General features: G+C 56.1%; 42 protein-coding genes, 1 tRNA gene and 1 pseudogene (1 of these 44 running past the window's edge). 15 read left to right on the top strand and 29 right to left on the bottom strand.

All coding sequences use genetic code 11. From position 1 onward, the window contains the following. From tsaB to Q0K02_RS09555, 5 genes are all read left to right on the top strand, one after another. Nucleotides 1–248: the final stretch of a tRNA (adenosine(37)-N6)-threonylcarbamoyltransferase complex dimerization subunit type 1 TsaB gene (gene tsaB, locus Q0K02_RS09575; RefSeq protein ID WP_294488009.1), read on the top strand. The gene continues 520 nt to the left of window position 1, outside the view; only the last 248 of its 768 coding nucleotides appear in the window; its start codon lies beyond the left edge, outside the window; its stop codon occupies nucleotides 246–248. A gap of 1,210 nt (nucleotides 249–1,458) precedes the next feature. After that, nucleotides 1,459–2,679: an efflux RND transporter periplasmic adaptor subunit gene (locus Q0K02_RS09570; RefSeq protein ID WP_294488006.1), complete on the top strand. Its 1,221-nt coding sequence runs from the start codon at nucleotides 1,459–1,461 to the stop codon at nucleotides 2,677–2,679. A gap of 318 nt (nucleotides 2,680–2,997) precedes the next feature. Beyond that, the gene (locus Q0K02_RS09565) at nucleotides 2,998–4,941 is read left to right on the top strand and encodes a MacB family efflux pump subunit (protein WP_294488004.1); all 1,944 of its coding nucleotides are present in this window, start codon (nucleotides 2,998–3,000) and stop codon (nucleotides 4,939–4,941) included. Between the two features lie 4 nt (nucleotides 4,942–4,945). Next, nucleotides 4,946–6,298 carry a TolC family protein gene (locus Q0K02_RS09560; RefSeq protein ID WP_294488001.1) on the top strand — a complete coding sequence of 451 codons (1,353 nt, stop codon included), beginning with the start codon at nucleotides 4,946–4,948 and terminating at the stop codon, nucleotides 6,296–6,298. A gap of 123 nt (nucleotides 6,299–6,421) precedes the next feature. Next, nucleotides 6,422–7,192 carry a hypothetical protein gene (locus Q0K02_RS09555; RefSeq protein ID WP_294487997.1) on the top strand — a complete coding sequence of 257 codons (771 nt, stop codon included), beginning with the start codon at nucleotides 6,422–6,424 and terminating at the stop codon, nucleotides 7,190–7,192. A gap of 1,022 nt (nucleotides 7,193–8,214) precedes the next feature. Here the strand turns inward: Q0K02_RS09555 and Q0K02_RS09550 are convergent. Beyond that, a complete protein-coding gene (locus Q0K02_RS09550; protein WP_294487994.1) occupies nucleotides 8,215–9,120 on the bottom strand; it encodes a LysR family transcriptional regulator in 906 nt (301 codons plus the stop codon). 108 nt (nucleotides 9,121–9,228) lie between these two features. Between Q0K02_RS09550 and Q0K02_RS09545 the strand changes: the two genes are divergently transcribed. The 3 genes from Q0K02_RS09545 to Q0K02_RS09535 are packed head-to-tail and all read left to right on the top strand — an operon-like array spanning nucleotide 9,229 to nucleotide 11,220. Beyond that, nucleotides 9,229–10,026, top strand: coding sequence for an aldo/keto reductase (locus tag Q0K02_RS09545; RefSeq protein WP_294487991.1), 798 nt, complete (start codon nucleotides 9,229–9,231; stop codon nucleotides 10,024–10,026). Between the two features lie 11 nt (nucleotides 10,027–10,037). Next, a complete protein-coding gene (locus Q0K02_RS09540; RefSeq protein WP_294487988.1) occupies nucleotides 10,038–10,547 on the top strand; it encodes a flavodoxin family protein in 510 nt (169 codons plus the stop codon). A 22-nt stretch (nucleotides 10,548–10,569) separates the two neighbouring features. After that, nucleotides 10,570–11,220, top strand: coding sequence for an SDR family NAD(P)-dependent oxidoreductase (locus tag Q0K02_RS09535; protein ID WP_294487985.1), 651 nt, complete (start codon nucleotides 10,570–10,572; stop codon nucleotides 11,218–11,220). A gap of 407 nt (nucleotides 11,221–11,627) precedes the next feature. On the opposite strand, the gene Q0K02_RS09530 is transcribed toward Q0K02_RS09535, so the two are convergent. The 4 genes from Q0K02_RS09530 to Q0K02_RS09515 all read right to left on the bottom strand — a co-directional run bounded on the left by Q0K02_RS09530 (nucleotide 11,628) and on the right by Q0K02_RS09515 (nucleotide 17,768). Further along, on the bottom strand, nucleotides 11,628–12,908 hold the full coding sequence (locus Q0K02_RS09530; protein WP_294487982.1) for a TRAP transporter large permease: 1,281 nt from the start codon (nucleotides 12,906–12,908) through the stop codon (nucleotides 11,628–11,630). A 14-nt stretch (nucleotides 12,909–12,922) separates the two neighbouring features. Continuing rightward, nucleotides 12,923–13,459: a TRAP transporter small permease gene (locus Q0K02_RS09525; protein ID WP_294487979.1), complete on the bottom strand. Its 537-nt coding sequence runs from the start codon at nucleotides 13,457–13,459 to the stop codon at nucleotides 12,923–12,925. Between the two features lie 81 nt (nucleotides 13,460–13,540). Further along, on the bottom strand, nucleotides 13,541–14,551 hold the full coding sequence (locus Q0K02_RS09520; protein WP_294487975.1) for a TRAP transporter substrate-binding protein: 1,011 nt from the start codon (nucleotides 14,549–14,551) through the stop codon (nucleotides 13,541–13,543). Nucleotides 14,552–14,717: 166 nt separating this feature from the next. Further along, nucleotides 14,718–17,768 (bottom strand): hypothetical protein, encoded by a 3,051-nt coding sequence (locus tag Q0K02_RS09515; protein ID WP_294487971.1) that lies wholly within the window; start codon nucleotides 17,766–17,768, stop codon nucleotides 14,718–14,720. 269 nt (nucleotides 17,769–18,037) lie between these two features. On the opposite strand from Q0K02_RS09515, the gene Q0K02_RS09510 reads away from it, so the two are divergent. Together Q0K02_RS09510 and Q0K02_RS09505 are read left to right on the top strand one after the other, a co-directional pair. Further along, on the top strand, nucleotides 18,038–18,799 hold the full coding sequence (locus Q0K02_RS09510) for a DeoR family transcriptional regulator (protein ID WP_294487968.1): 762 nt from the start codon (nucleotides 18,038–18,040) through the stop codon (nucleotides 18,797–18,799). A gap of 10 nt (nucleotides 18,800–18,809) precedes the next feature. Continuing rightward, nucleotides 18,810–20,030: an MFS transporter gene (locus tag Q0K02_RS09505; protein ID WP_294487966.1), complete on the top strand. Its 1,221-nt coding sequence runs from the start codon at nucleotides 18,810–18,812 to the stop codon at nucleotides 20,028–20,030. Between the two features lie 543 nt (nucleotides 20,031–20,573). Here the strand turns inward: Q0K02_RS09505 and Q0K02_RS09500 are convergent. The 3 genes from Q0K02_RS09500 to Q0K02_RS09490 all read right to left on the bottom strand — a co-directional run bounded on the left by Q0K02_RS09500 (nucleotide 20,574) and on the right by Q0K02_RS09490 (nucleotide 23,446). Then, nucleotides 20,574–21,242 (bottom strand): alpha/beta fold hydrolase, encoded by a 669-nt coding sequence (locus Q0K02_RS09500; protein ID WP_294487963.1) that lies wholly within the window; start codon nucleotides 21,240–21,242, stop codon nucleotides 20,574–20,576. Between the two features lie 386 nt (nucleotides 21,243–21,628). Continuing rightward, nucleotides 21,629–22,495, bottom strand: coding sequence for a type I 3-dehydroquinate dehydratase (gene aroD / locus Q0K02_RS09495; protein WP_294487960.1), 867 nt, complete (start codon nucleotides 22,493–22,495; stop codon nucleotides 21,629–21,631). A 651-nt stretch (nucleotides 22,496–23,146) separates the two neighbouring features. Beyond that, the gene (locus tag Q0K02_RS09490; RefSeq protein WP_294487957.1) at nucleotides 23,147–23,446 is read right to left on the bottom strand and encodes a type III secretion system chaperone; all 300 of its coding nucleotides are present in this window, start codon (nucleotides 23,444–23,446) and stop codon (nucleotides 23,147–23,149) included. Nucleotides 23,447–23,639: 193 nt separating this feature from the next. Between Q0K02_RS09490 and Q0K02_RS09485 the strand changes: the two genes are divergently transcribed. After that, nucleotides 23,640–23,843, top strand: a complete 204-nt coding sequence (locus tag Q0K02_RS09485; protein WP_294487954.1) for a hypothetical protein — start codon at nucleotides 23,640–23,642, stop codon at nucleotides 23,841–23,843. Between the two features lie 395 nt (nucleotides 23,844–24,238). Here Q0K02_RS09485 and nrdD read toward each other — a convergent pair whose 3' ends face one another. Both nrdD and Q0K02_RS09475 read right to left on the bottom strand, forming a co-directional pair. Next, nucleotides 24,239–24,412 (bottom strand): anaerobic ribonucleoside-triphosphate reductase, encoded by a 174-nt coding sequence (nrdD, locus tag Q0K02_RS09480; RefSeq protein WP_294487951.1) that lies wholly within the window; start codon nucleotides 24,410–24,412, stop codon nucleotides 24,239–24,241. A 10-nt stretch (nucleotides 24,413–24,422) separates the two neighbouring features. Next, nucleotides 24,423–24,974: a glycosyl hydrolase 108 family protein gene (locus Q0K02_RS09475; protein ID WP_294487948.1), complete on the bottom strand. Its 552-nt coding sequence runs from the start codon at nucleotides 24,972–24,974 to the stop codon at nucleotides 24,423–24,425. Between the two features lie 394 nt (nucleotides 24,975–25,368). Between Q0K02_RS09475 and Q0K02_RS09470 the strand changes: the two genes are divergently transcribed. Beyond that, the gene (locus Q0K02_RS09470) at nucleotides 25,369–28,206 is read left to right on the top strand and encodes an autotransporter outer membrane beta-barrel domain-containing protein (RefSeq protein ID WP_294487946.1); all 2,838 of its coding nucleotides are present in this window, start codon (nucleotides 25,369–25,371) and stop codon (nucleotides 28,204–28,206) included. Nucleotides 28,207–28,527: 321 nt separating this feature from the next. Here Q0K02_RS09470 and Q0K02_RS09465 read toward each other — a convergent pair whose 3' ends face one another. From Q0K02_RS09465 to Q0K02_RS09455, 3 genes are all read right to left on the bottom strand, one after another. Further along, entirely contained in the window at nucleotides 28,528–32,241 is a 3,714-nt protein-coding gene (locus Q0K02_RS09465; protein WP_294487944.1) for a hypothetical protein, read from the bottom strand. Between the two features lie 19 nt (nucleotides 32,242–32,260). After that, entirely contained in the window at nucleotides 32,261–32,758 is a 498-nt protein-coding gene (locus Q0K02_RS09460; RefSeq protein ID WP_294487942.1) for a type III secretion system chaperone, read from the bottom strand. Nucleotides 32,759–32,968: 210 nt separating this feature from the next. Further along, the gene (locus tag Q0K02_RS09455) at nucleotides 32,969–34,303 is read right to left on the bottom strand and encodes a 4Fe-4S dicluster domain-containing protein (protein ID WP_294487940.1); all 1,335 of its coding nucleotides are present in this window, start codon (nucleotides 34,301–34,303) and stop codon (nucleotides 32,969–32,971) included. 760 nt (nucleotides 34,304–35,063) lie between these two features. Between Q0K02_RS09455 and Q0K02_RS09450 the strand changes: the two genes are divergently transcribed. Continuing rightward, entirely contained in the window at nucleotides 35,064–35,522 is a 459-nt protein-coding gene (locus tag Q0K02_RS09450; protein ID WP_294487937.1) for a NapC/NirT family cytochrome c, read from the top strand. Then, on the top strand, nucleotides 35,515–37,050 hold the full coding sequence (locus Q0K02_RS09445; protein ID WP_294487934.1) for an ammonia-forming cytochrome c nitrite reductase subunit c552: 1,536 nt from the start codon (nucleotides 35,515–35,517) through the stop codon (nucleotides 37,048–37,050). The genes Q0K02_RS09450 and Q0K02_RS09445 overlap by 8 nt, the downstream gene beginning before the upstream one ends. A 588-nt stretch (nucleotides 37,051–37,638) precedes the next feature. Here the strand turns inward: Q0K02_RS09445 and Q0K02_RS09440 are convergent. The 16 genes and pseudogenes from Q0K02_RS09440 to Q0K02_RS09365 form a co-directional block, all read right to left on the bottom strand. Beyond that, nucleotides 37,639–38,523, bottom strand: a complete 885-nt coding sequence (locus tag Q0K02_RS09440; protein WP_294487932.1) for a DUF3737 family protein — start codon at nucleotides 38,521–38,523, stop codon at nucleotides 37,639–37,641. 1,455 nt (nucleotides 38,524–39,978) lie between these two features. Next, nucleotides 39,979–41,004, bottom strand: coding sequence for a UDP-glucose 4-epimerase GalE (gene galE, locus Q0K02_RS09435; protein WP_294487930.1), 1,026 nt, complete (start codon nucleotides 41,002–41,004; stop codon nucleotides 39,979–39,981). Nucleotides 41,005–41,023: 19 nt separating this feature from the next. After that, nucleotides 41,024–42,055, bottom strand: a complete 1,032-nt coding sequence (locus tag Q0K02_RS09430; protein WP_294487927.1) for a hypothetical protein — start codon at nucleotides 42,053–42,055, stop codon at nucleotides 41,024–41,026. Beyond that, a complete protein-coding gene (locus tag Q0K02_RS09425) occupies nucleotides 42,048–44,513 on the bottom strand; it encodes a glycosyltransferase family 4 protein (RefSeq protein WP_294487924.1) in 2,466 nt (821 codons plus the stop codon). The genes Q0K02_RS09430 and Q0K02_RS09425 overlap by 8 nt, the downstream gene beginning before the upstream one ends. A gap of 11 nt (nucleotides 44,514–44,524) precedes the next feature. Further along, nucleotides 44,525–44,851 carry a hypothetical protein gene (locus Q0K02_RS09420; protein ID WP_294487921.1) on the bottom strand — a complete coding sequence of 109 codons (327 nt, stop codon included), beginning with the start codon at nucleotides 44,849–44,851 and terminating at the stop codon, nucleotides 44,525–44,527. 10 nt (nucleotides 44,852–44,861) lie between these two features. Then, the gene (locus Q0K02_RS09415) at nucleotides 44,862–45,896 is read right to left on the bottom strand and encodes a WavE lipopolysaccharide synthesis family protein (RefSeq protein WP_294487918.1); all 1,035 of its coding nucleotides are present in this window, start codon (nucleotides 45,894–45,896) and stop codon (nucleotides 44,862–44,864) included. Continuing rightward, nucleotides 45,896–46,630, bottom strand: coding sequence for a sugar phosphate nucleotidyltransferase (locus tag Q0K02_RS09410; protein ID WP_294487915.1), 735 nt, complete (start codon nucleotides 46,628–46,630; stop codon nucleotides 45,896–45,898). The genes Q0K02_RS09415 and Q0K02_RS09410 overlap by 1 nt, the downstream gene beginning before the upstream one ends. After that, nucleotides 46,627–47,259, bottom strand: coding sequence for an HAD-IA family hydrolase (locus Q0K02_RS09405; protein ID WP_294487912.1), 633 nt, complete (start codon nucleotides 47,257–47,259; stop codon nucleotides 46,627–46,629). Before Q0K02_RS09405 ends, Q0K02_RS09410 begins: the two co-directional genes overlap by 4 nt. Next, entirely contained in the window at nucleotides 47,256–47,876 is a 621-nt protein-coding gene (locus Q0K02_RS09400; RefSeq protein ID WP_294487909.1) for a hypothetical protein, read from the bottom strand. Before Q0K02_RS09400 ends, Q0K02_RS09405 begins: the two co-directional genes overlap by 4 nt. Further along, complete coding sequence (locus Q0K02_RS09395) at nucleotides 47,873–48,622, bottom strand: glycosyltransferase family 2 protein (RefSeq protein ID WP_294487907.1); 750 nt, start codon at nucleotides 48,620–48,622, stop codon at nucleotides 47,873–47,875. Before Q0K02_RS09395 ends, Q0K02_RS09400 begins: the two co-directional genes overlap by 4 nt. A 131-nt stretch (nucleotides 48,623–48,753) precedes the next feature. Next, entirely contained in the window at nucleotides 48,754–49,620 is an 867-nt protein-coding gene (locus tag Q0K02_RS09390; protein ID WP_294487904.1) for a site-specific integrase, read from the bottom strand. Between the two features lie 748 nt (nucleotides 49,621–50,368). Then, nucleotides 50,369–50,602, bottom strand: a pseudogene (gene tnpA / locus Q0K02_RS09385) (IS200/IS605 family transposase); the annotation flags it as partial. A 106-nt stretch (nucleotides 50,603–50,708) separates the two neighbouring features. After that, nucleotides 50,709–51,179 (bottom strand): IS200/IS605 family transposase, encoded by a 471-nt coding sequence (gene tnpA, locus Q0K02_RS09380; RefSeq protein WP_294487901.1) that lies wholly within the window; start codon nucleotides 51,177–51,179, stop codon nucleotides 50,709–50,711. Nucleotides 51,180–51,476: 297 nt separating this feature from the next. Beyond that, nucleotides 51,477–53,429 (bottom strand): P-loop NTPase fold protein, encoded by a 1,953-nt coding sequence (locus tag Q0K02_RS09375; protein WP_294487899.1) that lies wholly within the window; start codon nucleotides 53,427–53,429, stop codon nucleotides 51,477–51,479. A gap of 1,067 nt (nucleotides 53,430–54,496) precedes the next feature. After that, nucleotides 54,497–54,572: transfer RNA gene (locus Q0K02_RS09370), tRNA-Asn, on the bottom strand. An 857-nt stretch (nucleotides 54,573–55,429) separates the two neighbouring features. Then, nucleotides 55,430–56,098 carry a 4Fe-4S binding protein gene (locus tag Q0K02_RS09365; RefSeq protein WP_294487897.1) on the bottom strand — a complete coding sequence of 223 codons (669 nt, stop codon included), beginning with the start codon at nucleotides 56,096–56,098 and terminating at the stop codon, nucleotides 55,430–55,432. Nucleotides 56,099–56,576: 478 nt separating this feature from the next. On the opposite strand from Q0K02_RS09365, the gene Q0K02_RS09360 reads away from it, so the two are divergent. Next, entirely contained in the window at nucleotides 56,577–57,077 is a 501-nt protein-coding gene (locus Q0K02_RS09360; protein ID WP_294487895.1) for an HD domain-containing protein, read from the top strand. The last annotated feature ends 594 nt before the right edge of the window (nucleotides 57,078–57,671 follow it).

The following is a 57,671-nucleotide window of genomic DNA, read 5'->3' as shown; positions in this document are numbered from 1 at the left end:
GCCTGCGCAGCGCCCTCCCCGCCGCAAGACTCCTCATCAACCAAACCGCCCCCTCCTTCGACGCCCTCGTCGCCCTGGAACAGCGCATCAACTGGGATAACCAGACCGAAGCCGATATCCCCCCCCTCTACCTCCGCGACTGCGACGCCGTCGAAAACCTCGACGCCATCGCCCGCAGCCAGGGCCGTACCCCCGAAATCGCCCACCAGGAACTCCATCGCCTCACCCACGCCCCCCTCGCTGAGTGAAATGAAAGGCAGAAAAGGCAAGGAAGACAGAAAAGGCAGAAAAGACAGGAAAGGCATCGGGGGAGATAATCTCCCCCGAACCCCCATAATTTGCGGGACGAACCCTGGCGGGTCCGTCCCGCAGATTTTTGGTGGAACGGAGAAAATTTATCCCTCCGCCTATCTGACTTTTTCCGCCTGTGCTTCTCAACTCTCCGTAATTTCCTGCGCTTCAATCTCCGAGACGATCTTCCTTTGCTGCAATTTTCTGAATAACATCGAATAATCTTCAGGAATTACCGCCGCTAACGCGAATCAGCTACGAACATCAAAGGCCGCGCAGGCCACCGCAAACAGCTACCGCGTTGTACTCCGACAAACTCAGCTCCCCCTTTTTCCCCCTGATCTTGCACCCTCCCCCCAAAATCTGGAAATCCCTTCCTTACTCACGACTGTCCGGCGCAGGCCGGACAGGAGTCGGCCACCGCAGGTGGGCGCAGCAGCGCACACCTGCACTGAGTCCGCAGACCGAACAGCGCCCGCCAAGCTCTCCCGAGTCTCGCAGCCTGCCCCCGCCAAACATCGCTTCGGCAACTCTCCCTGCCCCTGAACTCCCGCCCTGCCGAACCGGCGAAGCCGGGAGGCAGAAACAGGGGGGTGCGGGGGGAATTATTTCTGACCTTGCAAGCCTCCGACAAGCACGCAGGCCCGTTTGCACAAGACACGCTGTACGGTCTGCTCGACTTGCACGACGGCGGCTGCGTTTAACGCCGGAAGTGAATTCCGGCTACTTGCCTGCCGTCGGCCGGGCTCCTGACGTCGCCCGGGGCCCCAGAGCGTTGAAAGACAGCCTTCCGACCTGCACTCCCCCCTTCGCCCACATCTCCGGGCATAATCATCCCGCTCACCCTGTCCTGCTGAAGCAGCGTTAGCTGCGAAGCAGAAACAGGGGGGTGCGGGGGGAATTATTTCCCCCGCATGCCTTTTCTGCCTTTCCTGCCTTTTCTGCCTTTCTGAAAAAATGTTTCTGTGTGTTACAGTGTTATGGGTTGAAAACACAGGGGATTTGGCGAAGGGGCGGGGCGGCTGGGCGCGGCTGAGGCAGCCGTGCGGGGCGGGTGCAATGATTTGAAACAAAGTTTCATTTACCAGCGGCGCATTTTTTGTTTATATCCTTTTTTGCGGAGTGGTTCCGTCATTTCATGTTGAACATTGCAAAGTGAGCCTTTCCATGAACAAAAAGCTCCTCATTCCTGTTATTCTGATTGCGCTTGCGGGCGTCGGCGGCTACTGGTGGCACATGCAGCGCAGCAATGCCTCACAGATTCACTATCTTACGGAAACCGTCGTGCGGGGCAGCATTCGCAAGACGGTCAACGCCACGGGCGAGGTGGACGCCGTGCAGCTGGTCACGGTAGGTTCGCAGGCTTCGGGCAAGATCATGGAGCTGAACGCGGTGATCGGTCAGAAGGTGAAGGAAGGCGAGCTTATTGCGCAGATTGATCCCACCACGCGGCAGAACGATCTCGACACTGCCCGCGCTTTGCTCAAGACGTATCAGGCGCAGCTTGAGTCGCGCAAGATTGCGCTCAAGGTGGCGCAGACGCAGTACGACCGCGAAGTGAAGCTGAGAAAGAGCGATTCCACCTCGCGCGCCAATCTGGAAGACGCCGAAAACACGCTGGCCGCCGCCCGCGCGAGCGTCACGGAAATGGAATCGCAGATTCTGCAGCAGGAAATTGCCGTGAACACGGCGGAAACGAATCTCGGCTACACCAAAATCGTGGCTCCGCTCGACGGCGTGATCGTGTCCGTGCCCGTGAAGGCCGGTCAGACCGTCAACGCCAATCAGACCACCCCCACCATTGCCGAAATCGCCGATCTCACCGACATGGAAATCAAAATCGAGGTCTCGGAAGGCGACATTCCTTTTATTCAGAAAGGCATGAAGGTGCGCTACACCCTGCTCGGCGCGCCCGACAAGGTATATACCACCACTATTTCCTCCATTGATCCGGGCGACACCACGCTTTCCGACGCTACGTCGTCCTCGTCGGGAGCGTCGTCATCGAGTTCGTCGAGCTCGTCGAGTTCGTCGTCGAGTTCCGCGGTGTACTACTACGCCAAGGCCCGCGTGCCCAATCCCGACGGCGTGCTCCGCCTCAGCATGACCACCCAGAACGTCATTGAAATCGCCTCCGCCGACAACGTGCTTCTCGTGCCCAGTCTGGTGCTCGAAAACGACGGCCGCGGCAATTATTCCGTGCGCGTGCTCGGCAAGGACAACAAGGTGGAAGTGCGCAAGGTGGAAATCGGCCTCACCAACAACGTGATGACCGAAATCAAATCCGGCCTCAGCGAGGGAGAGTCCGTCATCGCCACGCAGATGTCGAGCTCCGAAATTCAGGACAGTCTTGCCAATCCCCGCAGCAACCGCAGGCCGCCCCGCTGATGCAGGGCCAGGCGGGAGCGCCGACGCCAGGCTGCGACATCCGCAAGGCGCCCGCTCCCGTTGATGCGCCGCCCCGCCTGAACCGAAGCTGACGCGCTGCCGGATTCAAAGATGCGGCGCGACATGCCCGAGGCTCTGGAATCAGCGCCCCGCACGACGCCCGGCACGAAGGCCGGGGGCAAGCGCTCCGAACTTCCGCTCCGGGAGGCCGGGGGCCGACGCCCCCTTCCGGCAGTCTCGAACAGAGTCCCCCGCACGGCGCGCAAAAACGGCACAGAGCGCAAAAAAGCCCCGCTTTCCCCGAACAGAGGAACTTTCATGGTCACTCTCGAAGTACGCAACATCGGCAAGCACTACGGCAGCGGCGAAAGCCGCGTCCAGGTGCTGAAAAACGTCAGCCTGAGCATCGAACGCGGCGATTTCGTCGCCATCATCGGACAGTCCGGATCGGGCAAGTCCACGCTCATGAACATTCTCGGCTGTCTCGACACCCCTTCCGAAGGCGACTACTTCGTGGACGGCGTGTCCACGCGCGGCCTCTCCCCCGACGCTCTGGCCAAGCTGCGCGGCGAAAAATTCGGCTTCATCTTCCAGCGCTACAACCTGCTCGCCAGCCTGAGCGCTCAGGAAAACGTGGCTCTCCCCGCCGTGTACGCAGGCATGGACGGGCAAGAGCGCAACGCCCGCGCCCATGAACTTCTGGTCAAGCTCGGCCTCGACGGCAAAACCAGAAACAAGCCCAACGAACTTTCCGGCGGTCAGCAGCAGCGCGTTTCCATCGCCCGCGCCATGATGAACGGCGGCGACATCATCCTTGCCGACGAACCCACCGGCGCGCTCGATTCCAAAAGCGGCGAAAACGTCATGGCCCTGCTCATGCAGCTCAACGCCGAAGGCCATACCCTCATTCTCGTCACCCACGACAGGCACATCGCCGAATACGCCAACCGCATCATCGAAATCAAGGACGGCGAAGTCATCAGCGATCAGCGCAAAAAGCCCATCGCCAACGCAGAGGGCGCAAAGCCCGCCGCCGCACCCGCCGCTTCCTGGAAATATCTGCGCGATCAGCTCGCCGAAGCCTTCCGCATGTCGGTGCAGGCCATACTCGCCCACAAAATGCGTTCGCTGCTCACCATGCTCGGCATCATCATAGGCATTGCCTCGGTGGTCTCCGTGGTCGCCCTGGGCCGCGGCTCTCAGGAAAAAATTCTGGCCGGCATCAACGCCATGGGCACCAACACCATCGACATCATGCCCGGCCGCAGCTTCGGCGACAGAAACTCCGCCCGCTACACCACCCTCACCGTGGACGACTCCGACGTGCTCGCCGAACAAAGCTACATTGCGAGCGCCACCCCCTCCGCCAGTTCCAGCGGCAGCTTCGTGTACCGCAATCTCTCCGCCAACGGCTCCCTGAGCGGCGTGGGCGAGCAGTACTTCAGCGTGAAGGGCCTCGAACTCGCCCGCGGCAGGCTCATCAACCGCGCCGACATCGACGAGGCCCGCGCCGTCGCCGTGCTCGACGACAACACCGTGCAGGAACTCTTTCCCAACGGCGAAGATCCCATCGGGGCCGTCATTCTGTTCAACAAGCATCCCTTCGAGGTGGTGGGCGTCACCAAAAAGCCCAACGCCACCTTCGGCCCACGCAGCAACCTCACCGTCTGGACTCCCTACACCGCCTACATGGCCCGGGTGTCCGGCAGCCGCACCATTTCTTCCATTACGGTCAAAATCGCCGACGGCGTCTCCGCCCAGATTGCCGAAAAGGAACTCACCCGTCTGCTCACCTCGCGCCATCGCGGCGTCACCGACTTCTTCACCATGAACACCGACAGCATCCGGCAAACCATGGAAAGCACCACAACCACCATGCGCCTGCTCATTTCCTGCATCGCCTTCATCTCCCTGCTCGTGGGCGGCATCGGCGTGATGAACATCATGCTCGTTTCCGTCACCGAACGCACCAGAGAAATCGGCGTGCGCATGGCCATCGGCGCACGACAGTTCAACGTGCTCCAGCAGTTCCTCATCGAAGCCGTGCTCATCTGCGTCATCGGCGGCGTCACGGGCGTGCTGCTCTCCGCCGGCATCGGACTGCTGTTCAACTCCTTCATCTCCGACTTTCCCATGTCGTTCTCGTCGGGGTCCATCGTGCTGGCCATCACCTGTTCCACCTTCATCGGCATTATTTTCGGCTACATGCCCGCCCGCCGCGCCGCCACGCTCAATCCCGTGGACGCGCTCGCCCAGGAGTGATTCCATGAAACACACCGCTCTTTTGTGCGCCGCCCTGCTTCTTCTTTCCGGCTGCGCCACCCGCGACGCTCAGATTCCCGACGAAGGCATCCTGTCCGAAGCCCAGATGCAGCAGCACTACCAGATCGACCGCCAATGGTGGACGCAGTACAACGATCCCTCCCTCAACAAGCTCGTGGACATGGCCCTCGAACGCAACATTGATCTCGCCCGCAGCGCCATCACCGTGAACCGCGCCCTGTATCAGGCCCGCCAGCTCGGCGCCGAGCTCGTGCCCTGGTTCTCCGGCTCCGGCGACGCCGGTTCCCGCACCGCGCTCGACAGCGGTCATGCCACGCGCAGCTTCGACGCCTCGTTCGGCCTCTCCTACGAACTCGATCTGTGGGGCCGCCTGCGCGACGCCGCTTCGGCGCAGTCCTGGGAATTCCACGCCACCGAACAGGACAGGGAAGCCACCAGGCTCGCCCTCGTCAACAGCGTGGTGAACACCTGGTACAGCATGGCCTACACCTCGCGCGCGCTGGAACTCAGCCGCCAGAGCCTCGCCTACTACGAACAGCTCCTCACCATCATGCGGAACAAGTTCCAGGCCGGTCAGACCGACGGCCTTGATCCCGCCCAGACCGAACAAAGCCTGCTCGCCCAGAAAACCACCGTGCTCACGCTGGAAGAACAGCTCCGCGAAGAGCGGCAGACCCTGCGCGATCTGCTCAACCTGCGCCCGCAGGAAGAACTGAACCTGCCCCTGCCCGATCTGCTCGCGGTCAACGTGCCTGCCGTGGATCTCAACGTGCCTATCGAAGCGCTCGGCGCACGGCCCGACGTGAATGCCGCCAGCTTCCGCCTGCTCTCCGCGTTCCGGAATCAGCGCGCCGCCCGCGCCGATCTCTTTCCCACCGTCAGCATAGGCGGAACCCTGGGAGCCACGGCGACTTCGGCTTCCGATCTGTTCAGTTCCTCGTTCCTCAGCGGACTTGTCAACTTCACGCTGCCCTTCCTCGACTGGAATCGTGTAAAATGGAACGTGAAAATCGCCGAGGCCGACTACGAAGACGCAAAACTTGCCTTCACCAAGAGCGTGACCACCGCCCTCAATGAGGTGTCGCTCTACTACAGCGCCCTGGGTAATGCTGAACAACAGTTTGAAAACATTAAGAAAAAATATGACGCCGATCTGCGCGTGGAAGCGTACCGCAAAGCACGATACGATCAGGGAGCCGACGAACTCAAGGACTGGCTCGAAGCGCTGAAGGCCTGCAACGACTCCCGACTCTCCGTTCTGGAGCGCAAATACGGCGTTATTTCCGCCTCAAACGCCATCTGGCAGGCCATGGGAGGACGAATTTTGTCCCGATAAAGAAATTCTTCATGAGATTGACCTTTCTCTTTTTTCAGCAGAGAATCGCCCCATCTGTTTCTATGTCAGGTGAGGCGCTTCTTTCCGTCCATGCTGAGATATTGAGATATAAGGAAATTGCCCATGAGTACCTTCCGTAATCTTTCCTATGCGCTGTTCTTCCTCTCCCTGTTGTCGCTCGCGATGATCTTTCCCTTTTCCCGCGCGACCTACGGCATGACCACGTTCACCTTCCTCGGCGTGTTCGTGGCCGTGTTCTCCGTCAGCCTGGTCGCCCTCATCGCCTCGCTCACCATGTACTTCCATTCCAAGAACACGGCCATCACCGTGCTCAAGCGCCGCGGCGGCCGCGTGTACGCCGAACTGCTGCATCACAAGATTCTGCTCATCAGCGCCATCGACGGCGATAAGCACGTTTCCGACTGGGATCACTACCTCTATAATCCCGACGAGTTCCCCCGCATCAAGAAGTTCCTCGGCGAGGAATACTTCCTCCTGCTCTCCTGCGACTCCTTCTTCTGCAACTCCGAAGCCGCCGCAGCCTACAACGCCTTCAAAACCCTCCACGACGACTTCGCTACCTTCATCCGCTCCGTGTCCTACGACCGCATCGAATGCGCGAAATTCAAAAAGCTCTACCTGCTCAAAACCGGCCACGAAATGACTTCCCATACCCCGGTCGAAGAGTTCCACAGCGAACAGTTCAGCGAAGCCTATGAAGCCCTGCTCGCCGCTAATGAACAGGCCCTCAATACCGTCGAAGGCCTCCTTACCAAAATCGAAAACTTTGAACTCAAACTCGACAAATTCTATACCGCCGGCATCTCCTGGACCACTACTAAAAAAAGCCTGAACGCCCGCTACCAGGTCTGGCTCCACGCCACGGAAGTGTAAGAAAGAGAGAGAGGACGAGAGAAGAGAGTTTGCGGGGGAAGGAGAAAACCCTTTTGTAAAAGGGCTTTTCTCCTTCCCCCGCACCCCCATTCTCTTTCCTAAAACTTTTATTATTTCAGGCTGTTTTCCCTTTTCTCAGGGCACTCGGACGAAGTCTCTTCAACCGTGTGTCCTTTTTTGTGCCTGACAAACGAACACGATATCGCAAAGCGCAAGACCTCCCCCGCCGCTTCAACACTCGGCATCGAAATTTCCGAGGGTGTCGAGATGAGAAAGTGTTTGCGGGAAAAGAGGAAAACCCTTTTGAAAAAGGGCTTTTTTCCTTCCCCCACACCCACATCCTCTTTCTTAAAACTTTTATTATTACAGGCTGACTCTCTTTTCAGAAGCACCCGGCAAAGCATTCTTCACCCGTGCTGCCCTTTTTTGTGCCTGAACGGCACACACGTTACCAAAGAACGCAACATCTTCTTCCAACGCTTCAACACTCCGCATCGAAATTTGCCGCCGTCCGGGTTCACGATGTCGCCCGGGGCCCCAGAGCGTGGAGAAGCAGCCTTCCGGCCTGCTTTTACAGCCCGGCCCTCGGTGATCCCTCCAAAATATCCGAAAATCTCTTCCTTACTCACGACTGTCCGACTTTTGTCGGACAGGAGTCGGCCACCGCAGGTGGGCGCGACAGCGCACACCTGCACTGCGTCCGCAGACCGAACAGCGCTGGCCAAGACTTTCCGCGCCCCGCAGTCTCTCAGCCTCTGCCTTTCCCCTCTCCCGATTGTCTTCGGCAACGCGCCCTGCTCCCGCACTCCCGCCCCGCCGAATGGCGAAGCCTTCGGCGGAATCAGGGGGGCCCGGGGGGCTTGTCCCGACTTTGTCGGGGAATTATTTCCCCCGGCGGGGTCCGGGGCAGCGCCCCGATGGCTCTTGCCTGGTCTCCCTTCCACTCCCCCCGGGGCAGCGCCCCGCTGCTCCGGCCTGTCCCCCTTCCTGTCCCTCTCCGCTACTCCGGTCTGTCCGTCTTCCTATTCTGCCTTTCTTGAGGAGAGGTGTTTTTGAATTTTCTCTATGAATTGCCGCATGGCGTCGGAGGGGTGTTTTGCGTAAACGATGCCGTAGGGCATGGGATAGTTCCAGGCGACGGGCAGGGTTTTCATGGCGGGGTGAACGCCCTTCCAGATATCCAGCGTTTCCATGAGGCATCCGCGCTGTTCGCACTCATTGAATATGCCGACGTCGTAGAAATGCGGCGCATCGATGAGTGCTATATCTGGGTGATTCCTTTCAATATCGTCGCGCATGCTATTCAGCACGAGGGATTCTCCGCGGCGGACGAGGATAAGCGTTTCTCCGCTGAGGTCGTTCCAGGTCAGGGCGCGTTTTTCTGCCAGCCGATGATTTTTCGGCACGGCGATGCAGCAGTTCACCGGCTCCAGCAGGAGCATGTTGTATCGCTGCTTCCAGGTGAGCGAGTCGCAGGGGCCGACGAAGCAGTCGATGTCTCCGCCCAAGGAGTCCAGCATAAGTTCCATGCTGTTCGGGCTGTCGTCGAACGGAACGATCTGCACGGAAAAGGCAATTTCGCCGTCATCAATTTCCGACCACAGATCCACCAGCGTTCTGCATGGGCGCAGTATCGACGTGCCCACGCGAACCGTCTGTCGGGCGTCGCCGGCAATGCGACGGGCGCGGGCCATAGCCTGTTCCGACAACCTGATAATATTTTTGGCGTCCGTGTATATGGAGCGTCCTGCCGGGGTCAGGCGCACGCCCTGGTTGGTGCGCTCAAGCAGCGCGACTCCGACTTCCGACTCCAGTTTGTTGATCTGATTCATGACGGAAGCAGGCGTCGTGTACAACGTTCTGGACGCCTTCAGAAAGCTCCCCTGCTCCGCCGCCGCAATAAACGTGGTCAGTTCCCGACTATACACAGCGACCTCGTTTTCAGATTTTCTAAAAACCATTTTAATATTTTGGTATCTTCTCTGTCAATTTTTTCTCCGCTACAACAGCATCATAACACCAGGCGGAGGAAAAGCATGAAAACAACCATTCTGAACAACGGCGTGTCCATGCCCGTTGTCGGCTACGGCACGTATCAAACGCCGCCGCGCCTGACGGAAGCATGCGTGGCCGCCGCGCTTTCCGCGGGATACCTTTCCATAGACACGGCGCAATGCTACGGCAACGAACGGGAAGTCGGTCTTGCCTGCCGGCGATCCGGAATTGCGCGCGAGCGGCTGTTCATCACCACCAAGCTGTGGGGCTGCCGCGGCTATTCGGACACGCTCCGCTCCATCGACGCCTCTCTGAACGCCCTGGATCTCGGCTATATTGATCTTCTGCTGATTCACGAGCCCTCGGGAGACACGCACGAAATTTATCGCGCCATGGAAACCGCCTATGGAAAAGGTCTGCTTCGAGCCATCGGCGTTTCCAACTTTCTGGAAGAGCGCTATTTGGATCTGACGCGTCACTGCACGGTGATTCCGGCCGTCAATCAGGTGGAAACCCACGTTTTCCGCCAGCAGAAGAAGCTCCGGGAGCTGGAACAGCAACTGGGCACTATCCATGAAAGCTGGTCGCCGCTGGCCTGCGGGCGTCACGGCATACATCAGCAGCCCGAGCTGCTCGACATGGCCGCGCAATATGAGAAAACCGTTGCGCAGATTGCGCTGCGCTTTCTCACGCAGCAGGGAATCGTGGTCATTCCCAAGAGCACCGATCCGCGGCACATGCGGGAAAATCTGGATTCCCTGAACTTTGATCTGAGCACGGAAGACATGCAGACCATCGAAGGACTCGACGAAGGTCGGAGTCTGTTCGGCTGGTGGTAGGAGAAGAAGTCATGCCCAAAAACATTCTGATTTTAAACGGCGCGGCCAGAAAAAACGGACGCACAGCCGGACTGATTCAAGCCTTTGCGGAAGGCGCGCGCCGCGCAGGACACCGGGTTCGCGAGTTTTATCTGACCGACATGAACATACACGGATGCCTGGGATGTCTGCACGCAGGACGGAACGCCCACAGTCCCTGCGTGCAGAAAGACGACATGGAACAGATTTACGCCGCGTTTGCGGAATGCCATGTGGTGACGTTTGCATCTCCCGTGTATTTCTGGACGGTGACCGGACCGCTGAAGACGGCGGCGGATCGCCTGTATGCGGAACTGGAATGTCTGGGATACGCGGGTTTTGCGCGGGAAAGCGTGCTGCTCATGACGGCCGGAGGTTCGGACTATTCGCAGGCGGTCACATGGTACCGCACCTATGAGCGGAATCTGGGCTGGAAGAACCGGGGCGAAATTCTGGGAAGCGGAAAAACGGACGCCGCCCGACGGCTCGGCGCTTCTCTCTAAGCTTCAAAAAAAGGAACATCACATGAAAAAGACGCTGTTTGTGGTAGGTGCAGGCAAGGGGCTGGGCAACGCCGTTGCCCGGATGTTTGCGGAACACGATTTTCGCGTGGTACTGATGTGCCGCAACGCGGAACGTCTGACCGAATACCGGAACGCTTTGCGCGCGCAAGGCATGGACGTGGAAACGCAGGTCGCCGACGCCGCGGATCAAAGCGCTCTTGCCGCGTCTCTGCGGGAAGCCGTGCAGCGGTACGGCGTGCCGGACGTTCTGTTCTACAACGTCGGCACGACGACGGCAGACGCCGACCTTGCCGAGAACATGAACGCGGAAATCATGCGGCAGCGCTATGCCGGCGACGTGCTCGGCGCATACACCTGCATTCAGGAAATGAACTGCGAGGCCTTCCGCCAAAAGCAGGGAGCCGTGCTCATTACCGGCGGCGGCTTGTCGCTGTATCCCAGCGCGGATTATCTCCCCCTTTCCATGGACAAGGCCGCACTGCGCGCCATGGTGCTGGCACTGCATCCGGTCCTGAAGGAACAGGGAATCTACCTCGGTTCCGTTCAGGTCTGCGGCTTGATCGGCGGATCCGAAAAATACATGCCGGACAACATCGCCGAACTGTTCTGGAACCTCTATCAGGGCCGCTCGGAAATCGAAATCGTGTACTGATGAAGAGAGAAAGAGAGTGTGAGAGTGAGAGAGATGGCGGGGAAAGGGGAAAACCCTTTTGAAAAAGGGCTTTTCCCCTTTCCCCGCACCCCTATCCCCTTTCCTAAAACTTTTATTATTTTCAGGCTGATCTCTCTCTTTTCAAGGGCGCACGGCGAAGCTTTCTTCACTGTGCTGCCCTTTTTTGTGCCTGAGCGGCGCACACGTTACCGCTGAGCGCAAACTCTCTCCCAAAGCTTCAACAGCCGTCATCGAAGTTTGCCGTCGGCCGGGGGGCCTGATGTCGTCCTTATCCCGCCTTTCCCGGGGCAGCGCCCCGCTGCTCTGGCCTGTTCTTCTTCCTCTTTAAACGCCAAGGGGCGACCCCGTGAAGGAGTCGCCCCGAGAGTTCATCCAAGGTCAGGCCGTCAGATAAGCCAGCCCATGGGGATAAGGGACAGCTTGGGGAAGACCGTGAGCAGGAGGAGCATGACGACTTCCACAAACAGGAAGGGGAGCAGGTTCTTGACCAGGGCCGGCAGCTTGAGGTTGCCGATGCCGCACACCACATAGAGAACCGTGCCGACGGGGGGCGTGATGACGCCGATGCCGAGGTTCAGGATGAAGATGAGGCCGAAGTGGTAAGGATCGATACCGGCGTCCAGGATCAGCGGATAGAACACAGGCGCGAAGATGAGGACGTTGGGGGTAAGGTCCATGACCATGCCGATCAGGAACAGGAACACGTTGATGAGCAGCAGCAGGATGATCGGGGAATCCTTGAACGGAGCGAACAGGGAGATGATCTGCTGCGGGATGTCGGCGAGGGTGATGAAGTAGCCGATGGCGGTAGCGGTGGCCACGATCATCATAACGGCGGCGGTGGTACGGGCGGAAGAGGCGCTGACCTTGAGCAGGTCCTTGAGGCCGATTTCACGGTACCAGAGCAGGCACACCAGGATGGCGTACACAGCGGCGAAGGCGCCGCCTTCGGTGGGGGTGAACACGCCGAAGCGGATGCCGCCGAGCAGGAGCACGGGCATCATGAAGGCGGGGGTGGCGTCGATAAGAATCTTCTTCTTCTCTTCGCGGGTGAACTTGATGGTTTCATGGTAGCCGTCGAGGCGAACGATGACGAACCACATGATCATCAGGGCGAGGCCGATGAAGAGACCGGGGAAAAGACCGATCATGAACAGCTTGGTGATGGACAGGCCGCTCACGCAGGAGCCGAGGATGATGAAGTTGGTGCTGGGCGGGATGATGGGGCCGAGGATGGCGCCCGAAGAGATGATGGCGCCCGCGCGGCCGGGACGATAGCCGACCTGCTTCATCATGGGCAGGAGCAGGCCGCCGAGGGCGGCGGCTTCGCCGACGGAGCTGCCCATGAGGCCTGCGAAGATGACGGAAGCCACGATGGCGGCATAGCCGAGGCCGCCGCGCACGCCGCCGATGAGAAGCTGGGCGAACTGCACGACGCGTTTCGACAGGCCGCCGGCAGCCATGATTTCACCGGCGAACACGAAGAAGGGAATGGCCATCAGCGGATAGTTGTTGGCGCCGTCGAGCATGCAGGAAGCGATGGTCATGGGGTCCCACATGTCGGCGTGGAACATGAGGACCATGGCGCAGAGCACGAGCACCATGGCGATCGGGATGCCGAAGCACAGGAAAACGAAGAGAGATCCAAGAAAAAGAAAAAGTTCCATACTCTCTCCTCTTATTAGTGCTGAAGCTCGGACAGATCCATACCCTCGCTCTTCTTGAATTCAGAGGCGGGGGTGCGGATGACGGTGATGAGATCGCGCAGCTGCAGAACGATGGCTGCGGCGGCCATGATGGGGAGCGTGGAGTTGATGATGGACATATTGACGTAGGTGGCGATGGCGTAGGTGTCAAGGGTCATCATCACATAGGAGACGCCGCCCTGAAGCAGCACGACGAGGGCCGCAATGGTCAGCAGAATGGCGATGATGTTCACCACCTTGCGGCAGTTGCCCTGCAGAAGATCCACCACCATTTCCACGGCGATGTGCTTTTTGCGGTAGAAGGCTTCGATGGCGCCGAAGAAGGTGATGTAGATGAAGAGGAAGCGCGCCCATTCCTCGCTCGGCGGATAGCCGGAGTTGAAGCAGTAGCGCAGAACGGCGTTAAGGAACACCAGGCCGATCATGCCAAGGAAGATGCAGGCGCAGAAAATCTGGAACGCCACTGCGCCGGCCTGGTTGGCCTTATTCCTGGTAGAAGAAGATTCACTCATAGAGACCTCAGAGAACCAGCCAGAGATTCAGAGACAAAAAGGGAGCCTGCCTCAAGACAGGCTCCCGGTTACAGGCAAAGACTACTTGAAGCTGGCGGCCTTGTCGAAGACGGCCTGAGCGTTGGGCACGTAGGTCTTGTCGTTGGAAGCGTCGGTGAACATGGTCCAGGTGCGCTTGGCGGCGTCGGTCATGAAGTCCTTCATGGCCTGAGTGGGTTCGGAAACGGTGCCGCCGTGGCTTTCGATTTCGGCGATGGACTTCTTATCCATTTCCTGCACGAGCTTCCAGATGTCTTCAGCGGCCATCTTGGCGGCTTCGTTGAACCAGGCCTTGTCCTGATCGGGCAGGGACTGATACAGCTTTTCATTGATGAAGAGGCTGTGGATAACGAGGATGTGACCGGTCAGAGTGATCTGGGGGCACTTTTCGTAAACCTTGGTAGAGGTGATGTCGGAGAGCGGGCTGTCGCCGCCGTCGATGACGCCCTGGTCAACGGAGCTCATAACTTCGGCGAAGGGCATGGCCTGGCCGTTGATGCCGCATTCCTTGGCGAAGGTGGTGTACAGGGTGATGTTCGGCACGCGGAGCTTGAGGCCCTTGATGTCGTCAATGCTGTGGACGGGCTTCTTGGTGTAGAAGTGACGGAAGCCCAGAGGGAACATGTTGAGGGTGCGCAGGCCGGACTTTTCGGTGAAGCCGTCGGTGAGGAGGTCGAAGATGCCGCCGTTGATGGCCTTGTAGGCGTGCTCATAGCTGTCGTAGAGCATGGGGGTTTCCATCATGGCCATGGCGGGATGGAACGAGGCAACCTGAGTGCCGGTGGCGCACATTTCAATGGTGCCGCGACGGGTGTCGGCGATATACTTGTCTTCCTTTCCGAGAGAGCTGTTGGGGTACACCTTGACCTTGTACTTGCCGTTGGAAAGCTTTTCAAGATATTCGCCGAACTTGTGCATGCCGATGGTTTCCGGTTCGCCTTCGGCCTTCATGCCGGCAATCTTGATGACTTTGGCGGCCTGGGCGGTGCCGACCATGGCGGTGGCGCCGATCATCAGACCCATGATCAGGGAAAGAGCAACAAAGCGTTTCATAAGTCCTCCTCAGAACTTGTTCGGATATGCCGCCTTGGCATATTGTGTTGCGCCGCCGGCGTGAACCAACGCCGACGGCTCACCCGCATGCGGCTTGTCCGCATATGCGAGTCTGTCTTTTGTGTACTATACTTCCGTGAGTTATGCAATATGAAGTCCGGTCTTTTTATGCCTGCGCGGAAGAAGGTTCCTTGGCCGAAGCGTTCGACGAGGGCTCTTCAAAGACAATGGAAGGCAGCGGCTGAACGGTTCTGCGGCCGGGTCGGCAGAGCTTCATCATGGCGTTGAGGTAGTCGCGGCGCTTGTCGAGATAGAAGGCCAGGGGCTGGGAGAAGTTACGTCCCACAAGGCCGTCCACGAAAAGCTGACTGATGTCGCGTTCGCGCAGGAGCACGAGCTGCGCGCGTGCGAACACGGTTCTGTCGGCCTGACTCATGTTCTTCACCAGTCGGCGGAAGGCGTCCTGGGCGCGGGGCTGGTAGTACCAGAAGTACATGAGGTCGAGGGCGTTGATGATGAGCGCGAGCTCAAGCTTGCGGGCCTCGCCGGAAAGTTCGTCCACGCGGCCTTCGGAGCGGGCCAGCTTGATGAGTATGTCCTCTTCGGGGAAGAGGAGCTCGAGTCTGGTGTAGCAGGCGAACACGCGGGAGATCTTGCCGTCGTAGTCCCAGCGGCGCATGCGGCGGTTGTTCTGACTGTCGGCGTAGCCCTCGATGACGGCGGCCACGGTGTCGGAGGCGAGCTTGGAAATGATGGCCGCGCTCGGCACGGTGTAGAACAGCGGATCGGCCACGCCGGACAGCAGCAGGATGGCCACGAACGCCTGATTGTACCACGACGACACGGGAATGGCGAGCGCGCTGCGGAACAGGTTGCCGATGGCCGCCTCGCGGGGGAAGCCGCGATAGATGTTGTGGGCGCAGATGTAGATGGCGTTCACGAAGTTGAGCACGGCGAACACGATGCCGGGATGCTCGCGCACGCTGAGTCCGCAGAGGTTTTCGAGGAACCAGACGCGCACGATGACCTCGAGCAGCGCCACGGATATGCCGGTGTACATGAGCGAATCGCAGATGCGGCTGATGCTCACGTGATCCTTCCATCGCAGCAGGGTGTTGCGCGTGGTGCCGTTGCCGGCGACGACCATCTGAATGATGTTGCGTATGCCCGTGATGCCGAACCATATGAACGTGCCGAACCAGGCGAGGAACCACCAGTCCTGGGTATAGAGGAAGGAGGCCACCGAGGGAATGAAGCCCGCCATGACCTTGATCCAGTTGGTCACGGTGGTGCTGAGATAGGCGGAACCGGGCTTGTCTTCCCTGCGGGGCTCCCTGTCTTCGAGCAGGGCGTTGGCCGGAGGCGTGTTGATGCCGCCGAGGCTCACCACGTTGCCCGGACGCTGAATTTCGCTGTTGTCGTCGGGGAGCCAGGCGCGATGTCTGGCCTGCCGGAAGTGGCGAAACCCCGGCACGTGACGGATGGCGCGGGTGAGACCGGAAACGTTTTCCCTGTCGTCCTCGTAGCTTACGCGTTCCTCGATGCGGGTGTGCACGGGAATTTCGCCCATGTACTCGCTGTTTTCGCGCAGGGTTTTCTTGGCGCGGGAAGGCAGGGTTTCGGTATAGACGAAGCCCATGCCGAAGGAACGGCCGTTGTTGTCGCGCACGGAATTGGAACCGATGCGGCTTTTCAGCGGATTCTTGCGGTAATATTCCCAGAGCGTGGGAATGTTGCTCTGAATGCTGCGGAACTTGGCGGCGCGTTCGACTTCGCCGCTTTCTTCCAGATTGTCGAGAATCTCGTGAACCATCTGCTTGATGCGGGGGCCGCGGCCTTCGTTGAGCACGCGCTGGAGCTCGTTGATGGCGGGCAGATCGTTGAGCAGACCTTCGTGCCAGTCCTTAAGATTAAAGAGCTCCAGATGCGTGATACAGCAGTCGCAGTCGTAGAGCAGTTCGAGCACGTCGCGCACGTTGAGTCCGGCGAGGTTCAGAATGAGGCGGTAGCCGGTGTGCAGGGTGGAGAGCTCCTCCACCATCTGCGCGGGCGAGCGCGTGAACATCACGGGCACGTCCTTCGGATCCGCGCCGATTTCGGGCAGATCCGACCCCTCAAGCCAGTCTCTGGCGATGACCGCGCTCGTGAGATTCTCGAGTTCCAGAATCTCGCGTTCGGCGGCGCCGTCGTCGTCCTGACCGGCAGCCACGCGTTTCTTGAGCTCCTGGGCGCGAATCTTCGCAAAGGGCAGCACGTGACCGTGCATGCACTCGGCCAGATGCTCGAACGAAGGCTGACCGAGGCCCACGCAGGCCATGAGGCGTCCGGCCTTGATTTCGGGTATTTCCGTGCCCCACGCCCGGGAAAGTTCCCTGCGCTTGCCTTCGTTCCAGCGATCGAGGGCGTCGAGCGTGCGGGCCTTGCGCCATTCCACGGCCTCGCGGCCCTGCGCGGTGAGGGCCTGCATCTTGTCCGACTCCAGAAATTCGAGGAAGTCTCCGGACGCGCTGAAGCCGCGCGGCACCCACACCATGCTCACGTAGCGCCCGCGGAACGGACAGCGCACCTCAAGACCCACGCGCACGTGAATGCCCATGATGGCCGCGGCGTCGAGAATTTCCCTGGCGGCCGCGTAGTCTATGTAGTTGGAATACACCACCGTGAGATAGCGCAATCCCTTGATCCAGGCGTCCATGATGAGATGCGTGGGCGTCTTGCGGCCGCGCGAATGGGCGTCGTACACATGATCGTCGAAGGAAAGCTGATTCCACTCTTCCGGCATTTCCGGCAGATGATAGCGCGCGAGCATCTTGCGCACCACGCGCGGCGTGCCCTGCGCGGCCTTGCGGAAATCGTGCGCCAGCTTGAGCTGCGTGAGCGGAGAATCCTGCGCGCGCACGAGATCCTTCATGATCTGGAGAAGCACGCGGGCCGTGTTGCGCCGCAGCATGGAGTGCGCGCTGCTCATCACTTCGTCGTACAGGGCCTGGAGCGCCATGATGCGGTCGTCCGCCTGGCCGACTTCCAGATTGGTGAGCAGGTTGATGACGGCATAGGCCACCCGCGAAACGCGGGAAATCACCAGTCCCTTGATGCCGTGCGGATGCAGATTGGCGTCGAAAACGCGGCTCTGCGCCTTGTCCGGGCATTCCAGTATTCTGTTGACCAGAGTCAGGATTTCTCTGTCCTGCCTGTCAAAATAGAAACTTACCGACATGCTCCTCTCCATGTGTCGCTGTCGCGCCTGAGCGCGTATCTTCACCGGCGGCAAGTCCGCCGGGACGAATGCGCGGATTCTCCGGCAAAAGCTCTGCCCTGCCGAGAAACCGGACGCTTCTTCTACAATAAGACAGTGAGTGTAGTCTTTGTTACGTCAATGTGTCAATAGTGTTTTTTTTCACACAATCATTTTCCGCAATATTCTTTTCTGCTTGCGGAAGCGTTCCGATGCTTTTATACTCCGGGCACTTCCCCGCAGGACCGCCTATGAACAAAGCAGACAGCCGAAAGAAGAATCTTCTGGAATTCCTCAACAAGCGCGGCTACGCGACCATTGAGGAACTCGCGCAGAATTTTTCCGTCACGCCGCAGACCATGCGCCGGGACATCAATCAGCTCGCCGACGAAGGACGGGTGCAGCGTTTTCACGGCGGCGTGGGCATGCCCCTCAGCACGGAAAACATCATTTACGATCAGCGCAAGCTGCTCTTCACCGACGAAAAGCGCCGCATTGCCGAGCTTGCCGCCCGGCACATTCCCGACGGGGCGTCGCTGTGCATCAACATCGGCACCACCACCGAGGCGGTGGCCTTCGCCCTGCTCGGTCACAAGAATCTGCGCATTCTCACCAACAATCTCAACGTGGCGCGCATCTGCGCAGGCAACGAATCGTTCGAGGTCATCATTGCGGGCGGCACGGTGCGTTCCCACGATCTCGGCGTCATCGGCCCCGAAACCGAACAGTTCATTCAGGAATTCCGCATGGATTTCGGCATTATCGGCATTTCGGGCATCGACGGGGAAGGGAATCTGCTCGATTACGACTATCGGGAAGTTTCGGTGGCGCGCGCCATCATTGCGCATTCCCGGCGGGTGTTTCTCGTGTGCGACAAATCCAAGTTCGGGCGTCCGGCCATGGTGCGGGTCGGACATGTGAGCCAGCTCGAAGCCGTGTTTTCCGACGGGCCCCTGCCCTCCCGCTGGCAGAGTCTCATTCGGGATTCCGGCGCTCACCTCTACCTCGCCTGAGGAGGCCGTCATGCCGGAAGCTTGCGGAGCGTCCCGCCGGGAAGTGCTGATTTTCGCACTGCTCACCGCAGCCTGCGTGGCCGCCGACGCCATGCTCTACGTAACGCTCCCCGTGTTCTGGCGCGAAGCCGGTCTTGGTTCGCTCTGGGAAGTGGGCGTGGTGCTGGCTCTGAACCGGCTGGCCCGGCTGCCGCTCAATCCGCTCATCGGCTGGGCGTACACGCGCCTGAACACGAAAACCTGCGCCGCGTTTGCCGCGCTGCTTTCCGCGCTCATTCCCGTGGGATACGCCTTCGCGTCCTCGCTGGCGGCGTGGGCTGCGCTGCGCGTGCTCTGGGGGCTGGCCTGGTCGCTGCTCAAGCTGGGCGGCCTGTTCACGGTCATGGCCGCGGCGGGGCAGAAGAACCGGGGCTACTTCATGGGCCTGTTCACCGGAACCTACCGCCTCGGCAATCTGGCGGGCATGCTGGGCGGCGGTCTTCTGGCCGACATGGCTGGGCTGCGCGTCGCGCTGCTCGCCGGCGCGGCTGCGGCCGCCCTTGCCCTGCCCGCGGCTCTTTTTCTGCTGAGGGGCGTGCCACCCTCTCCGCGCAAAAGCAAAAACGCTGCCGTTTCCCCCAAAGTCCTGCTGCACTCGCCGGAAATTTTCTGGGTGCTCGTCACCTGCATGGCGGTCACGCTCATCATCGAGGGCTTTTTCATGTCCACGCTGTCCGCGCTCATGGCCCATCACTGGGGCGAAAGCATCACCGTGCTCGGCGTCACGGCGGGTTGCGCCACGGCCGCGGGCGTGATGCAGTCGCTGCGCTGGGGCTGGGATCCGCTGCTCTCGCCGCTCGTGGGACGCCTCTCCGACGGCCGCCTCGGCCGCGTGACCATGTTTGCCGCCGGTTGCTGGACAGCCGCCGGACTGTTTCTGCTCATCGGCGTTTCGCTGCCCCTCGGCCCGTGGCTTGCCGCGATTGCGGCCGTGGAACTGTGCTGCACCGCCATGACCACCCTTTCGGACGCCCTGGCCGCAGACGCGGCTTCGCGCTCAAACGCGGTGTTCGTCATGACCGCCTACACGCTGGCCATCGACCTCGGCGCGGCGCTCGGCCCTCTCGGCGGATTCGCCGCCATCTCCCTCTGGGGCATGAACGCCGCCTACGCGCTGGCCGCCGCCGTGCTCGCGCTTTTTGCCCTCAAGTGGACCTTCCGCCCGCCGGTCGGAACCTCGACGCCGTCCTGACGCCGACGCCCGCGCCAGCCGCGTCCGCCGGGCGCCTCTCCCCCGCCCCGCAACATCCCGACGCCGCAGTGCCGCCGCGGCTCCGTTTTGTCCGGCATTCCTGCGCGCGCGAGGCGACGCTCATTGTCTGCGATGAAGGGAACGTCTTCAATGCCGGCATTCCCGCGCCGGGCAACGCCCCGGAGCCCACTCCCTGCGCCGTACCAACGCACTCGCCCCGCCTGCCCCCGGCAAACAACTCACCCCGCGCACTGCGCCCGTTGACCGCAGCCCCTTGCCTCCCGCAGTGAGCTTCCGCCGCAGCGCAGACGAAGGATAACCGGGCGAGCTTCCGCGCAGCGCCGACCTGCCCCGCACACCTTTACGAAACACCCCAAAGCTCTCCCCTGCGCCTTTCACAACACACGTTTCCCCATTGCCCGCAAAACACCCGCGCGCGCAACGCCCTGCGCCCAAACAAAAGTTTTAGGAAGGAGGATGGGGGCGCGGGGGAAGGAGGAAAGCCCTTTTTCAAAAGGGTTTCCTCCTTCCCCCGCCTCTCCCCTATCTCTCCCCCCTCTCCAGCAGCACGAGTCTGATGAAGCCTTCGCCGAAGGCGCGGAACATGCCGCGGGCGTCGGCGTGTCGGAGGGGCGGGAAGATGCGGTTGACGCTGGCCTGCCGCACGAATTCCCAGGGTCTGCCGAGTCTGGCGATATTGTTTTCCCGGGACCATGCGGCCTTGTCGTAGGGGACATAGACGTTCAGCCAGCGGCGAACCTGCGGCAGGAAGAGCGGGCCGCGCACGCCCACGGGGTCCAGGGTGACGAGGGCATCCACGCGAACGCTGCGGCAGGCGGGCACGACATCCCGGGCGAGGGAGCTTGCGCCCCAGCTGTGTCCAATGAGCACCAGACGGCGCGGGAGTCCGCCGTAGCGGCGAAGAAGGCGTCGGGCGGCGGCAATTTCATCGTATTCGCGGTAATAGATGTCGAAATCTTCGCCGAGAAGCGCGGGCAGGTCGCCGAGAATGGCGTAGGCCCGGCCGAAAAAGGCGTCGGTAAAGCCGCCCATGACCAGACAGAAATTGCCGAGTTCGTTGTCGGGCGCGTCGTCCAGGCGGTCAAGAAAACGCTTTTCCTCGCGCGACGAGCGCACGCGCCCCCCCATGCCCCACGATCGGAGCAGGCGTTCGGGGTTCCTTCGCCATCGGTATGAAAGCACCACGGCCATGATGTTTCCTCGCTTTGCGTTGACGGTTGCGTTCGGCGCGCGAAAAACGCGCGTTCTTTCAGTGAGCCACGGCAACGGCGCGTTCGTCAAGTATGTTTCGCGGACGCCCTCGGCATGCAGAAACGTTGCAGCCATCCGCGGCCGGAGAAGCGGCCCCTCTGCGGCAGAAAAGAAACCGCGACGAAGCGCACGGCACCGGGCCGGGCGGAAAAAAACATCTTTCCAATAAAAACGCGCTTAAAAAAGAAGGCCCGGCGAACCGCAGCGGTCGTCGGGCCTGTGTACAAGTCTCTGCATCACTCAGGGAGTGAGGCGCTTTTCGAATATTCCGGGGCGGCAGGAGCGAATCGGCCGATCAGGCCGCGGCTACTGCCGCGTCGGCAAACTTACTTTGCCGTGGGATAAATAACGGAAATGGCTTCGCGCACCACGGGCACAGGCATCTGCGTGGGATTGGAGCCCTTCACGCCGGAGGAGAAGGTCAGATCAATGCCGAACAGGCCGCCGATGAGACGGGTGATGCGACCGGTGTCGCCGCTGCCGGAAGCAATGATGGGATACTCGGGATGCGCGCGACGGAAGGCCAGCGTGCCGTTCAGGAAGGTAAGCACGTCTTCTTCCTTGTTGGGCTTCACCACGATCTTGGCCACGTCGCCGCCGGCGTTGATTTCACGTTCCATGATCTTCACGATTTCCTCGGTGGAAGGCGTGGCGCTCATGTCGTGATGGGCAACAACCAGAGAAATGCCGGAACCGGCCAGTTCCTTCTTGAAAGCCTTGATCTTTTCAGGGCCGTAAGCCAGTTCCATGTCGATGAAGTCGGCCAGCTTTTCCTTGATGGCCGCCTTGTAGAAATTGAACTTCGCCGCGTCGGAAACGTCCTTGTAGCCGCGTTCGGCCTTGATGCGCACGGTCAGCAGAATGGGCGTGTCGCCGAACACCTTGTTGATGTCGCGCAGCATGGCCACGGAAGCCTTGGTGTCTTCAATGAAATCCCAGTAGTCGGCACGCACTTCGATCATGTCGGGCTTGAGATCGGCCACGAACCTGGCTTCGTCGAGCAGCTTATCCCTGGTAGTGGCGGTCAGAGGCACGCACACGACAGGCGTGGGGCCGCCGAGCACGGTGGGACCGCTCGTAATGGGCTTGGTGGGCATGGGACGCGTATAGCCTTCGGCAAAGGCCACGGACACTGCGGCCGGAATGACGACGACCGCAGCGAGAAGAGAAACGAGCATTTTTTTGATGTTCATACACCCTCCTTTCGGTTCATATTTAACAAACAACTTCTTTTTTTCATAGTAAAAACCATTTTTACTGTCAATAATGCCCGCATATTACTTTGTTTGTATCAGCTGATACCGTGATTCACAAACTCTATACATTCATAAAAAATATCTTTCTCATCAATGATTTGAAGAAATACGAAAAAACATATTGCACAAACTTGCTCCATATATGCTTACTATGCACATGCAACGCAAAACGGATCGGATCGACGATTCGATTACGTTCGTCTGGACTCACATCGCGCCCATGTTTTCCCCGTCCGGAGCTGTTCGTGCTTCGTTCGTACCCGGCTTGCGCCTCCGCTCCGCCCCCTCTTTTCCCCCGCCCAGGCAGCGAGAGCGCACAGAAAAGACCCCCGAAGACGGCCTTTCTTTTTCGGCACGAACGGTTGCAGACGCTCCTCCTGCTCTTCGCCCGTCCGGACGGATCAGCGTGTTTACACCCGCAGCATGTCCTGCGGGAACACGGCCTGCGGCTCCGGCTGCGCGCCGGGCTGCGTTTCCGGCTCCTTCAGGCAGACGCTCTGCACTCCGAAGCCACGTCCACAAAGTTCTGCGACCACTGCGCCACGTTCGAGCCGTCGAGCAGGCGCATGGACATCTCGCCCTGAAGCGTCACTCCCGTGTCTTCCCGCGCGGCCAGCGTAAAGCCCTGCGTGCCGTGAAAAACGTGTTGGCGTTCAAAAGCTCGGCGTAGAACACTTCCCGCTCCTCCCGGGGCAGCGGCACCGCCACGGTGAACATCATCACCATGTCGGCTTCCTCCAGCCAGCGGAGGCTGACTTCAACATCGTCGATGACCAGAAGGCAGGAAGGATCGTCCTCGCGCACGATGCCCCGGCGCGTCCGTCTGACTGCGGAAGCGCCGGGCGCAATGCCGGGGCCGCGCTGGCACTTTGCGTCTTTTTGTGCCATGCTGCGGCTGCGCAGAAACGCGGCGAGAAACGCCGGAGGACAAAACGCCCGGACGCCGATTCCCCGGGGCACTCCCGCGAAACCACGGCAGCAACGTTTTCCAAAGCTGCGGCCTGCTCCCGCAGCCCCGCGCCTGCGCCGGCAACGCCCGCCCCCGAAGCGGCGGACACAGCATGTTCGACAGGACGAGATCATGGAAGAAAACAAAAAGAAATATCCCTGCCCGCACGGCGAGCGTTCCAACCTTGTGGTGCTGTGCAAAATGCCCTGCGAGGAAACGGGCTGCCGCCCCACGGATCTGACCTACGAAAAGGACGCCTTCATCGTTACCGAATACTGGTGCCGGGAATCGTGCCGCTGGTGGAAGGCCAACGGGCACGAATGGGACAAGAAGTAGCCCACAAAAAAAGCCGGAAGCCCGCTGCGCTGCGGGCCCCGGCAATTCTTCCCCCGTCCTTTTCCTCCTTTTTCTCTCCCTCCCCTTCTGCCTGCCTTCTTTCCGCCTCCCCGGCTTTTCCGAAGCGAAGCGTCGAAAGTCCTCTGAAAAATCTTTTTTTCTCGCCCCGGAAACGCCTCAGCGCCGCCCGCGGCTCATGGCCGACGTAAAGACGCTCTTCCCCACGCGCCGGACTCCCTGAAATCGTGAAGGAGTCGGGGCCCGACCTGTCGGGGAATCCTTCCCACCGACGGCGTTCGGTCAGCGCCCCAAGACTCCGGCCTGTCATCCTGCCTGTTCCTCCCCATCAGGACTTGCCCCGAGGCTCCGGCCTGTTCCCCTTCCTCATCTCCTCTCTATTCCCTTTCCGCGGAGGGGGTCACGGGTTCGAGAGTGCAGTGTTTCACGCGGTCGCGTTCTTCGGCGCGTTTGGCGTTGTTGAATCTGTCCGTGGTGCCCACGAGGTAGCCGGTGATGCGGCGGATGCGCTCAAAAGGCACGCCGCGGCCGATGCATGCAGCGTCATTCATGGCGTCTCCTTCAGCCGTTGTCGGCTTCCACGGTTTTTTCGAGGGAATCCACGCGACGGAGCCACCCGTCGAGGAAGGGTTTCAGGCTGCCGTTGCCGTTGACGAGTTCGTGGTAGCGGGCCCGGCGCAGATGGCAGACGGCCACGGCGGTTTTGCGGTCGCTGCAGGTGCGCAGCGCGGCAAGGGTCACGGGCCCCCATACGCCGTCCGCGCGCAGACCGAGAGCCTTCTGCACAAGGCGACAGGCGCAGTCGGCTCCCATGTTCACGGCAGTGTCATACACAACCACGGCGCAGAGAGGCTTCACGTCGTCGAGGCCCAGCGCATCCCAGAACCTGCGGCGCATGCGCCTGCGCCCGCCCTCCGGCGTGAAGGCGGAATCGTCGGCGTCGAAGTCGCCTTCAAGGTCGCCGTCTTCATCAATATCGCCCTGATCTTCCTGCCCCTTGAGAGCGGTCGGACTGACGCCGTCATGTGCGGAGCCGCCGGAATCGGCAACATGCCCGACGCGTCCGCCTTCCCACCGCGATGTGAACTCATGTGCTTTTTCAAAATTTCCCATAAAAAAGCTCCCTTTTTCCAGAGAGCCTATCCGCCTCCGTCACTGCGGCACAGAGGGGAAAAAGAAAAAACATGACGCCGAGCGACACTGCAACACACTGCACATTGGCGAGAAAGCGTACTTTTTTGCCTATGCGCAACAGCACAAAACTTGATGTAAAAGATAACAATAATCCATATAACTGTCTATAAAAAATATCAGTTGAATATTTTTTTTTGTTTTCGTCAAAAAAGTACACTTTTTTGTCAACAAATTTTTAACTTTTAAAGGAAATATGCTGGAGATTTTCATGACGTCAAGAAACTGTATAAAAAATTTTGTCATCAGATATCGAGCATTTATAAAAAAATACAGATTTTTTACTCTTCTCTCCATAACGCTGTTTTCCGGAACTTTGGTTCTTGTCAATGCCCAACCAGCTTTTTCCGAAGATATCACGCTGGAACAAAAAAACATTCACTTTCTGGACTATTCCAAAGAATACGACGGAAACCTTACCATAAACATTACCGCCACCGGCCGTTTCAGCGACAATACTCAAAACTTTGACGATGAGGATTTCCGCCCGAATGAAGGCACGTTCGGCTCCAACCACAAGCAATACGGAACCGGCGTACTTATCTGGAATAAGAGTTCACTCGACGTTGCCGAGAATCTGTCAATCACCATAGCCCCTGAAAGGATATCCGGAAGCAAGTGGGACATCACCCGTGAAGGCATTGACATGAAGAACGGGGGCGTCATGTCTGTAGGCGGCAATACCACTATTCTGGTAGACAACTATCTGCACACCAGCACCAATCCCCCCGCAGCCGATAATGAGGATTACGGGCTCAACTCCCAGAAAGGCATCTCCATGACCGGCACGGGCACGGATCTTGACATTAAAGGCGACCTCGCCGTCACCATGCTGAACGGCAACCGCTCCATGGGCATTCTGGTCAACGACAATGCCGACCTCACCGTTGACGGCAACACCAGCATAACAGTCAGAAATGCACCATACTATACTTACGGCATAGGCAACTACTACAGCGATCAGAACTACGGACTCGGCGCCCGTACCAATGACGGACGTCTTCACTTCAAAAAAGACCTTGCCATAGTTACCGAGGGCGGAAACAACTCCATCGGCATCAACCTCAAAGACGGAAACAGAAACAGCGCAGGCGAGCAGTCCATCACCGTCGACGGACATCTTTCCATTCATGCTTCCGGGGCTGAAAAATACGAGAACAGAACGTCTCTGCAAACGTTCCCCAACGCCGTATCCAACTACGGCATGTACATGTACTATATAGCGGATTCGCTCTTCAACACGGCCGACATCACCACAATCGCCGAAGGAGACGCAGAGTCCATAGGGTCTTACCTTTACTGGTATTCCAACGCCGCCTTCCGAGGTGACGTCACCTATCATACAGAGGCGGATCCGGGAGCCGTATCCATTTCCGCCCTGGCGCGAGCCGGAAGCAGCATCGACTTTCAGCAGGGCCTGATTGCCGACGGCAGCATCGTACTCAACGCCGTGGGCAACACCTCCGGCAAGGGCTCGACCATTCTGGTGAACTCTTCCGAGAATCCCGATGCCGTCGTGCAGCTCACCGGCAACATCGTGGCCGGCAAAACCTCCACGGCCTATATTTTCGGAAGCAACTACGACACCACTGTAGATGCCGACGAAACGCTCAACACCATTACGGCACATCTGCTGAACGACAAATCCTTCTTCACCGGCATCAACGAGTTCGGCAACAAGGGCAGCAAGATCGACCTCACCTTCAACAACGGCGCGCGCTGGAACATGACCGGCAGTTCTCCGGTCTCCAATCTTGTGGTGAGCAGGGGCGGCATTGTGGACATGACCTACGACAACGCCCAGGCGGCTTCCGGATTCCGCACGCTCACGGCCGAAACGCTCTCCGGCGAAGGCGGCATATTCAACGTCAATACCGACATCGAAAACGATCTGACCGATCAGATCATCATCGGCCGCGGCACGGGAAATCACGGCGTGTATGTGAATCCCACCGGCGCAGATCCCTCACGCGAAGCCATGAACGCCTTCATTGTTCAGCAGCAGAGCGGCGACGGCACCTTCTCGCTCGCCAACGAGTGCGAGGTCAACGGCAGCACGCAGCATCTTGTGGAACAGGGCAATTACTTCTATGCACTGGCACAAAGAGACGGCTCAGCCACGCCCGACACGCAGGAATGGTATCTCAAGCGCACTTCCATAGAACAACCCGATCCCGACAAGCCCGGTACGCCCTCCCGTCCGGAAACCCCCACCGGAGAAACCGAAGCAGCCCTTTCCTCGCTGGCCGGACACTATGCCCTGTGGTACGGACAGCTCACCGATCTGCGCAAGAGACTCGGCGAAGTGCGCTACGGTACGCAAACCGGTCTGTGGGTGCGCGGATTTGCCGATAAATCGCGTCTCGACGGCTTTGCAGGCTACGGCTTCACACAACACCTTACAGGCGGTTCACTGGGCTACGACAGGGCCGTTTCCACAAACGAGGATCATCTCTGGATTCTGGGCATGCAGATACGCAGCGGGCATGCCGATCAGCGAGTGCAGGAACGCTGGGGCGGATTCGGCGATCTGAACAGCGTGGGCGCGGGTTTCTATTCCACCTGGCTGCATGTCGACGGCTGGTATCTGGACGCCGTGACTGCCATGGACTGGTACGAACATGAAATACGCACCGCCATGCTCAACGGCGTCAAGGTGCATGACGACCGCTCCTCATACGGCGTTGGCGCTTCACTGGAAGGCGGTCGCCGCATGGACTTCGCCTTCAGCAACAACGGCCTGAACAGCTGGTTCGTGGAGCCGCAGGTGCAGCTTGCGTGGTTCTGGGTGCGGGGCGGCGAGTTCGGCACCAGCAACGGCATGACCATAGAGCAGAGCGACATGAACACCCTCACCGGTCGCGCAGGCGTGGTGCTGGGCAAAAAGTTCGCATTGAAAGGCAGCAACGGGGAACGCTACATGCAGCCCTATGTGAAGGTCGGCGTGAATCACGAATTCCTCGGCGAACAGAAAGCACGCATCAACGACCTGCATCTCAATTCCGAGATGGAAGGCACCCGCGTCTATTACGGCCTCGGCGCAGACTGGCAGGCCACGGACAACCTGCGGCTCTATGTTCAGGCGGAACGCGAACACGGCGAACACTTCACCCGCGAATACAACGTTTCCGCAGGTCTCAAGTGGCGCTTCTAAGCCCCGACCTTCCTTCTGCGGCGGGCCCGGCGTTCCGCACCGCCGCATCGCAGAAGGAAACGAAGGACGAAGGCGATCCCCCGGGCGGGGCGCATCGTCGCCCGATGCCGCAAGGTTGCGCCGCCCGCCGCATGCCGCGCGCCGCAACCCCGCAGGGCTCTTCCTCCGCGCTCCCCTTTTTGGAAAAACTTAAAGCATTGCTTTAAAAATTCCGGCGGAATGCCTGCTGCGCGCCTTGCCGCCTTCCCCTTTTTCCAAAAAAAGAAGCAGGACGCCCCGAGTCGGGGCGTCCCTTTCAACATGCTCCGGCGTTGCGCCTTGTCACGCCTGCCGGTCGTTCAGCGCCGGACGGCTCATCTCGAACGCCGTGCAGACGTGCGAGCCGTCGGACCGGATGAGGAACTGTTCATGGAACTGCAAAGGAAGCGTCGGGTCGCCGTTGATGTCCATGACTATGGATCCGTCCGCCTGCTCCACCGCACTCATCATGAACGCGCCGTGCTCGTTGTACTGCAGGCCCGGGAACACGCCGCTCATGAACCTCGCCGCAATGAGCGGCGTCTGCGAAAAAGCCTGCGCCACCCGCAAAAACTGCGCTTCGGAATGCGTCATGCCCCGCCAGAAATCCAGAATCGGACGCAGCACCGGATGATCCTCGGAAATCTCATGCTTCGGAATCTTCACCGGATGCACGCTCAGAGACGTGCCGTCCGCCTTCGTGAAGCGCAACGTCGCGCTCTGCCCCTGCCGCACGAAATCCTCGCCGAGCCGGTACACGCTCTCCGGCGTCACGTCGCGCATGGACGTCATTTCCAGACTCATGCGGATATCGTTGAGCGAAAGGGAGCTGCCGGGTTCGATCAGTTCCAGCAGCTTCCGCGGCGGCACACCCAGACCGCTGTTGTGGAACAGCTTCCACTCGTTGCTCCCCGGAAACGCCTCTCCCTCCACAAGCTTCACGCGCTCATGATACGCCGTGTCCACGGCGTCCAGCATGCGGGCCACGGCGTCCATGCCCTTCGCCGAGGCAGGCATGGGCCCCAGACGCCCTCCCGTAAAGATGTCCCACAGACGCGGCAGCGACAGCGGACCTCCGCCGTCATGCATGGCCGCCAGAATCTCTTCCGCGGAGGAGGCCACCCATTCCCGCAGCATGTCCTTGCGCGGCGACGACTTCGCCGACTCCATGAGCGGCAACAGCACCGCGGCCAGCGTGTCCCAGTCTCCCCGCGAAAGCGGCGGGTTGTGTCCGGCAAAGCTCAAATAATAGTCGGGAATGCTGTCTCTGCCGCCCAGCGTCTTGAGCTCCGTCATGATGCCGTTGTGCCCGCCCGGAATCTCGCTCGGATGCGTCGCGCGCACGTCGTACCAGCGGGCAAAGCGCGCCGCGTCGCCCCGTCCGCCGACGGCTTCCATTTCCCCGCGCACGGCGTTCATCAGGTCGAACATCGCGGTCGTCATGCGCTCGTCCTTCGGCTTGAGGCCGCGATCCCGAAGCCAGAGCAGAGCGCCCGCCGTGCTCTCTGCCGCCGCAGAACGCATGGCCTCGGCAAGCGCCCCCGCCTGCGCCGGGGAAAGGTGCGACGCGCCGATGAGAAGCGCCGCGCGCAGCGCGTTTTCCACGCCTTCCGCGTCGCCGGGAAGCGCGTCGCGCATGGCGAGATATTTGCCCACCAGAGCATGCGTTTCCATAAACACCTGTCGCGCCGTGACGCCGGGAGTGCCCAGCGAAACCAGATCGCGCACGAACGATGCGTCGCAGGCCGCCGAGGCGATGGAGGCAAGCACGTTCGCGTCGCGCAGGCCGAAAAGCTGCGCGGCCTCCTTCATGGCCGCCTTTTCCGCCGCGGTAAAGCCCGTCGCCACGCCGTTCGTCACCGTTTGTGCCGCAAGCGCGTCCACGGCGGCCATCGTCCGGTGCAGGCGCTCCATTTCCTGAACGAACGCCCCTTCCGCCGCCGCACGCACCGCCGCAGGATCCACGGCCCGGCCCGCGTCCACGGCGGCCTTCGTCACGTCGGCAGCCGCCCGCCGCACCGCTTCGCGCATGGGTTCGAGATTCACGCGCTCCATGTCGATGCCGGAGAAGTCCCGCGTTGCCGCAGCCTCGGCCATCAGCGCCCGAAATTCCCCCGTGTGCGGAACCGTGCCGCGCGTCCCTTCGGGAATCAGCGTGGAGAGCACCGCCTCCATCATGGAAAGATTGTCCGCGGCCAGACGCCCGGCCTGCTCGTCCGCAAGACCGGCCGCCACGGCGGGATCCATCGCCGGAAGACGCACGCCCGCCACGCCCACGAAGTCGCGCACATCCTCGGAAAGCCGGTTCAGCGGAACATCCCTCTGAAACGTGCTCTCCGTAAACGCCGCGCCCCGCCGCCGCAGCTCCCGCACGTCGGCTCCCGGCGCGGGCGCGTTGAACATGTCGAGCTTCATGCCGCTGCGCTGCTCGTCGCTCATGGCGGAAATGAGCTGCTGACCGAATATCTGAAGCGCTCCCGCCATGGGCAGCATTCTTGCCGAAATCATCATGGCGTCCCGTCCGTAGGCCCCGCTGCGCATCGCGGCCGCCGCGGAATTGAGTTCCGAGGCCAGGCGTCCGAACTTCGTCACCGCGCGCGACACCATTTCCGGCAGCATCTGCTGCGGCACGCCGCGACGCGCCAGAATCAGCGAAAGGGCGTTTTCCAGCACGGTATTCCTGTCGCGGGCGCCGAAATCGCCTTCCATCGCGTGGGTTGCGGCATCCAGCGACAAGGTGAGCCCCACCAGACGGTCGAGAAAAAAGTCGTCGAGCGGCGCGCCGTCGTGCAGCAGCGGCTCCAGCAGCACATCGCCGAACATCATGGCGTTGATGTACCGCGGCATGGTTTCCGGCGTGAGCGGCGGATCCAGCTTCACGGGCGGGTTCTGCGCCATCACGGCCAGTTCCTGAAGCAGCGGCAGATGCTCTTCCAGCAATTTCTCCACCGCCTCGGAAAGCGCGTCGAACACCTCCCTGCCGTCGGGAATGTGCATCGGCGAGACGCTCCCGAGCCTTTCCCGCGCAAGCGCCTCCACCTCGGGATGATGCCCCACGGCCACGGCAAAGCTCGCAGGCAGACCATGACGCTGCATGGCCACGCCCGCCGCGAGCTCGCCCGCCATCTCCACCTGACAGGCCCTGATTTCCGAGGCGCGCTCCTCGCGCGTGGACAGCGGCCCCGAACGCACGATGAGCTTGTTGCAGAGCGCGCTCATGCCGTCCGCCCCGAGCTCGCTCTGCGCTTCGTGAAGCGCCGCCAGAATGTCTGCGGGCTTCTCTTCCGCCGCAACGGCCTCCAGATCCTCGGCGCTCAGAGAGCGCGCCAGATCCATGTCCTGCGCGCAGGCGTCGGCAAAGGCCCGCTCAAAATTCCGAAAGTCAAACACCTGCAGGCCGCGGGCAAGTTCGCGGTCGAGCTCGCGGGCAAAAAAGCCGTTCCGGCCTTCCAGCGGACCGCGCATCCGCAGCATGAGCTCCCGCGCGGCCCGGTTCTTCTCGCCGTCGCCAAGATCCGGCAGACGGCTCAGCAGGCCCTCAAACTTCGGACACACTTCCGAAAGAACGTACGACTTCAGCGCCGCCGCCTGCTGCGCTTCGTCGCCGAGCGGCAGATTGCGCGACGCCGCAAACCACGCAAACGACGAGGCGTGCCCCGCCGGAAGGTTGCCGCGGCGGACAAGCTCCGCGCCCGCGATGGACGCGAGCTGCATGTTCAGCGCAAGCTGCGTCTGCCGCACCGCACCCGCCGTGAGCGGCTTGCCGCTCTGCATGAGCTCGTCGAGCGGCGCGCGTACCGCGCCGAGCTGCGCCGCGTAGGCCGGATGCTGAGAAATGGCCGTCATGAACGCCTGCACCGCCGCCCGGTTCTCCGCGGCGCGGGCCGACTCGAAATGCTTCTTCAACCCGTGCAGCGCGCTGCCCTGCCGCAGATCGTCGGCGGCGGGGGCATGAAACTGCACCTTGTCGTCAAGAACGGAAACGTTCTGAAACAGCGTGTTCAGATCAACAGGCATGGCAGCCTCCTCTTTCGGGTCAGACCCGCATCATGTTCTGCATGGCGGCAAGGGAGTCGTCTTCCGGGGGCGCTCCTCCGGCAAGTCTTTCCTGCTCCGCGCACAGGCGGCGCAGCTCATCTCTCCACTCTTCCGTCAGCGTCAGCACGGCGTCGAGCTTCTTCACAAAGTCTTCCGGCGAAAGACCGTACACGGGAAGCGCATAATTCATGCCAACCATGTTGGCGGCGGCATCGTAGCTGAGCGCCCCGCCCCGGGTCTGCATGAAAAGAAAGTTGGCGGCCAGAAGCCGACGCAGCACTTCGCCGTCGCGCCAGCCCGCAAGGGGGCCCACTTCCGCGTAGATCACGAACATCTGCTGCGCCTCCAGCCACTGGATCAGCAGTCCGCGGCCGTCGAGCATCAGATACGCGGCCCCGGCGTCGGAAAGCCGAATATCCAGTCCGGTTTCCCTGTTCAGCGCTTCAATGTAGGAAAGGCCCTGATCCATGATGACGCTCCTTTCACGCTTTTCCATGCAAAATCCGTGCCGTGGACAACGCCGCCCGCGAGGAACAAAGAACCGGCGCTCCGCGAAAGAGCATGCGAAGATTCCGCCTTCCGTCGAACGCGGCAAGGCGCGAAAGAGTCCGAACTTCGGCGCGCAGGCACACGGCACTCTTTTTCAGTATGGCACAGGGGCACACGGCGCACAAGAACAAATGACGCGCCGCTGCGCCGACCGGCATCACACCATGGCGGAGAAAAGAAAGAGCGCGTGCAGCGCGCACGCCAGAACAACGAACGCCTTTTCCGCGCGGCCTCCTGCGCCATGCCCGGCGCAGGTCATGGTCAGGCCGCCGCGGGGGCAGACGTTCAGGCAGTCGCGGCACAATGTGCAGGAGAGTCCGGGGCCTCCGGCTTCAAGACGTTCTTTCGTGAGCGCGCCGTAGCGGCAGACGCGCGTACACGCGCCGCAGAGCGTACACGTGGAGGATCGACGCACGCGCCAGGGGGAAAGCCGTCCCGCAAGGCAGGAGAGCAGCCCCAGCGGACAAATCAGGGTGCAGTAGGCGGCCCAGCCTCTGCGGCGGCTGACGAAGAAGGCTGCGGGAATCATGACGAGCCCCAGCGCCGCGCCGCAGGCCACGGCCGCAGGCAGCGACGCGAAGCGGCGAAGCGCCAGCGCCGCAAGACAGACCAGCAGAAGCGAAAGCGCGCGCCAGCGCAGCGGGCCGGGATGCGGCAAAGGCTTTGCACGGGACGCGGCCCAGGCGTCCCACGAGCCGAAGTAGCACAAATGACTGCACCACGCGGCCCCGAGCACGAGCACCGACACGGCAAACAAAAGCGGCATGAATCCGGCCGCGCCGCGGTACAGCGCTCCGGCCACGATGACGCCCGGCACGGGAATGTGCCATTCGCCGGTCATGGAAAACAGCGACCAGCCCGCAAGCGAAAGAAAAAACTGCGCGAAGAACACCACGGAAAACAACCGCCACGCGAACAGGCGCGTCCGGCCCGCCTTTGTCCTGTCCGCCAGACGGGCGCACACCCACGCGCTCCAGCATCCGGCGGCGAGCGCCTGCATCACGCCGAAGCCCGGGACAAGTCTGTGAACAAGCATGAGCTGCGGTGCAAAGCGCGCCATGCCAAAGAGCGGCGCAAAAGCGAGCAGAAAGGCCGCCGCCTGCATGAATCCCCGCTCACGGCCTCGGCAAAACCACGCGCGGCCCGCCTTCGCCGAGGTCGGCAGGGCCGCGCCCGCAGTGAAGGCCGTCACCGCCAGCATGATGATTGCAAGACGCGTCCAGGGCCTGCCCAGAGCCACGCGCATTTCCATGAGGCTCTGCGTGGTGACCAGCCACTCCCCCGCAAGCAGCAGAAGCAGGGCCGCCGCCAGCGGACGCATCCAGGCGCGCCGCGTCAGGCACATGAGCGCCCAGACCATGAGCGCCGCGGCCTCGCCCGCCTGCCCTGCGCGCCACACATGCGCCGCCGCCAGCGCGAGCGCAGGTACAAAAAACACGGGCGCAAGCCATGCGCGAGCAGCCTTTTCTCCGCTTCCGCCGTTCTGATGCATGATCCTACCTCCAGATGATTCCGTCGCCCGGCCTCTTGCCGGACGCTCTCATGCCTGCGCCGCAGCGCCCGATGCGCCGCGCTCCGCAGATGCGCAAAACAATGCCGTCACGCGCGGCGCAAGTTCAACGGCGTGCCGCCGACGCCATCCACCCAGCCTCCGGGCAGACCGCAAGCCGTCCGACGCTCCCCACAACATGCCGCATCCGCGTCTTCCCCGCCACCCCGCCGCCCGCGGGATTCCGCCCCCTCACTTTTCCCGCCAGCCTCGGTTCCGACGCCTCCGCGCAGCCCTGCCCCTGTCCTGCTTCTGTTCCCCGCGCGGATTCCGGCTTCTCCCACCGCGTTCGATCCCTCGCGCCTTTTCCTGCGCTTTCCCCGCACTTCTGCCGGACTCCATCCCGCCTTTTTGCGCCTCATTTGTGAAAAGTCGACACAAGCTTCACGCCGTCGCGCAAAACCTCTGCAACGCCGCGCATCTTCGCGCACTGCGCCCCGACCGACGCCGCAACTTCCCCGCAACGCCTTCCGCCGGTCACGGCTTGCCAACATAAAACAACTTCTGCGCTCCCGCCGTGACTGCGATCATGCTTTCATCGCCGTCCGTTCTCCTTTTCCCATCCCCCGATGCCGGGCCCGTCAACGATTTTTCCGGATTTTTCGTCAAGAACCCCTCTTTTGTGATTTAAATCACAGTTATTTTTTCTCCGGCACGCTATACCGGAAGCGCCGTGTGTTTTCATAAACCAGGGAGGAGAACCATGAAAGCGTCCAGACACGGTCCATGGAAAATGCTGCTGGGGGGCACCGCGCTGGGAGCTGTGCTGGTGCTTCTTGCAGCCGCCGGAATGCAATTTTCCGACTCAAGACCATTCTGTTCCACCTGTCACGTCATGCGCGAGGCCGCGCTCACGCACAGCCTCTCGCCGCATGCCGACCTCGCGTGCAACGAATGTCACGCGCCCCACAATCTGCTCGCCAAGCTGCCGTTCAAGGCGCAGGAAGGTCTGCGCGACGTCGTCGCCAACCTGCAGGGCAAGGAAGCGCCGCTCCTCGCGCGGCTGGAAACCCGGGAAGTGGTCAACGCCAATTGTCGCGCCTGTCACCGGGTCACCAATGAAGACGTCATGATGGCCAAGCCCTACTGCGTGGACTGCCACCGGGCCATGGCGCATCAGAAGAAAACCCCCGTCAGCTACAGGGAGGCGGCAGATGAATAAGATGAACATGCTCATGACAGGCGTTATCGTTGCCTGTTCCATCGTCAGCGCGGGCTGTCAGGACGATCCCCCCGTGGTGAAGACCCCCATTTACGAAAGCGGCCTTCCCGCAAACACGCTCGACGCTTCGGCCTTTGAAAAGGCCTTCCCCCGCCAATACGCCACCTATCGCCAGAACGACGAAAGTTCCGTCATGACGGAATACAAGGGTTCGGTGAACTTCCGCAAGAACGACGGCGTGAATCCGCTGCCCAAGGGCTTCCGGGCGGCGCAGCCGTATCTGAAGAATCTGTGGCTGGGCTATCCTTTCATGTACGAATACAACGAGGCGCGCGGTCACACCTACGCGGTCAAGGACATTCTCGAAATCGACCGCATCAACCGCTACTCGCCCGACGGCAAGGGCAACATGCCCACCACCTGCTGGAACTGCAAGGTTCCCGCCATATCGCAGTGGGTGGCCGCCGACGGCGACGCGGTGTGGAGCCGCGATTTCAACGAGTACCGCACCAAGGTGGACGTCATGAACGGAAGCATCAGCTGCGCCACCTGCCACGACACCACCAACATGGAACTGCAGCTCTACTCCATTCCGCTCAAGGACTGGCTCGCCAGAAGCGGCAAGGACTGGGCCACCCTCTCGCGCAACGAAAAGCGCAGTCTGGTGTGCGGTCAGTGCCACGTGGAATACTACTTCACCCACAAGGACAACGGTCCGGCCGGCAAGCCCGTGTTCCCGTGGGACAACGGCTTCGATCCCGAAAACATGTATGAATACTACAACACCCACGGCCCCAAGAACGGACCGTTCACCGACTTCGTGCATGCGGTTTCGGGCGTGAACATCATCAAGGCCCAGCACCCCGAATACGAAACCTGGCAGAACGGACCGCACGGCGCGGCGGGCGTTTCCTGCGCGGACTGCCACATGCCCTATCAGAAGCAGGACGGCAAGAAGTTCTCGAGTCACTGGTGGACCTCGCCCCTCAAGGATCCCGAACTGACGGCCTGCCGCACCTGTCATTCCGACAAGACTCCGGAATTCCTGCGCGCCCGCGTGCACGACATTCAGGAAAAGACGTTCCGTCAGCTTCTCAAGGCGCAGGAAACCAGCGTGAAGGCGCATGAAGCCGTGCGGCTCGCCAATGAATTTACGGGCGAACGCAACGCCGCCTACGACAAGCTCATGGCCGACGCCCGCGAAAACGTGCGCAAGGGACAGTTCTTCTGGGATCTCATTTCCGCCGAGAACAGCGTAGGCTTCCACAATCCGGCCAAGGCGCTCGACACGCTCATGAGCTCCATGGAATACAGCCAGAAGGCCATTGATCTGTGCATAGAGGCCACGAACGCCGGCATCGCCGCGAACCTCGCCGGCGACATCAAGGACATCGTGCCGCCCATTCTGGAATTCAGCCGCAAGCTCCAGCAGGATCCGGAATACATGAAGAGTCACAAGTGGCTCACCTACCTGCCCGTGCTGCCCGAAGCCGACCTCGTGTGGGAAGGCAACAAGCGCATCCGCTGACCCCCTTCCGCTCCCGCGGCGGACAAGCGATCCGCCGCGGAGCGCACGACAAAAAGCCCGCCTCCCCCTGCCGGGAAGCGGGCTTTCCTGCGTCTTCCGGTCGGACGCGGAATTTGTTGGAGATTCTCACGAAAAGCGGCATTTGCCGGGGCGTTCCGGCAAAAGCGGCTTCTGTTTCGCCTTCCGAAGGGAAACGGGTGTTGCTGCCTCTTCCGGGCCCGGAACGCGGAGCGTGCCGGGGCTTTCAGGCGGAAGCGCGTTTGTTTCGTCTTCCGAACCCGGAAGCGTTTTTCGTTGCGATGTCCGAAAAAACGCGGGCTTGTTTTCCGCGTGCAGGGCCTTTTCCGGACCCGGAGGCCGACGGCGCTTCCGGCGCAGGACGTGTTTTGCGAAGAAAAGCGTTGTCTTGCGCATGGTGCGCCGAAAGCAGAGGTTGCCCGCCTTTTGAGCGGAGCGCGGGGTGTTCCGCGCCTTTCCGGGCCGGAACGCAACGCGCGTTGCGCCTTCCATCTCGAGAGGGGCGGACTGTTTGCCCCTGCGGGCACACGTTTGCCGCGCTTTTGCCGCTTTTTGCCCGAAGGCGGGGGATCAGTCGGCGGAAGCTTCGCCCTTCTGCGCTTCGTCGGACGCCTGCGAAGGACGTTCCGTGAAGATGATTTCGGCGCGGGAATCGTCGTCGCGGATCAGCTCGTCCACGCCGGGAAGCACGATCACGCCCGAGCGCGGATTCTTGATGCTGTCCACGCGCGTGGTGATGACCGCGTGGAGATCGGACTTTTCAAAGCAGAGATCGGAATCCACCACTTCGCAGTCCACGAGCCTGAGATTGGTGCAGTAGCACAGCGGCTGCGAACTGATGATGCGGCAGCGCTCCAGCGTGAGATGATCGGAATACCAGCCGAGGAATTCTCCCTTGAGCACACAGTCGCGCACCGTGACGTTACGCGCGTGCCAGAAGGCGTCGCGACTGGTGATGTCGCAGCGCTCGAACACGCAGTCGTGCATGTACTGCAGCGCGTACTTGCCCGTGAACTTTACGTCGGCGCATTCCACGTTGCGCGCGTGCAGCATGAAATAGTCGCTCTTCGCCGTGCAGTCACGCATGGAGAAGTTGCGGGAAAACCATCCGAATTCATTGGAAATGATGTCGCAGTTGCGCACGGCCACGTCGCTGCATTCGCGCAGGGCCTTGATGCCGTGCAGCTTCGTGTTTTCAATGTCGATGTGATCCGAATACCACAGCGCGGCGCGACCGTTTTCCGTGATTTCGCAGTCGCGTATGGTCAGGCCGCGCACGTGCCAGAACGGATAGCGCAGATTGCACAGGCAGCGCTCCGCCACAATGTCTTCGCATTCCTTCACCGCGCTTTCGCCGTCCGCCGGGCCGGTGAACGAGCAATCCCTGATGCGCGCGTGGCAAAGGCCGTACAGCGCCCTTTCTTCGTCAAACGTCTTGCCTTCTATGGTTTCCATAACGGCGATTCTCCCAGAATGTTTCGTTGCCTGCAAAATATCGTCTTCTGCGGCAAAAGAGCAAATACCTATGCATTATAGCTGCCATGCCTGAAAGGCATGGAACACGCCTTTCGCATCAGGGCCATGCTCCGAGGGATTGCCGTGCGCCGCGCACGGCCCGAGGCGCAGAGGCCCGGCAGACTGAGCTTTCGCGTGCAGGCCGCTCTTTCACCGCTTCGGAAAAGATACCCCGGGCAAGGCCCGCGTTGCGGAAAAATATGATGCGTCGCGGAAAACGCCGCTCCGCGACTTCGCGATCTGGAAAAAGGCCGGGAAGGAGAATAATCCGCCGCGATTCCCGAAAATTCGCCGCCCTTGCTCCCTCACGAAGCGTCGGAGCCACGAGAATCCGCCGTTGTCCGCCCCCCTTGCAGAGGCCCAGACCGCAAAACAGCACAACGTTCCCTGTGTTCGTTCACCGCGGCTACCGGAACGCCAGCGACGCACATCATGCGCCGTTTCGGATGCTTTTTCCAGCGCTTTTATGCCCCCGTCCGGATATGCATTTTCCTGCGGACATGCCGGACGCAGTACACCCGCGTTGCCGTCGGAACGCACCGCAAACACCTTTCAGCCGCTGCAAGCAACGTAGTCGTTCCCGTCCGCAAGCCAAGGGGAAAGCGCGGGACGGGGGAGCGGCATCCTCAGGCCTGCGGCGGGCTCGTCGGAAAGCAGGCAGACGCGGCGGCCCTCTTTCGCCCGGGCGCGAATGTAGGGGGGGCCGGAGGAATCGGGAATCAGGCGCCGAGCCGGGCTGCGCATCAGACGGCGGGGCCGGACGCACCCGAAATCAACGCTCCGACGGGCGGGAGCAAGGGCCCGGCAAGGGGGGATGACGGAGACGGGAGGATGCTTCAACAAGGGAGGCAGGCGCGTCGCGCCTCGGGCGAGCCGGACGCGGAAGAAACGTTGGGAAACAAAGGACGCCCCCCGCTTTGCAGGACATGAAGGCCGAAGCCCGCTTCGCCCCATCGGCACAGCCACAGGCTCCGACAGGGCTCAGGGTCGCGACTCGCCATCGACGCGCATCGCCACGACAACGGACGGCCGAACGTCGCCCGCCGGCCCCGGAGAATCGGGGAGGCCCCGCCCCATCCTGAGTCCGCCTCGCCGCAGGTCGCTTTGCCCCGGCGCGTCGGGGGAGCCCGCCGCCCTCCCCTTCAAGCAACACTTGAACTTGCGTTTTCCCCGGCGCGGAGGGAATCGTGGAGGGGGGACAAAGACATTAACGCAGAAAGGGCTTGCGACACGCATCGCAACCCCTTCCGAAAATTTAGCTTCCCTGTACGGACCTGAACCACCGACCTAGTTACTTATCAGGCTGCAAGAAAAATAACAATTTCTTACGGAGTTATTATACTATGAAACGTTCTCTTTATTAAGTCCTTTTTGCCTGCAAAGTACTACTTACCATTAAAGACAACCAGTCTTGTATCCGGCGGGATTCCGTTTCTGCCAGTTCCATGAATCGCGACACATATCGTCGAGGTTTCGGGAAGCCGACCATCCAAGGATCTTTCGAGCTTTGTCGGCGTCGGCCCAGAACTCGGGCAAATCTCCTTCTCGACGCGGGCCGAATTCATACCTCACGCGGACGCCGCTGTTTCGCTCGAACGCAGTTACAATATCAAGCACGCTATAAGGCATGCCGGTACCAAGATTGAAGACCGCCGTTCCCTTGTGTTCGGCAGCATATTCCACGGCCCGAACGTGTCCTGCCGCAAGATCCATGACATGGATGTAGTCGCGACGGCATGTTCCATCCGGGGTCGGGTAATCATGGCCGAATATGGTGAGATGATCGCGACGCCCCACGGCCACCTGCGCCACATAAGGCATGAGATTGTTCGGAACGCCTTGCGGATCTTCTCCTAAGAGGCCGGATTGATGCGCGCCTATGGGATTGAAATAGCGAAGCAGCACCACCGAAAGCCGGGGATCGGCTCTGGCGGCATCCTCCAGAATCTGTTCCATCATGGATTTTGTCCAGCCATAGGGATTGGAGCAGCGGCCTCTCGGCATGGTCTCAACGTACGGATAGGGATTCTCCTCGCCGTACACTGTGGCAGACGATGAAAACACTATGCTGTGAATGTCACATTTCTGCATGCATTCCAACAGGGTAAGCGTAGCGTCAATATTGTTGCGGTAATAGGCGAGCGGCTTTTTCACCGATTCGCCCACGGCCTTGAGGCCGGCAAAGTGCATGACGCAGTCGATGCGGTGAGCGGTCATGATGCGGAGCATGGCTGCCTTGTCGCACACGTCGGCTTCATAGGCAGCAACGTCGCGATGCGTGAGTTCACTGATGCGTTTTATAACCTCTGGACTGCTGTTGCTGTAGTTGTCCGCAATGACGATGTCGTGCCCGGAATTCTGAAGTTCCACGGCCGTATGCGAACCGATATATCCCGCGCCACCTGCAAGAAAAACGAGCATAATGCCTCCAATAACAGAATTATTCCAAGCAGTTCTTATATTTTTCTATTTTTCTTTTCAGTTTATCACAGTATTTTTTGTAAACAAAATACGGCATTGCCTTCAAAAACTCCATCATCAATTTATAGGTCACATACTTGACTCTGGGCTTATGTGCGCAACGGACCTCACGGGAGAGGGAAAAGACCATATGGCTTTTTTTGATGTAGAATATATCCTTTATGGTCGGTTTTCCTCCGTTGACCTCATGCCGGGCAAAGCATGAGGCGTGTTCCTTCGGAGCTCCTGCAAATGGCCTTATATTATACGTATAGGGAAGTATGAGGCTGCCCCTGGGATAGAAGGGAGTTCTTTTTTTATTCCAGCGAAAAGAGATATCCCAACTATTCACCACATGCATGAACTGCCGCAATGCATGAAGACTATCCTCGGGAGTTTCTTTTATACAGTAGCCGCGGGCTTTCAAATATTCCCGAAAAAGATAGGATTCTGGAACAAGAGGCAGACTCTTCATACTTTCGGGCGCTGTCCTGAATTGCAGTTGAAGATCCAGTTGATGCCCCAGATGCGTCCTTTTCATCAGAGGACAGGAATAATACTTTTTCAACAGCGCACACGAGGAAAAAAGGAACATGTCCGAGGGATGATAAAGTCTGTCTCTTCTTGTAAAGCAATTGGTGGTGATGATTTTTCCACTTGATGCAATGGGTGCCAGTTTGGCGACTTCATTGAAGTCGACGCACTGATCGTTGCGCAGCTTGAAGACCAGACTGTCTTCCGGACAAGCAGCAAGACCTGCGGACACCATATGAATCTGCCGGTTGATGTTGAAGAATCCGGGATTGATGAGGTCGGGCACACAGACCAGTCTGAATGGAATATCTTGAAACAATTTTTCAAGAATTTGTCTGTATGTTTCCTCTTCCGCGGCATAACCGACAACAATGATGCTTTGAAAGAAAACATGGCATTGTCTGATCTCACGCACGATCTCATCAATCCACTGACCTTCCAGAGGGCCATGAATCAGCAACGAAAACGCATTATTCATGATAAAGCTCCTGCAAATCGAGATTCAGACCGCTGCGAGTACGTCGAGGAGAGAGGGAAAAACGGGGAAGAATGGACACTTCAGGAGAAATAATGGCGGAAAGCCGTCTTTTCTGAAGCAAGGCTACGGCTGCCCGCTCTTCAGCGGATTTGCGCATGAAATTGCCGACGACTTCGGTCAGACTGCCTTCCACGAAGGGATCGAAAAGCATTTCAGGCAGCAGATAGTCTGCACAGCCGCTGTAGCGGGAAGCAATGACAGGAATTTCGCGCATGGTGGTTTCAATCATGGCCATGGGTTGGTTTTCAAATACGGACGGCATGACCGTAAGATCTGTGACGGCCATGAGCGGTTCCTGCTGGGACTGCGATAGAAAATCATAAATCAGGACATTGTCTTTGAAATCTTCGGGAAGAGACCGCCATATCTCTTCTCTGTAGTCCTCGCCCGTATGAGGATTACATGTGCTGCCGCCGGCAAGAAAAAGTCGAATATTCTCTGTCGATGCATGTATAAGAGACAAAAACGCCTTTACCAGAAGCTTTTGATTCTTGCGTCCTTCAAAACGCGTCACAAGAGTTATATTAAAGGAATCATTATAATGAGATAAATCATATTTTTCATCAAGTTCACTCTGGAGCTCGCTCTTATTTTTCATTTTTGTCATAAATGGATTCATAAAAAAGAGAACTTTGTCTTTGAGCTGGTATTGCTTTTTAACATATTTTCCAAGAAATTTTGAAGGAGCAATACATACGTCGCTTGTTTCCATCTGTATTTTTTCCCAGGCAACATTCTGCATAAGACTCGCCGATGCATATTCATACGGTATCCCTGAAGACCATTCATAACATTCCCGTGAGGCCGTATGATTGTTCGTGACAAGCAGAGTATTTTTAAAAGTATCCTGACCAGATGCCTTATTCATGGTACAGTTCATGCCAAGAGCGGCATATTCTGCAAATTCTATATATTGAGGCTGTATATCTGCGCAGATGGAAAAAACTTTTCCCCTCAAATCGAGAATATTTCCGCTTATATGATGCATAAAAAAATTTTTAAATTTCAAAAGATCACATGTTTCATCTACAGTCGGAGATATGACATGAACATTTATATTCGTATTTTTTACTAAATATTTACATATATTATATAAATATGACGCTATTCCTCCATGACCCTTATACAGACCGAATTCATGCGCCACAAAGACGACGTCTCTGGTGTCCATGTCTCTCCTGAATACGGAAGGGTTGTAGCTGACGGAGGAGGCGACAAGCTCGATAATATCCTTATCGTCGTCCTTTATGCGAGGAACGACGCCGTGAGACGGTTCACTGGATACCGGAGCACACGGAAGTCCGCAGTTGTTCATGAATGCGGCGAAATTATCATAGCGGGCCGCAAAGCCGGCATTGAACGCCGTGTAGTCAGCCTGCTCGTAGAGCTCATAGAGGTCTTCAGGATTACGGTCAAAGATCCTGGCAGGTATGGAGAAGAACTCCCCCAGCTCCCTGACTCGTGAATCCAACGCATCCAGATACGACGGAATGCCGGCCAGTATGGGGAGAATATTGCCATGAATTCTGCATCCGAAGGAAAAGTTGATCTTTCTGCGCTTCAAATCCTCGAACCATGCCGGGATGTCGCCATACAGGGCTATCCTGTCTTGTCTGTACATGGAGAGCCAGAGTTCCGAGGGATCTGACAGATATTGAAGCTCTTTCCACGTCAGTTTATCAGGAGCGTACAGCAGGCGATAGAATTCTTCCTGACAGACGAAATAGGAACCCGGGTATTCCCCAAAATGCCGGTGAAACGCCCTATCATTCCAGGCTCGAAATCCGTTCACGGCGACTCTGAGCTCCTCTCTGGCGAGCTTCGGCTTTTCTATGCGCAGGCCTCTGCCCTTGAGAAAGATAGAAGGACAGCCGATGACCGTGTAGTCATCGGGCTGGACGCCCAGCGCTCGCACGACGCTTTCAGTGAAATAGCCCCTGAGCCCCAGTGTGCCTCCGGTATTCAGAATACTCCTGATGAAGGCTGTAGCCTGCTCTCGAATTTCATCAACAAAGGAGAGGGAAAATGAGGCGTCGGACTGGGCTCCGGCCCCTATGGCATATACCGGGATGCGCAGCTTTTCTATGTTGTCGCGCCAAAATATGAGTCCGGCATTAACAGCATATTTAGCAAATACATTGGCCGGAGAAAAAACCAAGGCATCATATTCAGCGTTAATGGCGTCTGCTCTTGCCCGAAAGGCGGAAAAATCCACAAAAAAATCCGTATCTACATCTACTTGGCAGTCTTCGCCCCGGAGCAAATTCTGAAGCGTGTATTGAAATACGTTGTTTCCGCTGTTTCCACCAAGCATCAGCATGGCATCCTCGGGAGCAACGGAATAGTCAAAAGCTTTGCTCTGGTCTCTGTTCAGACAGAGAAGTATTCGCTTGTGCATATATGCTCCTCTTACTTGAGAACATATTTATCGTTGGGCGATCCTGGAATTTTCACCACAACGCTTACAGTATCGTTTTCAAGGCATTCAAAGTCTGTAGATTCACAAGGTTCTATAATAATAATATCATTTTTAGTGTATTCCTTGCCGTTCATTTTTACTCTGCCAGATATTATAACGGTATATTCAGTTGCGACCTTATGAAAATGAGCTTCTTCATAGTCTCCCTTCCGGTAAGTTTTAACGGCAACCTCGACGTCTTGTGTTCTCAGCAGACTGGGATAAAAGTCACCGATAAACCAGCCCTTTGTCATTTCATTGAGTTTCGCAAGTTTCATAACACTCCATTCAAAAAATAATAAGTCTGTATAAAAAGAACACAGCGCGGAATAAAATAATCATAATATAATATAATATTCCCAGTGATTGCCCTATCACTTCAAATATTTTATTTTTATGTTTTCTAATACGAAAAACATGAAACTTTATATTATCAAGTGAATCTTCTATTCCAAGCAGCTCACGCCATACAAGTTTTCTTGAAACAGGATAAAAACAGTCACAATATTTTTTATAAAAAAGAAGAAAATGACGATATGACTGTACTTTTGAATCACTGTATATTGAAGGATATTTTGCACAGAAAATAGTAAATTGTTTTCCGTAATCAAGAATAACAAAGTTATTTAAAAGAATATGTTGAGAGATCCGAGCCAGATCTTTACTATAATCTCTCTGACTCTGTACGCCGGAAGAAACACCGAGCTTTGCCATGCAGGCTATGAGGAAATATTGCTCGGGAAAAAACTTCGTCCAGTTTTCATTCGGATATTTTTTACGAAAATATTGTGAAAATTCAGGTTCCTGAACCGGAGGAACATCCCAAAGAAGGAGCATGTCTTCCTTCAGACCGAAGCTTGTCCAGTCGGAAGGGTGGTAGAGATAAGCCTGCTTTCTCCAAAAAGGCGGACGCGTATAGAAAGAACAGATGAGCAGACGTTTGGAAAACAGTGCAAAAGCTTTTTCTCGTTGAGGAAAGCGCGTCCAGAAGTCCAGAAAAGCCGTACCGGTGAGGCTTGTGTCCGATCGAAGCTTGAGCACGAATTTCCGAGACGCTCTCAGTATGCCTTCACGGGTGGATACCAGCTGCCGATTCAGATTCTGCACTACCCCGCTTCGAGTGCATACGCATCCGCCGGGATCATCATTTAAAATAACGATATCAGCATCCAGTCCACCAACATCAGTCCCCTTCCAAGTGGAAAGAATAAGCTCAGATCCTGGCAGAAAACGTCGGACGGAACGCAAGACCTCCGGCGTATGGGAGGAAAGTGCTCCTTGGATAACGACGGAGATATCTTTATCCAGAGGACGCTGTACCATTATACGCTCTCCAATGAATTTTCCAGTCTTTTTAGGTAGCTTGCAAGTTGCATTTCTGTTTTCATAGGATGAAAAAACTGATTATCAATAGAATGGACAGTTATTTTTTTTTGTTTCAAAATCATTTCATTTAGCGTTTGGCTAATATAAAATTTTTCATTAATAGTATTATCCTTACGTATGACATTTTTAGCACAATCTACAAAATCACTGCCTTTAGAAAAATAATATATACTTGCCAAAGCATTTTTACTGATTGGTTTTTTTTCTGAAAATTCACAAACTGTTCCGTTGTCATCTATTTTTACAAAGGAGTAGCGTGGATGGACGGAGCGAAACGTCACGATACCGGCATCACACTTCTGTTCACGAAAACTCTGTAAAATCTCTCGCAGAGGTTGATCAACGCAGTCATCAACGGAGCAGAGAATAAGTTCCTCGTTGTTGTCGATATAGGAACAGGCAAGCAAAGCTGAGCAAATGGCACCTTTCGTCTGACCGCAGATAGGCACGATAACAGCGTTATCTGTCAGCGCTCTGGCAATAAAATCCACATGATACTGTTCTATATCATGCTTTTTTACACAAAAAATGATACGTTCTGGAGATATGCCCTGAACGTAATTTATTTGATTTTCCAGAATCAGGTGATTATGAACTTCCGCCATATAAATAGGGTAATCTCCGCTTGACTGGGAATCATTTTTGCCTCCCATGAGAAACACTATATTCATGACACTCCATCCTCCACTTCGTATATTCTTGCTATGATATTCTCATACGTAACGTCATCGACGGTTTTGACGGAAAGCACATGTCCGCCGGAAGCTATCGCCGCTCTGATGCCGTTCTCATTGTCTTCAACAATAACGCACTCTTCGGGGCGTACTCCCAGTCGCTCCATGGCAGTCAAGTAGATTTCAGGCGAGGGCTTAGGGTGTCTGACGTCCTGATTGCTGAGAATCAGGTTGAAATACTGAATCAGCTTCGCCTTTTCCATCATGAGATGTACTGTCTGTCGGATGGAATTGGAACCGACCGCCAGCTTGTAGCCTTCGGCTTTCAGTCTGGAGAGTGCATATTCATGATTGAAGCGGGGTTTACAGAATCTGTGGATAAGCCCAATGGTATATTGTTGTTTCATTTCGTTGATGAAGCCATGCAAAGCCTCCGGCAATCCTTTCTCAACCGTAAGTTTATTAAGCTTTACACTTGTAGGCAGACCATCATAGCTTGTGAGATGCTCAAATCTGTTTATTTCATATCCAAAAATTCCAAGCGCCTGATTAAGAGCCTCATAGTGCCACTCTTTCGCCTCAATAAGGACGCCGTCCATATCAAAAAGCACAGCCTTTACTTTCATGCAAAGAACTCCTTGGCCTTATCAGGCATATCAGTGCAGAGCATAAGTCGACTGTCTTGAAATCCTCGACATGAGCGTATGACTTCCCAGTGTGCAAATGGAGTTCTTTTATGCAAGTCGGGAGAAACGATACATATCTGCTTGCCGTCATCCAGCAGACTATCGATGAGCTCCGCTCCGTACCATTCGGAAAAAAAAGCGTCCAGCCATATGCCACGACACTGATCAAAAAGTACAGGGGTAGGCATGATATCGCTTAGTCCTGTGAAGACATTCGCTCCATAGTCCGTCTGAACAACAAGATCAGGAATCGACATATCGAAGGTAAAATAGCATGTGTGCCGATATCTGTTCAGCATCTCCAGAAGCGGCTCGACCAGACCGTCGGCCTTGATATTGATGGCCAGAGGAAGATTGCGCCCATCCATGATTTTCAAAACATCCTCGAAGAGCAACTCATCCCCAGAGGGCATGTCGTGAGAAACAACAAGCGTACCGCGAATGTCTCGAACATCTGTTTCCGTGCCGAATCCAGCGGCAAAAGATCGTTGAAAAGCCGTTGCCTTATTTCTTTCTGTAAGAGTCTTCCACCAACCGCGATGAGAAAGTATCTTCATCTTATGACCTTCTGCGAGATGGGGTGCGAAATAAAAAATTCCAGGTCTTCAGGAATTCCAAGTCCGTACATACCGGAATATTCTTTGCCTATAGGATATATACCTATACGTTTCCCTTCTTTGATAAGATAATTATAACATGGACAAGTATAAAATTCTCCATTAATACGAATATTATCTGCAATCATTTTTTCTGCAGAACGGACTAAGTCTGATCCATGAGCGAAGTTGAATATGCCTACTGTAGCATCTTCAGAGATAACCTTCTTTTCAGCAGTTTCCACGACCAGTCCCTGCGCATCGGTACGTGCATATGACCATTTCGGATCTGTTGATTTCATGGTCATAATCATACCATCGAGATTTCGAGAAAACATGGCATCAAGATATTCATTGATATCGATATCAATGTACTGATCGGTATTGGCACTCATCAGGGGATCATCGTTATTAAAAAAGGATCGCGCACAAAGAGCCGTACATACCTGCCCCTCTGTAATACCATCGATAGCAATGATTACTGGATTCCTTGTGTAAGAACGGAGTCTTCGTTCAACATCATATGTCTCCAGATACTTTTTCTGGCAAATGAAGATGAATCGATGCTCGCATCGTGGAGTAAGATTATCTATCACTACCTTAATCATGGGAACTCCATGAATAGGAATAAAAGGCTTAGGAATGGTATACCCTGCCTTTGAGAACCTGCTACCTCTGCCAGCCATAGGAAGTACAATATTCAGCATATCTTCTCCTGACGATATGTACCATTATACTTTATAGAAATGATAGCGACATCACAGCACCATTATAAAAATAAGAAACTTATTTATATTATTCATAATATTTTATTATAAATTAATTATTAACATCAATTTTATTCTATAAGCATATTATTACATATACCGTTTATATATTTACGTTGATAACATCCGATAATAGACAAAATTTCTTTCTTCTGAGTATTCATAAAAGCAAACGTTGCAAAAACATGTCGCAGATCCTGAATGCGCAGTTCCGGTTTCCCCAGTTTTGTTCGCAGGAGATTCCAGGTGTAAAAAACAGACGTGAGAGGCTTTCCGGACGACGACGCAAAGAGCCACGGCACGTCTTTGCGCCTAGGAAGGCGACGAATGAGTCTGACCGCTTCCGGACTCAACGGAATGAGTCTGCTCCGGCCGGTATAGACCGTTCTCGCAGCAAGAACGGCGCGTCGCAGATGCACATCCTGCCAGCGGGCGTGGAGAATTTCCGACTTGCCGGCTCCGGTAAGCAGCAGCAGATGAATGGCCTGCGCGCTGGGACGATCGGCATATTCTTCAAGCAGACGAATCAACTTCAATGTCTCTTCGCGTGTAAGCATTCTGTGCGATTTTTGCGGCTCATTTCTGCGCACGACCATATTTCGGAACGCATCTCCATTGTTGAGTGCTCCCGTACGCACGGCAAAGTTCAGAATATACTTCGTCAGCCAGAACATACGATAGCGTGAACTGGAGGACAGTCCGTTATTTTCCAGAGCAGAGAGCCATGCGCCGAGTTTTTCTTCAGATATTTCCGTTAAAAGACAGTCACCAAGATACGGCAGTATATGCCTGTTCAGATAACGTTCGTCCGTCTTCCAGCTGCGCTTATATTTTTGTACGTAGGGAAGATATTTACTTTTGACAAAGTTATCGAACAGACACAGTTGATTGATATCATTCCCATCGGCTACGACAATGATATTTTTCTTGCCCGTCATACGCGCTTCCTCAGCCAGGCGTCCAAAAAGTGTACTTTTTGGCTGCTGAAAGCCGGATCAGCATCGACGTTATTTTTTTGCTGGAATTTTCGGAGGTTCCCTGCTATAGGACTAAGCAGAAACTGACATTATGAGAAGCGTCAAAAAAGTACACTTTTTCGACATGTTATCAAAAAAATACATACATTTTCCCGGAACGAACGCCCGTATTCCCGCGTTCAACAATTCTCTTTAGTTTTTCATAAACTTTCTGTATTTATTACGATACTTCTTTATTTATATTGAATTAATCTTTGATATTCCATGCAATTAAATATAATTTATGGCATATGCGCCAAGCAAAAGACGCATTTTGATGATGCATGACGGAAAATATCTGACGCGTCCGTCATCTTTCTCAGAAACAAACTCTGCAAAACGTAGCCGATGAGTCTCGACAGTGACGTCACGGCCCGCCATAATCCGTCACCGGCACAGCAATGAAATACCGCTTTTGGGATGACGCCGGATCATGCGTCATCGCGAAGAATCAGCAAAAACAAACGAAACTTTGAAAGCCGGTCCGCAAAGGACGCAGCGGCAGACGCCTTACGCCACCCCGCCTCGGATTGTCCAAGACCGCCCGGCGCGGACGAACTCCGTTGCCGCTCTGTGCGACGCGAGGAGGAAAGAAGAGAAAAGCGTGATTGCAGGGAAAACGCTGGAAAGAGAAAGCGGAGGGGGAATGGGACGGAGGGAGACGGCGTCAGATAAACGCCGATACGCTCATTTTTGACGGCATCTCAAGCAACATATGAATATGGTCGGGACAACATTCCGCTTCTGCTATGTTCATGCCCTTCTACTCACATAATTTCCGCAATATTTCTCCTATGGACCTTTTCTTCTCACCATAGAAAACCTGTCGGCGATATTTTGGTGCAAAGACTATGTGATATTTGCAGTTCCATTTCGTATGCGCTAACTTCTTTGTGTTACCCATTGTGACCGCCTTTTGATTTGCTTATGGGCGCAGTTGCCAAACCGCACCTCTTTCTTAGCAAATCAAACAGTTCAAGCCCCCATGTACTTTGACTCGTAGCCTGCTCCTAAAGGAGCTTTCCCTGCTTTGGACTGAACGGATCCGTATATTCTTTGCACGTCCTCTTATCGAGCATAATATCTTCTCTATCCTGCTCCCGTATATATTTCCTGATTGTTGCTTCGTTCAAACCTACTGTGCTGACGTAATATCCCACGCTCCAGAATCTCCGATTGCCATACCGGTATTTCAGCTGGGAAAATTTATCAAAAATCATCAGTGAACTTTTACCCTTTATATACCCCATAACGGATGATATCGCATACTTTGGCGGTATCATGACAAGCATATGCACATGGTCTATCATCATATGTCCCTCAATAATTTCAATTCCCTTGTAATTACAAAGCTGTCGTATTATTTTTCCTATTTCTTCACGGTATTGCCCGTAACTCACTTTTCTCCTATACTTCGGAGTGAAGACAATATGGTACCTACACAGCCATTTCGTATGTGCCAGATTTTGTTCTTTCGCCATAAAAAAACACCTTTTCAATGTGGACGGGAGCCTGAACAACTCCGTCTTATCGAAAAGGTGTTTTTTAGGTATAACCGTTTTGTGTTCCACCCGCTTAGCGGGTGGTTTTCTGTTTCGGTCGCTTCCGCTCCCTCAACTGCCTAAAGGCCTTAACCGATAAGAGGATCGACTATAAAAGTCGATCCTCTTATTTCTGTATATTAAATACAAATTTACTTAATATTTTTGACACTATCTACATATTTTCGATACTTTCAATCCTATTTATAATATAGTAATAAAAGCATAGCTTACAAACTACTCTTTTTCTATACCTTCCAGATAAACATTCTGTTCGGATTGCTCAGAGACTTCATCGGATATCATAGGGATGGGATCTTTCGAGTATTTATTAAAGTAAATCAAATACTCTTTCCATACGCTTTCCTTAAGATCCTGATTCGAAGCATCTAATATATGAGCAACTCCATTAAAATCCGTTATGTTCAGTTTTCCATAGGATCTCAGCTTTATTCGTGCAAGGTTGGTCTGATAGGTCTTATTTTGTGCAATTTTTACTGAAATTTTATTCTTGCTATATTCATATTTTATACGATTTTCTCCAAACAAGTTATCAAATCGACTCTTTATAATTTTGAAAAGATTAAAAGAATCTCTAAGCGGCTGATCAATAGAAGCATCAAATTTCTCAAGAGTTTCATAGCGAATCCTATTATATGTGCTCTTTTCGTCTTGGTCTTCAGCAGACTTGAGTCCTGTTACCGAAGCAATACCAAGACCATTTGTTATAGCATTTACTATTGTATCATCCTCGACTGACTGTATAACACTATCTTCAGTATCTGGAGAAAATTTTGGAATATCATTAAGAATAATGCCTTTCATTATATTAAAAACACTTGATATTGAGCTGCTCCTTGATCTAAGATAAGAACTGTTCTGACATGCTCTGAAAATAAATTTTTCCCAGTCTTCATCAAATTCATCATATTCCTGCAAATAGTTCTTTTCATCATCCGTCAGATCTCTGTATCCTCTTTTTCTCGCTAATGCATCATCCCAAGCCGTAAAAAGAGGCTTACTCAAAAGCAAATTATAAAAAGTTGGATACGCGATTTGCAGACTTACAAGGCAGAAACATATAATCTTTTCATTCAGATCGAAATCATGAACAACATCATCACCAGAGTTTGTCTTTAAATTCTGATGATGCAACTCATCTTGAATGATATAGATGAGAGAAAGCGTATTCAGCATACGCTTGATGGCTCTCGGATTTGTCCCTACTGAATAGTTTGTTACATCTGTAATAATCTGTGATATGGTAGTAATTCCATTTTCAGATATATTTGAAATAAAAGATGTCAAATCTTCAAGTTTCAGTCTTCTCTGAAGCTCCTGTTTCTTTATAAAGTTGATATTACACAAATAATCGCCGAGATATGCTTCAAGATTGTATGACGACATAGGCACAGAAAAAGGAACTTGAATAATTTTATCAAAGAATGATCGAAACTCGCGATCATTCTCTTCCGTTCGTGCGCCAAATTTAGGTTTAAGTCCCTTTACAACAACGTCATAGTCGATGGCCAAAATAAAAATACAATGTTCAAGTTCAAATATATTCTTGATAAGTTCAAGGAATTGAACGGCCACAACGGGATCAAGCCTGTCTAAATCATCAATAAAGAAGATAAAGCCTTTCTTCTGAAGTTTTGTAATTTTAAGGCACTGCTGTACGGCTGCTTCCAAAGCATTATTCAATGCTTCAATATTAGAGCCATCATCTTCACTGTGGAAAAAAACAGTGCTATCAGATGCGGAAAGACCCGCCTGTGCAGCAGCAACTTTGACGCCGATCTTTGCAACCTGCAAGAATATTGCACGGGCCTTGCTGAAGGCTTCGCTCATATCAAGAGAATTACCAAATCTTTTCGCCTCTCTTTCAATATCACGAATAATTCCCTGGACCATATGTATCAAAATATCTCTGGGCTCTCCTAAAATGGCATATTCCCATGCATGAGTCCAAATGCCTATAAACGGTCCATCATCGCAGAGCCCCTCAAAAATCTGATTCATAAACGATGTCTTGCCACTCCCCCACTCGCCTTGAATAGCCACCGTTAGTGGAGTATCTGCCTCTAGCAGAAATTTTTTCAAGGCCTCGACATGAATACTTACATTTAATTTATCGTCTTTTTTGGTCCTTATTGGCGTATCAATAATGCTACTGCTATTCTTTGCCATGACTCTTACTCCATTAATGCTAAATTTGAAACATATCTACCAATAGAAAAACCATCATAATAATATAATAAATTTATCAAATAATTACTGCGATATCAATATTTATGAAAAATATACTTTTTATATCCATAAATTATAAATCAATACATTTAAAGATAATATTCTATCTTTTATCAATATAAAAACTCATTTATATGATTTCATTTTTCTATTCTATAGATTAATCTGAATCTGTATAGTAATACAGATGCTGAGCACCTTTTGTCATAGATACTCGCCTCCTAATTAAATATTTCTTATCTTATGCAACATATCAATAAATACCAATTTTTTATCATTAACTTATTGTAAATTAGTTATTTTAGTAAACTATTTAATTGTAATATCTTCAATAATCCATACATACAAATAAATGATTGTTTTATAATTACGTTATATACAAATAATATATGCTTACTATTATATTTACTATATTTATCCAACTATAACGTGTATATAATATACTTATTTAATAGATATTTATTATCTATATAAATAATTAATCTGTTATTAATAAACTATTTTTGTAAATTTCTGAAAATTCAATATCTTGATTATATGAAAGTTATTCTTTAATAATATCAATAATGTACCTTCCGAATCTTCGTGAACTATGACCATTTCGAATATTAGTCATATTTTTCTTTATCAATTAAATCTATAGCTAATATTCAGCAATTAATCATGTCACACTATTGCGCAAAATTTCAATAGTTGTGTATAAATTTTTTAAAACAATGACTTTCTTTTCATTCTATATAAAAATAAAAAATCATTATATCTGTAACTATAATATAAGTTATAATTAGTACTCTGTGTAAAAAAAACATTGTCGATTGTTACAATTTTTATGTATAAACTATAAAAACTATTCATATTATCCCTAGACATATTAATGCATTATATATTAAATGACAATCTTTTTTGATAAAACACTATTACAAAACTATAAAATACTTCAAAGCTAGAAAAGTTGCGATTAAAGAAAAAGCCCCTACGACTTTCATCGTAAGGGCTTGATTTCTTTTTGGCTCCCCGAGACGGACTTGAACCGCCAACCTAGTGATTAACAGTCACCCGCTCTGCCTATTGAGCTATCGGGGAACGAAGCAACTCGTCGTTGCAGGGATGTAGTTAGTCGTTTTTGGGTCAGGCGTCAAGCATTTTTTTACGTTTTCAACATTTTTTCCGACAAATGGCGGGCAAACACGGCAGTTCGGGCGACATCGGAAGCTTTTTGCGGGAGTTCAAGCCTGGCCCACGGCTTCACCGCCTCCCCTGCTCCCCTCACAAAACTATCTGGAAATCTCTTCCATACTCACGCCTGTCCGACAATTGTCGGACAGGCGTCGGCCACCGCAGGTGGGTCCGTAAGGACACACCTGCACTGCGTCCGCAGACAGAACAGCGTCCGCCAAGTCTTTCCGCGCCCCGCAGCCCCTGCCTTTCCAAACTCCCGCCATCTTCGGCAACACGCTTTGCTTTCGCACTCCCGCCCCACCGAACGGCGCAGCCTTCGGCGGAATCAGGGGGGCGCGGGGGCTTGTCCCGACTTCGTCGGGGAATTATTTCTGACCTTGCCGTTCCCCCGAAGAGCACGCAGGTCCGTTTGCGCAAGACACACTGTACGAGCTGCATCGCTTGCACGACGGCGGCTGCGCTTAACGCCGGAAGTGAATTCCGGCTGCGCGCCTGCCGTCGGCCGGGCTCCTGACGTCGCCCGGGGCCCCAGTTCGTTGAAAAGCGGCCTTCCGGCCTGCACTCCCCCCTTTCGCCCTCTGCTTCGGGCATAATCTTCCCGTTCACCCTGTCCTGCTGAAGCAGCGTTAGCTGCGAAGCAGAAACAGGGGGGCGCGGGGGGAATTATTTCCCCCGCATGCCTTTCCTGTCTTTTCTGCCTTTCCTGCCTTTCTCGGGGCAGCGCCCCGAGGGCTCTTGCTGCCCCCTTCCACTTCCCTCTTCTACAGCAGGGGACGGAGTTTCGGAGCGGCGGGGAGGATGTTGCCGTTGCGGGCGATGGTGACGACTTCGCAGGGGATGTTCCGTCCGCAGGCGGCGACGGCCTTTTGGACGGCGAGTTCCATGCCGCCGCAGCAGGGGACGTCCATGCGGACGACGGTAATGCTGCGCACGGAGTTCTGACGCAGGATTTCTCCGAGTTTTTCCGCGTAGTTGACGGCGTCGAGCTTGGGGCAGCCGATGAGGGTGACGCGGCCGCGCATGAAGCGGCGGTGGAAGTCGGCAAAGGCGTAGGCGGTGCAGTCGGCGGCGATGAGCAGATCGGCGTTCTGGAAATAGGGCGCGGAGAGGGGCGCAAGCTTGATCTGCACGGGCCAGAAGCGCAGTTCCGACATTTCTTCGCCCGCGGGTTCGACGTGCAGGGTACGTCCGGACTTTTCCAGATGGGCTTTCACGGCGTTTTCGTCGTAGGCGTCGGCCTCACGGAAGTCGAAGGAAATGGCTCCGGCGGGGCAGGCGGGCAGGCAGTCGCCGAGGCCGTCGCAGTAGTCGTCGCGCACGAGACGGGCCTTGCCGTCCTGCATGACGATAGCCCCTTCGTGACAGGCGGAGGCGCACAGGCCGCAGCCGGTGCAGGCGTCTTCATTAATATGGATGATTCTTCTGAGCATAATTTTCTCCTGATGAACTGATGAAGCGCTTGCGGGGAGCGCCTGTGAACGTGACCGCGCCGGACGGAATGCCGCGACGCGCGAAGAAATTCGACGAAGCCCGGAACGCGAAGCATGCAACAACGCCGCGCCCGGAACGAACCTTCCCGGCTTGCGGGAGTCCGCCCGTCAAAGATAATCCCGAACATGCGCCGCGCAAGGATATTTTTCTGTGATCCCGGGCATTGACGCCGCAAAGTCGGGGTCGTACACCAGAGCGAAATTCGCCCGACGCCGGAAAAAGGCGTCACGCTGCGCCGAAACGGCCCTCCGGACATGTCCGACCCCGCCCGGCGAGGCCGACGACAGATGCGCTCCACAACTCGCATCCGTTCGCCGCGCCCGTTCCGCACCGCCCAAGAAACGCTTCCGCCCCGACCTTCGAGACGCCCTCCCGCTTCCCCGGCGGCGCAACAGTTCTCACGCAGGAGTATTTGCCATGGATGCCACGGACCGCATCTTTCTTGCCATGATCGACTACTTTGCCAATGATCCCAAACGGATCCAGCACCTGACCAAGGTACACGCCTTCGCCCGCCTCATCGGACGCGAAGAAGGACTCGATTCCCGCACGCAGTTCGTGCTCGAATCCGCGGCCCTCGTTCACGATATCGGCATCCGCCCGGCCGAAGCCAAGTTCGGAAGCTGCTCCGGCGCGCTCCAGGAACAGGAAGGCCCCGCCGAAGCCCGACGTCTGCTTGAAAACCTCGATATCGACCCCGACGTCGTCAACCGCGTCTGCTTCCTCGTCGGACACCACCACACCTACACCGATATCCACGACCCCGACTACCAGATCCTCGTTGAGGCCGACTTCCTCGTCAACCTCTACGAAGACAACGAAAGCAAACACGCCGCCTCCGCCGCCCTCCGCCGCATCTTCCGCACTGCCGCCGGATCAAGAATCTGCAAAACCATGTTCGGACTCGAAGAAGAATAGAAGGAAGGAACCAGACTGGAGCCCTCGGGGCTCCGCCCCGAGAAAGGCAGGAAAGGCAGAAAGAAAGGAAAGGCATGCGGGGGAAATAATTCCCCCCGCGCCCCCCTGTTTCCGCCGAAGGCTTCGCCTTTCGGCGGGGCGGGAGTGCGAAAGCAAAGCAAGGTGCCGAAGCGATGTCTGGCAGGGGCAGGCTGCGGATGCCGGAGTGCTTGGCGTGCGCGGTTCGGTCTGCGGACTCAGTGCAGGTGTGCGCTTCCGCGCCCACCTGCGGTGGCCGACTCCTGTCCGGCCTGCGCCGGACAGTCGTGTCAAAGGACGGAATTTCCAGATGTTTTGGGGAGGGAACATCGAGGGCCGCAAAGGTAAACTGGAAAACGCCCTTTCAACGCTCTGGGGCCCCGGGCGACGTCAGGAGCCCGGCCGACGGGCATAAGTAGCCGGAATTCACTTCCAGCGTTAAACACAGCCGCCGTACAAGTCCCGCAGGCTGTACAGTGTGTCTTGCGCAAACGGGCAGTTGCGGCACTCGGAAAAAGGAAAATGTCGGTCGCACCGACGGGCATAAGCAGCCGGGATTCACTCCCGCCGTTAAAC

Origin of the sequence: uncultured Mailhella sp. (assembly GCF_944324995.1) — a bacterium.
Classification (GTDB): domain Bacteria; phylum Desulfobacterota; class Desulfovibrionia; order Desulfovibrionales; family Desulfovibrionaceae; genus Mailhella.
The sequence above is the reverse complement of the archived record's forward strand: the minus strand, read 5'-3'. Positions and strand labels throughout refer to the sequence as shown.

Excerpts from the sequence above, each read along its gene's own strand:
- Q0K02_RS09565 (WP_294488004.1), top strand. The coding sequence starts at position 2,998 with ATGGTCACTCTCGAAGTACGCAACATCGGCAAGCACTACGGCAGCGGC.
- Q0K02_RS09360 (WP_294487895.1), top strand. The coding sequence starts at position 56,577 with ATGGATGCCACGGACCGCATCTTTCTTGCCATGATCGACTACTTTGCC.
- tnpA (WP_294487901.1), bottom strand. The coding sequence starts at position 51,179 with ATGGCGAAAGAACAAAATCTGGCACATACGAAATGGCTGTGTAGGTAC.
- Q0K02_RS09410 (WP_294487915.1), bottom strand. The coding sequence starts at position 46,630 with ATGAATATAGTGTTTCTCATGGGAGGCAAAAATGATTCCCAGTCAAGC.
- Q0K02_RS09570 (WP_294488006.1), top strand. The coding sequence starts at position 1,459 with ATGAACAAAAAGCTCCTCATTCCTGTTATTCTGATTGCGCTTGCGGGC.
- Q0K02_RS09510 (WP_294487968.1), top strand. The coding sequence starts at position 18,038 with ATGAACAAAGCAGACAGCCGAAAGAAGAATCTTCTGGAATTCCTCAAC.
- Q0K02_RS09415 (WP_294487918.1), bottom strand. The coding sequence starts at position 45,896 with ATGGTACAGCGTCCTCTGGATAAAGATATCTCCGTCGTTATCCAAGGA.
- Q0K02_RS09485 (WP_294487954.1), top strand. The coding sequence starts at position 23,640 with ATGGAAGAAAACAAAAAGAAATATCCCTGCCCGCACGGCGAGCGTTCC.
- Q0K02_RS09440 (WP_294487932.1), bottom strand. The coding sequence starts at position 38,523 with ATGGAAACCATAGAAGGCAAGACGTTTGACGAAGAAAGGGCGCTGTAC.
- Q0K02_RS09430 (WP_294487927.1), bottom strand. The coding sequence starts at position 42,055 with ATGAATAATGCGTTTTCGTTGCTGATTCATGGCCCTCTGGAAGGTCAG.
- Q0K02_RS09445 (WP_294487934.1), top strand. The coding sequence starts at position 35,515 with ATGAATAAGATGAACATGCTCATGACAGGCGTTATCGTTGCCTGTTCC.
- Q0K02_RS09405 (WP_294487912.1), bottom strand. The coding sequence starts at position 47,259 with ATGAAAGTAAAGGCTGTGCTTTTTGATATGGACGGCGTCCTTATTGAG.
- Q0K02_RS09465 (WP_294487944.1), bottom strand. The coding sequence starts at position 32,241 with ATGCCTGTTGATCTGAACACGCTGTTTCAGAACGTTTCCGTTCTTGAC.
- Q0K02_RS09365 (WP_294487897.1), bottom strand. The coding sequence starts at position 56,098 with ATGCTCAGAAGAATCATCCATATTAATGAAGACGCCTGCACCGGCTGC.
- Q0K02_RS09560 (WP_294488001.1), top strand. The coding sequence starts at position 4,946 with ATGAAACACACCGCTCTTTTGTGCGCCGCCCTGCTTCTTCTTTCCGGC.
- Q0K02_RS09390 (WP_294487904.1), bottom strand. The coding sequence starts at position 49,620 with ATGACGGGCAAGAAAAATATCATTGTCGTAGCCGATGGGAATGATATC.
- Q0K02_RS09545 (WP_294487991.1), top strand. The coding sequence starts at position 9,229 with ATGAAAACAACCATTCTGAACAACGGCGTGTCCATGCCCGTTGTCGGC.
- Q0K02_RS09400 (WP_294487909.1), bottom strand. The coding sequence starts at position 47,876 with ATGAAGATACTTTCTCATCGCGGTTGGTGGAAGACTCTTACAGAAAGA.
- Q0K02_RS09395 (WP_294487907.1), bottom strand. The coding sequence starts at position 48,622 with ATGCTGAATATTGTACTTCCTATGGCTGGCAGAGGTAGCAGGTTCTCA.
- Q0K02_RS09525 (WP_294487979.1), bottom strand. The coding sequence starts at position 13,459 with ATGAGTGAATCTTCTTCTACCAGGAATAAGGCCAACCAGGCCGGCGCA.
- Q0K02_RS09450 (WP_294487937.1), top strand. The coding sequence starts at position 35,064 with ATGAAAGCGTCCAGACACGGTCCATGGAAAATGCTGCTGGGGGGCACC.
- Q0K02_RS09555 (WP_294487997.1), top strand. The coding sequence starts at position 6,422 with ATGAGTACCTTCCGTAATCTTTCCTATGCGCTGTTCTTCCTCTCCCTG.
- Q0K02_RS09455 (WP_294487940.1), bottom strand. The coding sequence starts at position 34,303 with ATGCATCAGAACGGCGGAAGCGGAGAAAAGGCTGCTCGCGCATGGCTT.
- Q0K02_RS09460 (WP_294487942.1), bottom strand. The coding sequence starts at position 32,758 with ATGGAAAAGCGTGAAAGGAGCGTCATCATGGATCAGGGCCTTTCCTAC.
- Q0K02_RS09515 (WP_294487971.1), bottom strand. The coding sequence starts at position 17,768 with ATGTCGGTAAGTTTCTATTTTGACAGGCAGGACAGAGAAATCCTGACT.
- Q0K02_RS09490 (WP_294487957.1), bottom strand. The coding sequence starts at position 23,446 with ATGGCACAAAAAGACGCAAAGTGCCAGCGCGGCCCCGGCATTGCGCCC.
- Q0K02_RS09520 (WP_294487975.1), bottom strand. The coding sequence starts at position 14,551 with ATGAAACGCTTTGTTGCTCTTTCCCTGATCATGGGTCTGATGATCGGC.
- Q0K02_RS09500 (WP_294487963.1), bottom strand. The coding sequence starts at position 21,242 with ATGGCCGTGGTGCTTTCATACCGATGGCGAAGGAACCCCGAACGCCTG.
- aroD (WP_294487960.1), bottom strand. The coding sequence starts at position 22,495 with ATGAACATCAAAAAAATGCTCGTTTCTCTTCTCGCTGCGGTCGTCGTC.
- Q0K02_RS09505 (WP_294487966.1), top strand. The coding sequence starts at position 18,810 with ATGCCGGAAGCTTGCGGAGCGTCCCGCCGGGAAGTGCTGATTTTCGCA.
- Q0K02_RS09475 (WP_294487948.1), bottom strand. The coding sequence starts at position 24,974 with ATGGGAAATTTTGAAAAAGCACATGAGTTCACATCGCGGTGGGAAGGC.
- Q0K02_RS09535 (WP_294487985.1), top strand. The coding sequence starts at position 10,570 with ATGAAAAAGACGCTGTTTGTGGTAGGTGCAGGCAAGGGGCTGGGCAAC.
- Q0K02_RS09425 (WP_294487924.1), bottom strand. The coding sequence starts at position 44,513 with ATGCACAAGCGAATACTTCTCTGTCTGAACAGAGACCAGAGCAAAGCT.
- Q0K02_RS09540 (WP_294487988.1), top strand. The coding sequence starts at position 10,038 with ATGCCCAAAAACATTCTGATTTTAAACGGCGCGGCCAGAAAAAACGGA.
- galE (WP_294487930.1), bottom strand. The coding sequence starts at position 41,004 with ATGCTCGTTTTTCTTGCAGGTGGCGCGGGATATATCGGTTCGCATACG.
- Q0K02_RS09375 (WP_294487899.1), bottom strand. The coding sequence starts at position 53,429 with ATGGCAAAGAATAGCAGTAGCATTATTGATACGCCAATAAGGACCAAA.
- Q0K02_RS09530 (WP_294487982.1), bottom strand. The coding sequence starts at position 12,908 with ATGGAACTTTTTCTTTTTCTTGGATCTCTCTTCGTTTTCCTGTGCTTC.
- nrdD (WP_294487951.1), bottom strand. The coding sequence starts at position 24,412 with ATGAATGACGCTGCATGCATCGGCCGCGGCGTGCCTTTTGAGCGCATC.
- Q0K02_RS09420 (WP_294487921.1), bottom strand. The coding sequence starts at position 44,851 with ATGAAACTTGCGAAACTCAATGAAATGACAAAGGGCTGGTTTATCGGT.